This window comes from Micromonospora sp. NPDC047730 (genome assembly GCF_043204765.1).
GTDB lineage: Bacteria > Actinomycetota > Actinomycetes > Mycobacteriales > Micromonosporaceae > Micromonospora.
This window is the reverse complement of the sequence record NZ_JBIDCU010000027.1, coordinates 1-57,671: the sequence shown is the minus strand read 5'-3', so window position 1 is coordinate 57,671 and position 57,671 is coordinate 1. Positions and strand designations below refer to the sequence as shown.

41 protein-coding genes (1 of these 41 running past the window's edge) are annotated in these 57,671 nt (G+C 74.0%); 21 read left to right on the top strand and 20 right to left on the bottom strand.

Going from position 1 to position 57,671, the window contains the following annotated elements; genetic code table 11:
• The 4 genes in view from ACGF5G_RS33255 to ACGF5G_RS33240 are tightly spaced (at most 3 nt apart) and all read right to left on the bottom strand, a layout consistent with a single transcriptional unit that may run on beyond the window.
• Positions 1-4,221: the 5' portion of an SDR family NAD(P)-dependent oxidoreductase gene (locus ACGF5G_RS33255; RefSeq protein ID WP_393270384.1), read on the bottom strand. The gene continues 1,653 nt to the left of window position 1, outside the view; the window shows 4,221 of its 5,874 coding nt (coding positions 1-4,221); it begins with the start codon at positions 4,219-4,221; its stop codon lies off the left edge, out of view.
• Positions 4,104-5,066: an enediyne biosynthesis protein gene (locus tag ACGF5G_RS33250; protein ID WP_393270359.1), complete on the bottom strand. Its 963-nt coding sequence runs from the start codon at positions 5,064-5,066 to the stop codon at positions 4,104-4,106. The genes ACGF5G_RS33255 and ACGF5G_RS33250 overlap by 118 nt, the downstream gene beginning before the upstream one ends.
• Complete coding sequence (locus tag ACGF5G_RS33245; RefSeq protein ID WP_393270356.1) at positions 5,063-7,036, bottom strand: CRTAC1 family protein; 1,974 nt, start codon at positions 7,034-7,036, stop codon at positions 5,063-5,065. Before ACGF5G_RS33245 ends, ACGF5G_RS33250 begins: the two co-directional genes overlap by 4 nt.
• A 3-nt stretch (positions 7,037-7,039) precedes the next feature.
• Positions 7,040-8,008 carry a DUF1702 family protein gene (locus tag ACGF5G_RS33240; RefSeq protein WP_393270353.1) on the bottom strand — a complete coding sequence of 323 codons (969 nt, stop codon included), beginning with the start codon at positions 8,006-8,008 and terminating at the stop codon, positions 7,040-7,042.
• A 301-nt stretch (positions 8,009-8,309) separates the two neighbouring features.
• Here ACGF5G_RS33240 and ACGF5G_RS33235 point away from each other — a divergent pair, with 301 nt between their 5' ends.
• The 3 genes from ACGF5G_RS33235 (at position 8,310) to ACGF5G_RS33225 (ending at position 11,586) form a co-directional block, all read left to right on the top strand.
• On the top strand, positions 8,310-9,152 hold the full coding sequence (locus ACGF5G_RS33235; protein WP_393270351.1) for a helix-turn-helix domain-containing protein: 843 nt from the start codon (positions 8,310-8,312) through the stop codon (positions 9,150-9,152).
• 118 nt (positions 9,153-9,270) lie between these two features.
• Positions 9,271-10,590, top strand: a complete 1,320-nt coding sequence (locus ACGF5G_RS33230; protein WP_393270381.1) for a nucleotide sugar dehydrogenase — start codon at positions 9,271-9,273, stop codon at positions 10,588-10,590.
• A 6-nt stretch (positions 10,591-10,596) separates the two neighbouring features.
• On the top strand, positions 10,597-11,586 hold the full coding sequence (locus ACGF5G_RS33225) for an NAD-dependent epimerase/dehydratase family protein (RefSeq protein ID WP_393270348.1): 990 nt from the start codon (positions 10,597-10,599) through the stop codon (positions 11,584-11,586).
• 250 nt (positions 11,587-11,836) lie between these two features.
• On the opposite strand, the gene ACGF5G_RS33220 is transcribed toward ACGF5G_RS33225, so the two are convergent.
• Complete coding sequence (locus ACGF5G_RS33220; RefSeq protein ID WP_393270345.1) at positions 11,837-12,574, bottom strand: class I SAM-dependent methyltransferase; 738 nt, start codon at positions 12,572-12,574, stop codon at positions 11,837-11,839.
• A 108-nt stretch (positions 12,575-12,682) separates the two neighbouring features.
• Here ACGF5G_RS33220 and ACGF5G_RS33215 point away from each other — a divergent pair, with 108 nt between their 5' ends.
• Positions 12,683-13,069 (top strand): ArsR/SmtB family transcription factor, encoded by a 387-nt coding sequence (locus ACGF5G_RS33215; protein ID WP_393270342.1) that lies wholly within the window; start codon positions 12,683-12,685, stop codon positions 13,067-13,069.
• Positions 13,070-13,281: 212 nt separating this feature from the next.
• On the opposite strand, the gene ACGF5G_RS33210 is transcribed toward ACGF5G_RS33215, so the two are convergent.
• A complete protein-coding gene (locus ACGF5G_RS33210) occupies positions 13,282-14,469 on the bottom strand; it encodes a glycosyltransferase (protein WP_393270339.1) in 1,188 nt (395 codons plus the stop codon).
• A 205-nt stretch (positions 14,470-14,674) separates the two neighbouring features.
• Here ACGF5G_RS33210 and ACGF5G_RS33205 point away from each other — a divergent pair, with 205 nt between their 5' ends.
• The 3 genes from ACGF5G_RS33205 to ACGF5G_RS33195 all read left to right on the top strand — a co-directional run bounded on the left by ACGF5G_RS33205 (position 14,675) and on the right by ACGF5G_RS33195 (position 16,729).
• Positions 14,675-15,448 (top strand): class I SAM-dependent methyltransferase, encoded by a 774-nt coding sequence (locus ACGF5G_RS33205; protein WP_393270336.1) that lies wholly within the window; start codon positions 14,675-14,677, stop codon positions 15,446-15,448.
• 178 nt (positions 15,449-15,626) lie between these two features.
• Entirely contained in the window at positions 15,627-16,172 is a 546-nt protein-coding gene (locus ACGF5G_RS33200; protein WP_357463010.1) for an SRPBCC family protein, read from the top strand.
• 8 nt (positions 16,173-16,180) lie between these two features.
• Complete coding sequence (locus ACGF5G_RS33195; protein WP_393270332.1) at positions 16,181-16,729, top strand: SRPBCC family protein; 549 nt, start codon at positions 16,181-16,183, stop codon at positions 16,727-16,729.
• 325 nt (positions 16,730-17,054) lie between these two features.
• Here the strand turns inward: ACGF5G_RS33195 and ACGF5G_RS33190 are convergent, their stop codons facing one another.
• The 4 genes from ACGF5G_RS33190 to ACGF5G_RS33175 all read right to left on the bottom strand — a co-directional run bounded on the left by ACGF5G_RS33190 (position 17,055) and on the right by ACGF5G_RS33175 (position 21,728).
• Positions 17,055-17,897: an ABC transporter permease gene (locus tag ACGF5G_RS33190; protein ID WP_393270329.1), complete on the bottom strand. Its 843-nt coding sequence runs from the start codon at positions 17,895-17,897 to the stop codon at positions 17,055-17,057.
• The gene (locus tag ACGF5G_RS33185) at positions 17,894-18,880 is read right to left on the bottom strand and encodes an ATP-binding cassette domain-containing protein (protein ID WP_393270326.1); all 987 of its coding nucleotides are present in this window, start codon (positions 18,878-18,880) and stop codon (positions 17,894-17,896) included. Before ACGF5G_RS33185 ends, ACGF5G_RS33190 begins: the two co-directional genes overlap by 4 nt.
• Positions 18,881-18,979: 99 nt before the next feature.
• On the bottom strand, positions 18,980-20,707 hold the full coding sequence (locus ACGF5G_RS33180) for an ABC transporter substrate-binding protein (RefSeq protein WP_393270323.1): 1,728 nt from the start codon (positions 20,705-20,707) through the stop codon (positions 18,980-18,982).
• A 22-nt stretch (positions 20,708-20,729) separates the two neighbouring features.
• A complete protein-coding gene (locus tag ACGF5G_RS33175) occupies positions 20,730-21,728 on the bottom strand; it encodes a methyltransferase (protein WP_393270321.1) in 999 nt (332 codons plus the stop codon).
• A gap of 204 nt (positions 21,729-21,932) precedes the next feature.
• Between ACGF5G_RS33175 and ACGF5G_RS33170 the strand changes: the two genes are divergently transcribed.
• The 3 genes from ACGF5G_RS33170 to ACGF5G_RS33160 are packed head-to-tail and all read left to right on the top strand — an operon-like array spanning position 21,933 to position 26,183.
• Positions 21,933-23,255: an aminotransferase class V-fold PLP-dependent enzyme gene (locus tag ACGF5G_RS33170; protein ID WP_393270319.1), complete on the top strand. Its 1,323-nt coding sequence runs from the start codon at positions 21,933-21,935 to the stop codon at positions 23,253-23,255.
• A gap of 1 nt (position 23,256) precedes the next feature.
• Positions 23,257-24,939 carry an ABC transporter substrate-binding protein gene (locus ACGF5G_RS33165; protein WP_393270318.1) on the top strand — a complete coding sequence of 561 codons (1,683 nt, stop codon included), beginning with the start codon at positions 23,257-23,259 and terminating at the stop codon, positions 24,937-24,939.
• Entirely contained in the window at positions 24,936-26,183 is a 1,248-nt protein-coding gene (locus ACGF5G_RS33160; protein WP_393270315.1) for a DUF885 domain-containing protein, read from the top strand. The genes ACGF5G_RS33165 and ACGF5G_RS33160 overlap by 4 nt, the downstream gene beginning before the upstream one ends.
• A 74-nt stretch (positions 26,184-26,257) precedes the next feature.
• Here the strand turns inward: ACGF5G_RS33160 and ACGF5G_RS33155 are convergent, their stop codons facing one another.
• Together ACGF5G_RS33155 and ACGF5G_RS33150 are read right to left on the bottom strand one after the other, a co-directional pair.
• Positions 26,258-27,451 carry a macrolide family glycosyltransferase gene (locus tag ACGF5G_RS33155; protein WP_393270312.1) on the bottom strand — a complete coding sequence of 398 codons (1,194 nt, stop codon included), beginning with the start codon at positions 27,449-27,451 and terminating at the stop codon, positions 26,258-26,260.
• A 50-nt stretch (positions 27,452-27,501) separates the two neighbouring features.
• Positions 27,502-28,494, bottom strand: coding sequence for an aldo/keto reductase (locus ACGF5G_RS33150; protein ID WP_393270309.1), 993 nt, complete (start codon positions 28,492-28,494; stop codon positions 27,502-27,504).
• A 197-nt stretch (positions 28,495-28,691) separates the two neighbouring features.
• Here ACGF5G_RS33150 and ACGF5G_RS33145 point away from each other — a divergent pair, with 197 nt between their 5' ends.
• From ACGF5G_RS33145 to ACGF5G_RS33095, 11 genes are all read left to right on the top strand, one after another.
• Complete coding sequence (locus ACGF5G_RS33145; RefSeq protein ID WP_393270306.1) at positions 28,692-29,822, top strand: DegT/DnrJ/EryC1/StrS family aminotransferase; 1,131 nt, start codon at positions 28,692-28,694, stop codon at positions 29,820-29,822.
• 35 nt (positions 29,823-29,857) lie between these two features.
• Positions 29,858-30,994 carry a nucleotide disphospho-sugar-binding domain-containing protein gene (locus ACGF5G_RS33140; protein ID WP_393270378.1) on the top strand — a complete coding sequence of 379 codons (1,137 nt, stop codon included), beginning with the start codon at positions 29,858-29,860 and terminating at the stop codon, positions 30,992-30,994.
• A 72-nt stretch (positions 30,995-31,066) separates the two neighbouring features.
• The gene (locus tag ACGF5G_RS33135) at positions 31,067-32,275 is read left to right on the top strand and encodes a cytochrome P450 (protein ID WP_393270304.1); all 1,209 of its coding nucleotides are present in this window, start codon (positions 31,067-31,069) and stop codon (positions 32,273-32,275) included.
• A 41-nt stretch (positions 32,276-32,316) separates the two neighbouring features.
• A complete protein-coding gene (locus ACGF5G_RS33130; RefSeq protein WP_393270301.1) occupies positions 32,317-33,558 on the top strand; it encodes an NAD(P)/FAD-dependent oxidoreductase in 1,242 nt (413 codons plus the stop codon).
• A 72-nt stretch (positions 33,559-33,630) separates the two neighbouring features.
• Positions 33,631-34,665 carry a ketoacyl-ACP synthase III family protein gene (locus tag ACGF5G_RS33125; protein ID WP_393270299.1) on the top strand — a complete coding sequence of 345 codons (1,035 nt, stop codon included), beginning with the start codon at positions 33,631-33,633 and terminating at the stop codon, positions 34,663-34,665.
• A 43-nt stretch (positions 34,666-34,708) separates the two neighbouring features.
• A complete protein-coding gene (locus tag ACGF5G_RS33120) occupies positions 34,709-38,527 on the top strand; it encodes a type I polyketide synthase (protein ID WP_393270296.1) in 3,819 nt (1,272 codons plus the stop codon).
• Between the two features lie 31 nt (positions 38,528-38,558).
• A complete protein-coding gene (locus tag ACGF5G_RS33115; RefSeq protein ID WP_393270293.1) occupies positions 38,559-39,629 on the top strand; it encodes a methyltransferase in 1,071 nt (356 codons plus the stop codon).
• 115 nt (positions 39,630-39,744) lie between these two features.
• A complete protein-coding gene (locus ACGF5G_RS33110; protein ID WP_393270376.1) occupies positions 39,745-40,635 on the top strand; it encodes a formylglycine-generating enzyme family protein in 891 nt (296 codons plus the stop codon).
• A gap of 2 nt (positions 40,636-40,637) precedes the next feature.
• A complete protein-coding gene (locus ACGF5G_RS33105; RefSeq protein ID WP_357458789.1) occupies positions 40,638-40,904 on the top strand; it encodes a MoaD/ThiS family protein in 267 nt (88 codons plus the stop codon).
• A gap of 80 nt (positions 40,905-40,984) precedes the next feature.
• The gene (locus ACGF5G_RS33100; protein WP_393270289.1) at positions 40,985-42,418 is read left to right on the top strand and encodes an NDP-hexose 2,3-dehydratase family protein; all 1,434 of its coding nucleotides are present in this window, start codon (positions 40,985-40,987) and stop codon (positions 42,416-42,418) included.
• Positions 42,415-43,779 (top strand): cytochrome P450, encoded by a 1,365-nt coding sequence (locus tag ACGF5G_RS33095; protein WP_393270287.1) that lies wholly within the window; start codon positions 42,415-42,417, stop codon positions 43,777-43,779. Before ACGF5G_RS33100 ends, ACGF5G_RS33095 begins: the two co-directional genes overlap by 4 nt.
• A 40-nt stretch (positions 43,780-43,819) precedes the next feature.
• On the opposite strand, the gene ACGF5G_RS33090 is transcribed toward ACGF5G_RS33095, so the two are convergent.
• The 8 genes from ACGF5G_RS33090 to ACGF5G_RS33055 all read right to left on the bottom strand — a co-directional run.
• A complete protein-coding gene (locus ACGF5G_RS33090) occupies positions 43,820-44,392 on the bottom strand; it encodes an SRPBCC family protein (RefSeq protein ID WP_393270285.1) in 573 nt (190 codons plus the stop codon).
• A gap of 257 nt (positions 44,393-44,649) precedes the next feature.
• Positions 44,650-45,210, bottom strand: coding sequence for a copper resistance protein CopC (locus ACGF5G_RS33085; RefSeq protein WP_393270283.1), 561 nt, complete (start codon positions 45,208-45,210; stop codon positions 44,650-44,652).
• A gap of 10 nt (positions 45,211-45,220) precedes the next feature.
• Positions 45,221-45,814 (bottom strand): hypothetical protein, encoded by a 594-nt coding sequence (locus tag ACGF5G_RS33080; protein ID WP_393270281.1) that lies wholly within the window; start codon positions 45,812-45,814, stop codon positions 45,221-45,223.
• 143 nt (positions 45,815-45,957) lie between these two features.
• Positions 45,958-46,707 carry a thioesterase II family protein gene (locus ACGF5G_RS33075; RefSeq protein ID WP_393270277.1) on the bottom strand — a complete coding sequence of 250 codons (750 nt, stop codon included), beginning with the start codon at positions 46,705-46,707 and terminating at the stop codon, positions 45,958-45,960.
• A gap of 92 nt (positions 46,708-46,799) precedes the next feature.
• A complete protein-coding gene (locus tag ACGF5G_RS33070; RefSeq protein ID WP_393270274.1) occupies positions 46,800-47,735 on the bottom strand; it encodes a TauD/TfdA family dioxygenase in 936 nt (311 codons plus the stop codon).
• Positions 47,736-47,815: 80 nt separating this feature from the next.
• Positions 47,816-49,222, bottom strand: coding sequence for an MFS transporter (locus ACGF5G_RS33065; RefSeq protein ID WP_393270271.1), 1,407 nt, complete (start codon positions 49,220-49,222; stop codon positions 47,816-47,818).
• Positions 49,189-50,172, bottom strand: a complete 984-nt coding sequence (locus ACGF5G_RS33060; protein WP_393270269.1) for an ornithine carbamoyltransferase — start codon at positions 50,170-50,172, stop codon at positions 49,189-49,191. The genes ACGF5G_RS33065 and ACGF5G_RS33060 overlap by 34 nt, the downstream gene beginning before the upstream one ends.
• A 5-nt stretch (positions 50,173-50,177) precedes the next feature.
• On the bottom strand, positions 50,178-57,671 hold a 7,494-nt coding region (locus ACGF5G_RS33055), incomplete at its 5' end, for an amino acid adenylation domain-containing protein (RefSeq protein WP_393270266.1).

Genomic DNA, 57,671 nt, shown 5'->3' with positions numbered 1-57,671 from the left:
GCGGCACCCCGGCCGCGTCGCGGCCACCTCCCGGGTCAGTTCGGCCAGCGCCTCGTTCGCCGCGGCGTAGTGCGCCTCGCCGTGCAGTCCGGCCCGCCCGATGATGCTGCCGAACGTGACCAGCAGGCGCAGGTGTGCGGGGTCGACCGCGGCGAGGACCGCCCGCAGGCCGTCGACCTTGGCGGCGAACACGCCCCGCAGGGCCGCCTCGTCCAGGTCGACGAGCGCGGCCGGGGTGTTCTGCCCGGCGCCGTGCAGCACGGCGGTCACCGGGCCCCAGTCGCCGGTCACCGCGGCGACCGCGGCGGCCACCGCGTCGGCGTCGGTGACGTCGACGCGCAGGTAGCGCAGGTCGGACGCGGCGTCCGCGAGCCGCATCAGATTGCCGGCCAGGGCCTCGTCGGCGGCGGGGTCGGACCGGCCGAGGACGGCCAACCGGGCGCCGCTCTCCCGGGCCAGCATCAACGCGGACTCGGCGGTGATGCCCTTGCCGCCGCCGGTCACCAGCAGCACGTCCGCCGGACCCAGCGGCAGCGCGTCCGGCTCGGCGCCGGACGCGGGCAGCGGGCGCAGCACGGGCACCCGGCGGCCGCCGCCCGGGTCGTACACCACCTCGGTGAAGTCCTCCGTGGCGGCCACGTCGGCGACCACCCGGTCGACGGCGGCCGGTTCGAGGGGGGTGGTCACGACGGTGGTCCGCAGCCGGTCGCCCTCCAGCCGGGCGGTCTTGGCCACCGCCCCCGCCCGCGCCGCCGGCTGCACCACCACGAGCCGCCCGCCGGGCGGTCGGCGCAGTGCCGCCTGGGCCCCGCGCACCGCGACGGCCAGGTGCTCCTCGTCGGGTTCGTCCGGCAGGCAGACCAGCACGCCGTCGCCGACGCCGCCCGCCTCCAGGGCCCGGCGCAGGGCGTCCGCGAGCGGGTGGTCGGGGTCGGCGAACACCTGCCAGCGACCGCACGGCTCCGTCGGGTCCGTCACCGGCAGCGGCTCGTCGACCAGGTCGACGACGAAGGTACGCACCCACGGCGCGACGCCGGCGACGAGGTCCGCGCGCTCGTGCGGGGCCTCGCGCTCCCGGGCCTCCAGCGCCTCGGCCATCTCCCGGACGGTGGCGGTGGCGAAGTTGGTCGGTATCGCCACCGCGGAGAGCCCCATCGCGCGGGCGGCCTCGTTGACGAGCTGGCCGACGGTGATCGAGCTCATGTGCAGGTCGTCGAGGAATCGGCTGTCGTCCCGGAGCACCTCCACCGGTAGCTCGGCGCGCTGCGCCACGAGGTGCCGCACCAGCTCCAGCGCGCCGGTGGCGGCCGGCAGCGGGGTTTCGTCGGCCCGGGCCGGAGCCGGGACCGGTTCGACCGCGGCCGGCGCCGGCCCGGCCAGCTCGGGTGCCGCCTCGCACGGGCTCGCGAAGAAGGTGCGGGCGCGGTGCGGGTCGAACGGTCGGGTCAGCCGGTCCTCGAACAGGGCCGGGTACGCGGTCGGGCCGCCGAGCACGTACACCGCGCCGACCGCGGCGAGCAGGCCGGACAGCGACTCGGCGTCGGTGTCGACCGCCAGCGCCGGCACGTCCGGCGCCTGCTCGCGGGCCAGCCCGGTGAGCACCTTGCCGGGGCCGACCTCGAGGAACAGGTCGACCTCGGCGGCGGCGCGTGCCAGCGCGGCGGCGAAGCGCACCGGAGCCTCGATCTGCCGGTGCAGGTGCTGCGGCAGGTCGGTGTCCGACGGGAGGACGGCGCCGGTCACCGTCGAGGCCACCCGGCGCAGCAGCGGCCCGAACCGGCGGGACCGCAGGCACTCGGCGAAGGCGGTGGCCGCCGGTGTCATCAGCGGCGAGTGGAAGGCGTGCGGGACGGGCAGCCGGGTGCAGCTCACCCCCGCCGTCGCGGCCCGCCGGGCCACCTCGGCCACGACGGCGTCGCCGCCGGCGACGACCGTCTGCCGGGGCCCGTTGTAGCCCGCGATCACCGCGCTGGTGCCGGCCAGCAGGGCGACGGTCTCCTCCGGCCCGGCGGTGACGCCCAGCATCGCCCCCGGCGCGGCGTGCCTGGCCATGGCCTCGCCCCGGAGCGTGACGAGTTCCCGCAGCTCGTCCTCGTCGAGGCAGCCCGCCCAGTGCAGCGTGGTGAGCTCGCCGAGGCTGTGGCCGACGACGACGGTCGCGTCGATGTCGAGCGCGGCGAGGGCGCGCAGCCCGGCCAGCGAGCCCGTGACGATCCGGGGTTGGGCGAACGCGGTCGACCCGGCCGCCTCGTCCCTGGGCGGTTCCCCGGCCGCGCGGTAGACGTCGTCCACCTCGGTGAACCGCCGGCGCAGCGCCCCGCCGCCCCAGCCCCGGCCGGAGCCCTGGCCGGGGAACAGGAAGCCGACCCGGACCGGCCGGGTGACCCGGCCGGCGAAGACGCCCCGCGCCGGGTCGACCAGTGTCCCGGCGCCCCCGGGCGCCAGGGCCCGGGCCGCCAGTCCGAGGCCGCGGTCGGCCTCCTCCGGCGACCGGGCCACGACCGCCGCCCGGTACGCGCGGCCGCGCTGGCCCCGGTGCAGGGTCGTGGCGAGGTCGCCCAACTCGGCGAAGGCCAGCCCGGCCACGACCGTCCGCAGGTCGTCCAGCCGGTCGTGCAGCTCGTCGCGGGTGTCCGCGTCGACCAGGAGCAGCTCGGCGTCCTGCACGGACCGGGCGAGCTGCTGCGTCCGCCGGTCCAGGGACCGGCGGCGGGGGCGGGTGGGGCCGTCGACGACGAGGTGGGTGTTGATGCCGCCGAAGCCCATCGCGCTGACGCCGGCCCGCTGCGCGGCGCCGGCCGGCCACGGCTCGGCCCGCCGTACGGCGCGCAGCGCGGGCCGGTCCGCGGTGAGTTCCGGGTGCGGCTCGACGCACCCGACGGTCGGCGGGACGACCTGGTGGTGCACGGCCAGCACGGCCTTGATCAGGCCGGCCACCCCGGCCGCGGCCTTGGTGTGACCGATCATCCCCTTGATGGATCCGATCGCGGCGGCGTCGGCGTCCGGATCGGCCGCCCGGCGTTCCTCGCTCAGGGCCCGCAGCTCGGTGCCGTCGCCGACGGCCGTGCCGGTGCCGTGCCCCTCGAACAGCGGCACGGTGTCCACCCCGAAACCGGCCCGCTGGTACGCGCGCCGCAGGGCCAGCCGGTAGCCGGCCGCCTCCGGCCGGGTGATGCCGCCCCGGCCGTCCGAGGAGACGCCCCACCCGGCCACCGAGGCGTAGATGCGCCGGCCCTGCGCGAGCGCGTCCCGCTCCCGCATGAGCACCACCATGCCGCAGCCCTCGCCCGGCCAGAACCCGTTGGACCGGCGGTCGTAGACGCGCATCTCGTCGCCGGCGAGCGCGCCGGTCTTGGCGAAGCCGACCATCTCGAAGGGGTCGATGGACAGGTCCACGCCGCCGGCCACCGCCACGTCGACGTCGAGGTCGGTCAGGCTGCGGCAGGCCGTGACCACCGACAGCAGCGAGGAGGCGCAGGCCCCGTCCACTGTGTACCCGCCGCCGTGCAGGTCGAAGTGGTTGCAGATCCGCCCGGCGATGGTGTTGGACAGGCCACCCGCGAGGCTGTCCTCGGTGATCTCGGCGAACGGCGCCTTGTAGGAGCGCTCCAGGTCGGCGAGGAAGGCCGCCACCCGGTCGTCGTCCCAGCCCTGCTCGCCGAGGGCGGCGCCCACCACGCGCCGGACGTACGGCCAGCGCAGGCGCATCATGCCGGCCCGGGTGAACTCGCCGGTGAGGGTGTTGCCGACGACCACCGCCGTCCGTTCCCGCGGCAGCCCGTCGCCCTCGGGGTACCCGGCGTCGGCGAGTGCCTGCGCGGCCATGTCGAGGGCCAGCCAGTGGGTGAGGTCGGTGGACCGGTACGTGCTCCCGCTGACCTTGAACCCGACCCGGTCGAACTCGTAGCCCTCGATGACGGCCGCGTTGCCGGCGTAGTAGCGGTCGGGGGCGGCCGGGTCCGGGGACCAGTAGTCGGCGGCCCGCATCCGCTCGTCGGGCAGGCGGCGGAACGCGCGCCGCCCGGCGAGGGCGTTCTCCCACAACTGCCCGGGGCCGACGGCGTCCGGGAAGCGGCAGGCCAGGCCGACGACGGCGATCCTGCTCATGCCCGCACCATCTCGCGGGCCACGGGTGGCACTGTGCCGTCGACGGCCCCCGGGGCGGCGGGCGTCGTGCCCCTGCCGTCGCGGGCGGCGACGCGCACCGCGTGCAGCGACCAGAGGAAGCCGCCCCGGATCAGGCAGACGATGGCGGTGGCGAAGAAGAGGCCGTAGACGATGGACGCGCCGGTGAGGACGCCGTACACCAGGGCCACCCCGCCGCCGAAGGCGAACTGGGACAGCGGCCGCGACGGGGTCGTTCCCGGGTCGGTGATCATGTAGTTGGTGAACAGGACGAACGCCACCCCGGTCATGGTGGCCAGCGCCGACGGGATGGAGGTGTCCAGCACGAGCCCCCGCACCACCGACTGGAGCACGAAGACGCCCAGCCAGCCGGCGATCAGCCACATCCGGCCGGTGAGCTTCGCGTTGAGCATGGTGCCGAAGACGACGATGACCGCGGGGACGATCCAGTCCGCGGGGCCCTCCAGGTATTCGGTGAACTGGTACGGCGGGGAGATCGAGATCCACGGGAAGAGCAGCAGCACCACGGCGATGCCGAAGTTGGACGGGTTCATGAAGTGCCGCAGCCGGCCGTTGACCGGCACCCGCAGCAGCCACTTCCCGCTGATCGCCACGGCCACCGCGAAGATCATCACCGGCAGGCGGTCGTTGACGTACAGCAGCATGTTCACCGCGAGGGCGGTGATGTGCGCGGGGTAGAGGAACTCGACCAGGCCGCGCAGGCCGTTGCCGCGGAACCGGGGCGGGCGCTGCTCGGCCCGCGCGCCGATGATCTCCAGCCCGAGCTCGACGGTGTAGCCGGTGGCGAGCGCGATCAGCGGCCACGCCCAGGCCTGCTCGAAGCCGAGGACGGTGTAGCCGGCGATGTTGAGGATGGTGATGGAGATGGCGAACCTGCGCAGCGCGGTGATCCGCGGGTCCTTCGCCGGCTTCTGCGTCATCGCGAGACCTCCCGAGCCTGCGAACCGAGGGTGAGGGTGTGTCGACCGGCGGTGAGCGACAGCTCCTGCTCGTGCGGGACGCCGGACCGGTCCCGCCAGGTGAGGTGGACCGACACCGGGCCGGTCACGTCGCCGAGACCGAGCGACACCTCGTTGCTGCGCCGGCCCGAGTGGCCGCTGCCGCCGTCGACCCGGTCGATGAGCACCCGGCCGTCCGGCGTGGTCACCCGGACCTGCGCGCCGACGACCGGCGACCCCGCCCCGGCGAGGGGGCCGACGGCCGGCGCCTGCTCGTGCAGCAGCCGCAGGGTGAGGAAGGACCCGGTGTCCGGGCTGTCGTTGCGGTAGAAGACCGGCGCGTCCCACTGCCGGGCGACGGCGAAGTCGAGCCGGCCGTCGCCGTCGGCGTCGCCGGTCGCGATGCCCCGGCTGGGCACCCGGTCGGCCAGGCCCAGTTCATGGCTGAGGTCCTCGTAGCGGCCGTCGGCGCCCCGGACGTGGAAGGCCAGGTGCTGGCCCCCGGCGATGTCGTCGCCCTGCTCGACCCTGGGCCACCAGCGGGGGTTGGACAGCAGGTCGTCGTTGGCGGTGGCCGCCTCCTGCAACTGCGCCCAGCGGTTGACCTCGCCCTTGACGAAGCCGGCGGTCTGCACGATGGCCGGTTCGCCGCGGTTGGTGAAGTCGCCGAACTTGACGTCCCAGCTCCACCCGCTCCAGGCCAGGCCCAGCTCGGCGCTCCGGTCGTGCCACGGTGCCTCGCCGGCCCGCAACGCGGCGCGCAGCGCACCGGTGTCGGCGGCGGTGTTGACGAACGCGAAGTTGCTCTCCTGGATGCCGAACGAGGTGGTGATGTTGCCGACGTACAGGTCGAACATGCCGTCGCCGTCGATGTCACCGAAGTCCACGCCCATGCCCTTGAACGAGTCGTGGCCGAGCCGCTTGGACTTGGGGGTCAGGCCGGGCAGCCCGGGGCTCTCGACCAGCGCGAAGTCGATCCGCCCCCGCTCCGACCGGTTGTGCAGCAGCCGGTCCGGCCCGAAGTCGTTGGCCACGTACAGCTCGGGCAGCTGGTCGCCGTCGAGGTCGTTGGCGGCGACGGCCAGGGTCCAGCCCCGGGAGACCTTGGTGTCGAAGACGTCCGGGACCTCGGCGAAGGAGACGCTCGGCGTGGCGCCGGCGGTGGCGCCGGTCCACCGGAACACGTGGTCCTCGCCGCCGTTGAGGCCGTTGGACATGGACCGGTTCATCGCCACCCCGCCGTGCACGGTGTCGTCGAGGACGGCGCTGTCGGGGAAGTAGTTGCCGATGTAGACGTCGAGCTGCCCGTCGCCGTCGAAGTCGGCCAGCGTGGCGGCGTTCGTGTTCCACTTCGGCCCGTCGTACCGGCTCCCGCCGGTCGCCGCGCCCGGCACCAGCTCGACCGGGTGGTAGGCGTCCCGGGACAGCCCGGTCGCGTCGGCCCGGGCGAGGAAGACCACCGGGGTCCGGCCCCACCAGTACACGAGCAGGTCGGTGCGGCCGTCGGCGTTGAGGTCGCCGGGCAGGCAGCCCATCGGGGCGATGTACGGGTTCGTCGGCAGCGGCGCCGGGTCCAGCACGAACGGCTGGTAACGCTCGGCGCCGGCGGTCGGGGCCGGGGTCACCACGACGCGGTCGACGCGCGGGTCGGTGACGCACATGTCGTTGGCCAGCCCGTCGCCGTCCAGGTCGTTCATCGCGACGCCGGCGCCGACGGAGGAGATCCACGCCGCCAGGTGCTGGTACGCGCCGTTGACCCGGCGGATCGACTGCTGCGGCAGCCCGCCCGGCATCGGCAGCGACATCGGCGTGAACCGGTACGGCTGGGCCATGGCACGCCGCTCGTCGGCGTTCGCCTCCGGCTGCCGGACCAGCACGTACATGCCGGTGAGCAGCACCAGCGCGACCAGCCCGGCGATCTGCCGGCGGAACATAGTGATGATTGCCGACAAGGGTCAGCACCTCCCCAGCGTCACGAACTGCTTGGCGATCCGCTGCCGCCACACCAGGTAGGCCGGCTCCGGCCCGTCCCGGTCGAGGTCGGCCAGCGCGGCCTGGGTGACCGCCGCCGCCTCGGCCGGTGGCGCGCCGCAGAAGACGTCGGTGGCGACCGCGGTGTGCGCGGTGGTCAGTCCGGCGCGCTCCCGGGCCTCCGCCGCGAAGGCGCTGCCCTGGGCCATCGCCGGGGCGTACGCGCCGCTGCGCTCGCGCAGCCGCCGCAGGTCCTCGGGCGGTGCCCCGCCGGCGTACGTGGCGGCCAGCGCCACCCCGCTGTACAGGTCCTCGTGCCGGTCCGGCGGGAAACCGTCGACCGTGTCGGCGATCCGGTCGGTGTCGCCGCCCTCGACGAACCACAGCGCGCGGCCGATGCCCTGGTCCACGACGCGCCCGGTCCACCGCCCGATCGGGTCGCCGGGCCAGGGCAGCACCTCGTCGCGCCGGTGCGACCGCACGTACCGCCGGGTGTGGAAGTACGCCTGGTGGAATCCGTAGCCGTCGAGGGCGAGCCAGCCCAGCAACCGGTCGGCGGGTTGGATGGCGTGCCGACGCCAGCGGGGCAGGCGGGCCATCGCCCAGCCCACCCCGACATGGACCATGTAGACGTGCCGGGCGGCCGGCCCGGCCAGGAACCGGGCGACCCGGCGGCCACCGGTCAGCCCGTCCAGGACGGCGAGGCCCATCGCCGCGCCCTCGTACGCGAACCCGCGCAGCTCCGGCTCGACGGTCTCCAGCGCCACGGCCGCCTCGTCCGGGCCGCGGGCGCCGACGGCGTGCCCGTAGCCGGTGAGGAAGTGGGCGCCGACCGACTCCAGCCGCTCACGGGTCGGCTCGTCCCGGGCGCGGAAGCCGCGGGTCGCGAAGGTGGTCTGGGCCATCCCCGGCGTCAGGACGTATTGACGAATGGTTCGCCAATTGGCGGGCATGGCGCACTCCTCCCGCAGGTGGGACGCGGTTGAATCAGACGACGGTTGACGAAATGGTTCGTCGAAATCCAGCTCCGACGGGAGCCGGAGGATCGCCGTACCGCTACGGACCCATGTTTCACGGCGTTCATCGGATCCACTTCTCCCAACTTGCTCGGCTGACCCGCCAAAGGCTCCCCCAGCCGGTTGCCGAGGCGTTCAAGAAATCGTCAAGGAGGACTACGCAGACTCCTCTGCGGTGCCCGATCCACTGCCACAGGGAGCTGATGTGAAATCGACGTCTGGCGTTGCCCGGAGCACGATGGAGCAGTCCCGGGAGGCGGCTGCGGCGCGGGCCATCGACTACATGCGCCGGCATCTGTCGGAGCCGCTGCAGCTGGCCGACCTGGCCCGGGTGGTTCCCTTCAGTCCGTTCCACTTCCACCGGCTGTTCCGTGACGTGACCACGATGACCCCGGCCCGCTTCCTCGCCGCGCTGCGGATGGCGGAGGCACGCCGGATGCTGCTGCACTCCGGCCTGACGGTGACCGCGATCAGCGGCCACGTCGGCTACACGAGCGCGGGGACCTTCACCACCCAGTTCTCCCGGCTGGTCGGCACGTCGCCGGGGCACTTCCGGCAGATGTCCCGGCTGCTGGCCGGCCGGCCCTGCCACGTCCTGGCGGGCTGGCTGCGCAACGCCGTCACGGAGGTCACCCGGCCCCGGATGGTGCTGCACGTGCCCGACAGCGAGCCCGGCGACCTGGTGCTGGTCGGCCTGCGGGCCGACGGGGAGGCCGCGGACTCGTCGACCGCGTGGGCGGTGGCGCCCGACGGCGCGCAGGTCCCGGTGGTGGCGCGCCCGGGCACGTACCAGGCCCGGGTCGTGCTGGTCCGGGGCGACAGCACGCTGACCCGGGCCCTGGTGGACGAGGAGCCCACCAGCCACCTGGTCGGCACCGCCGAGCTGGTGCTGCCCCAGGACGGCTGCGCGGCCACCCCGGTCGCCACCGCGCCGCCGCGGCCGACCGACCCGCCGGCGCTGGCCATCGGCCCGGTGTGCCGGCTCGTCGAGACGTTCACGCGGCTGTCCGGCCCGGTGGGCCGGTCGGGCCCGGCCTGGCCGGCCGGCCGCACCGCGCTGGCCGCGGCGGCCATCGCGTGACCCGGCGGCACGGACACGCGCGCGTGTCGGCGACAGGACCACGAGGTCGTGACCAGGAAGGCGGTGCCGGGCCATCATGCCGTTCCTTCCCGACCCGGGCGGACCGTCCCCGCTGAGGGTGGTCATCGCCGGTGCCGGCTACGTCGGCACCTGTCTCGCTGTCACCCTCGCCGGCCGCGGCGCCGAAGTGGTCGCCGTCGACAGCGACCCGGGCACTGTCGCGGACCTGCGGGCCGGCCGCTGCCGGCTGCCCGAACCCGGCCTGGCCGGCACCGTCCGGGACCTCGCCGCCACCGGGCGACTGACGGCCAGCTCGTCGTACGACCCGGTCGGCGCGGCGGACGTGGTGGTCGTGACGGTCGGCACGCCGACCGACGCCGGCCACGAGATGGTCACCGACCAGCTCGTGGCGGCGTGCGAGCAGATCGCCCCGCGGCTGCGCGCCGGGCAACTGGTGATCCTCAAGTCGACGGTCTCCCCCGGCACCACCCGGACCCTCGTCGCGCCCCTGCTGGAGAGCGGCGGGCTGGTGCACGAGCGCGACTTCGGGCTGGCCTTCTGCCCGGAGCGACTCGCCGAGGGGGTGGCGCTGGCGCAGGTGCGGACGCTGCCGGTGGTGGTGGGCGGGTGCGGCCCGCGCAGCGCCGCCGCGGCCGAACGGTTCTGGCGGTCCGCGCTCGGCGTGGACGTCCGGCAGGTGCCGTCGGCCGAGGCCGCCGAGGTGGTCAAGCTCGCGACCAACTGGTGGATCGACGCGAACGTGGCGATCGCCAACGAGCTCGCCCGGTACTGCGCGGTGCTGGGGGTGGACGTCCTCGACGTCATCGGCGCGGCGAACACCCTGCCCAAGGGCAGCAGCATGGTGAACCTGCTGCTGCCAGGGGTGGGTGTCGGCGGCTCCTGCCTGACGAAGGACCCGTGGATGGCGTGGCGGGACGGGCGGGACCGGGGCGTGCCCCTGCGCACGGTCGAGACCGCGCGCGCGGTCAACGACGACATGCCCCGGCACACCGCCGCCGTCATCGCCGACGAGTTGGTCAAGCTGGGGCGGGACCGGTCCGACACGACGATCGCCGTGCTCGGTGCGGCGTTCAAGAACGACACCGGGGACGTCCGCAACACTCCGGTGCGCGGGGTCGTGGCGGCGCTGCGCGACAGCGGCTTCCGGGTCCGGATCTTCGACCCGCTGGCCGACCCCGCCGAGATCGTCGCCCGGTTCGGCACCGCACCGGCGGCGAGCCTGGACGAGGCGGTGAGCGGGGCGGGCTGCCTGGCCTTCCTCGCCGGGCACCGCCAGTTCCACGAGCTCGACTTCGGCGCCCTGGCCGAGCGGGTGGACGAGCCCTGCCTGGTCTTCGACGGCCGCATGCACCTCTCGCCGGCGCGCATCCGCGAGCTGCACCGGTTCGGCTTCGCCTACCGCGGCATTGGAAGGTGAGGAACAGTGCCCAGATCCCTGGTCACCGGCGGCTTCGGCTTCGTCGGCAGTCACGTCGTCGAACGGCTGGTCCGCCGGGGCGACGAGGTCGTCGTCTTCGACCTCGCCGACCCGCCGCCCGACCTGGAGCACCCGCCGGGCGCGATCCGGCACGTTCGCGGCGACGTCCGGGACGCCGACGGGCTGGCGGCTGCCGCCACCGGGGCGGAGGAGGTCTACCACCTCGCGGCGGTCGTCGGCGTCGACCGGTACCTGAGCCGCCCGCTGGACGTGGTCGAGATCAACGTGGACGGCACCCGCAACGCGCTGCGCGCCGCGCTGCGCGCCGGCGCCCGGGTCGTGGTGTCCAGCACGAGCGAGGTGTACGGGCGCAATCCGCGGGTGCCGTGGCGGGAGGACGACGACCGGGTGCTCGGCAGCACGGCGACGGACCGGTGGTCGTACTCGACGAGCAAGGCGGCGGCCGAGCACCTGGCGTTCGCGTTCCACCGGCAGGAGGGCCTGCCGGTGACGGTCCTGCGGTACTTCAACGTCTACGGCCCGCGCCAGCGCCCGGCCTACGTCCTGAGCCGCACCGTCGCCCGCCTGCTGCGGGGCGTTCCGCCCGTGGTGTACGACGACGGCCGCCAGACGCGGTGCTTCACCTGGATCGACGAGGCGGCCGAGGCGACCCTGCTGGCCGCCGCCCACCCGCGCGCCGTCGGCGAGTGTTTCAACATCGGCAGCAGCGTGGAGACCACCGTCGCCGAGGCGATCCGGCTGGCCGGCACGGTGGCCGGGGTGCCGGTGGCGGCCCAGACCGCGGACACCGGAGCCGGGCTCGGCTCCCGCTACCAGGACATCCCCCGCCGCGTGCCGGACTGCGGCAAGGCCGCCGCGCTGCTGGACTGGCGGGCCCGCGTACCGCTGGTGACCGGCCTGCGCCGGACCGTCGAGTGGGCCCGCCGCAACCCGTGGTGGACCGCCCAGGCCGACGACGGACTGGTCGTCAGGTAGGTCGGGCCGGTGCGTCGACCCGCGCCGATCCGGCCAGGCACGAAAAGGGAACCGGGACACATTCCGACGAATCCGTGAACGGTTCACGAGATCGCCGACGACCGTTCGGTTCCAGCATTTTCCGACAAACTGACAAATAGATCATTGTGAACGGCAGACTGCCCCGGCCGCGATGCCGCAGCTAGCGTCCTGCCGGCTATATGGAGAGCCCGGAAAGATCGACTGTCGTCGAGCCGCTCGACCCGGGTGGTCAGCCGTTTGACGGGGTGCCGGATCCGCCGGTGCGCGTCGCCACGAATAGGCCCCGGCCGGTCAACCAGCCCTCGACGTACGTGGACTCGCAGCCGGCCGCCGCGAACGCCGAGTCGTACTCCTCGCGGGTGAACATGGTGAGCAGGCCGACCTGGCTGAACTCCCGGATCCCGGCGGCGTCGCCGACGAGCCAGCGCTCCTCCATCCGCGTCACCCGCCCCTGCCGGGTGGACCGCGACACCCGCGCCACCGTGCGGCCCTCCTCGCGCACCAGGTCGCCGCCGACGTACCCGTCGATGAACCGCTCCGGGAACCACCACGGCTCGAGCACCAGCACGCCGCCCGGCGCCAGGTGGGCCGACATCGCCGCCACGGCGGCCCGCATCTCGGCCACCGTGCCGAGAAAGTTGACCGCGGTGAACAGGCAGGTCACCGCGTCGAACGTGACGCCGAGGTCGAACGCCCGCATGTCCCCGGCGTGCAGGCGCACCCCGGGCAGCCGGTGTCGGGCCAGCGCCAGCATCGCCGGGGCCAGTTCGAGCCCCTCCACGTGGGGAAAGCGGGCGGCGAGGGTCTCGAGGTGCGCACCCGTGCCGCAGCCGACGTCGAGCAGCCGGACGGCGTCGGGGCGGGCGGCCAGGATCCGGTCGGCCACGTCCGTCGCCTCGTCGTGCCAGCTCTTGCCGCGGCCGCGGTAGGCGGCCTCGTACACCTCGGCGTGCTCCGGTCCGAACATCTCTCCCCCTCGCGGCATGGCCGCCCGTCCGTCGGCGCCCCGGCGGTACCGGGGCCCGACCGGCCGAACCTGCGGCTTCTATAACCCCGGTCTGATATTGTCGTACCCGTGCACGCGTTCGACATCCTGGGCGATCCCGTCCGCCGGCGCATCATCGAGCTGCTGGCGGACGGTGAGCTGTCGGCCGGCGAGGTCGGTGCGGTCGTGCAGCGCGAGTTCGGCATCTCCCAGCCCGGCGTCTCCCAGCACCTGCGCGTGCTGCGGGAGAACGGCTTCGCCACCGTCCGCCCACAGGGCACCCGACGGCTCTACGCGGTCGACCCCGCCCCCCTGCAGGAGCTCGATCGGTGGCTGGAGCGCTACCGGCGCTTCTGGAACCAGCGCCTCGACGCCCTGGGCACCGAGATCGCGCGCGGTCGCGCGCGGTCGCCCGAGGACCGCACCGGCCGGTCCGCCGGGCGCCGGCCGCGCCCCCGGGCCGCCGACGAGGAGTGAGCGGTACGGGTGGCCGCGCGCGGCACGGCCGGGGCACGGGCCAATGGCCGCGAGGGGACACACCCGTCGGCGTGCCGCCGGCGCGCCGGCCATCCGCCCAGCGGGCGCGATGAGCCGAGGCGAGCGCCCCGGGGTCGCCCCCGCCGCCGTCACCGCCCCCGGCGGGCGCCGACCGGGGCCGACGGGCGTCGGCCCCGGCGGCGGGCCAGCGGTCAGCCGGCGCTCCGGGCGGCGAAGTCCGGCAGCAGGCGGACGACCTCGTCGGGGCCCGGCATGGCGGCGATCTCGGCCGCCACGGCCCGAGCCCCCTTCCGGTAGCTCTCGTCGGTCAGCAGGCGCTTCGCGACGCTCGCCACCGTGTCGGGGCTGATGTCGTCGGTCACCAGGTGGTCGCCGGCGCCGGCCTGCGCCACCGCCTGGGCGTTGGCGAACGAGTCCCCCGCCCACGGGAAGGACAGCTGCGGCACGCCGACCCCGAAGGCGCCGAGAGTGGTGCCGCTGCCTCCGTGGTGCACCACCAGGTCGACGTGGGGCAGCAGGGCCGCCTGCGGCACCCACGACTCCAGCCGCACGTTGGCCGGCACGTCGCCCAGGCCGCTGACGTCGAGGGACGGGCCGCTGGCGACCAGGACGTCGGCGTCGAGGCCGGCGAGCCCGTCAATCGCCGCCCGCAGCACCTCGACGGTGCCGCCGCTGGCCGTGCCGAGCGTCAGGTAGACCAGCGGGCGGGCGGTGTCGCGCGAGGACACCCAGGCCGGGAGGTCGCCCTGCTCGGTGAACGGCACCGGGCGCAGCTCGTGGCGGCGCGGACGGGCCCGGAAGTCCGGCTCCTGCAGGGACGGCGGGAAGATGTCGATGAAGGGGTTGCCGAAGCCGTCGATGCGCCCTGCGGGCAGGTCGACGCCGAGCCGCTGGGCCAGCCCGTGCACCTCCTGCTCGATGGAGCGGGTCAGCTCGTCCGGCGTGTCGCGGCCGACGCCGTGGCAGACGGCCGGGGTGCCCGCCTTGAGGGCGGCCAGACCAGCGGCGTAGTTGCTGATCCCCTGCACCACGAGGTCGGGACGCACCCGGTCGATCACCGGCTGGAGTTCGTCGAAGATGCGCTGCGGGATGACGCGCCCGAAGACGATCTGCGGCAGCTCGCTGAGCTGCTCGGGGGTCAGCCCTTCGGGGCTGTCCGTGTCGAAGCGGATCCGCAGCGCCGCCAGGAAGCCGTCGAAGACAGGCATCCCCGTGGCGACCGGGTCGAAGCCCAGCTTCCGTAGGGTGCCCGCGAAGGCCTCGCCGGTGGCGAAGGTGACTTCGTGGCCCGCCGCGCGGGCCGCCGTGGCCAGTGGCAGCAGGGGGTAGGTGTGGCCATGGGTTCCGAGACTGGAGAACAACACGTGCACCGCGATCACTCGCCTTTCCGGAGCTGAGAGGAGGCGACCTTGCACTTCAGTCATATGTAGCACGCGGTATGTCGCCCCCAGGATGGTCCACCTTGCTGAACTGGCGACCGAGCGTCCTGACAGGAGGAGGCGCATGGACTGACCTTGTTGTGTCGACAACACCCCCTCTACTACGCTTGAAACTATAAAGTGATCTAGGTAGTGGAGGCTGCGGATGGACAGCGGCGACAGCCAGGACCTGCGTGCGTTTGTGCACGACTCACCGGAGGAGACGGAGACCACCCAGCGCCTGACGAAGCTCTTGACCAACTCCCCCATCCCGACGGAGGAACTGGTCAACAACCTCCCCCTGTTCCTGCGCCGCCACCAGATGACCGACCTGCTCTCCATGGACGCGCTCTACCGTGAGGTCCTCGACGTCCCGGGCGTGATCATGGAATTCGGCGTCCGGTTCGGCCGTCACCTCGCCACCTTCGCCGCCCTGCGCGGTGTCTACGAGCCCTACAACCCGCTGCGGCGCATCGTCGGCTTCGACACCTTCACCGGCTTCCCCGACGTCAACGACGTCGACCGCGTCGGCCCGACGGCGTACGAGGGCCGTTTCGCCGTGCCAGGGGGCTATCCGGCGTACCTGAAGGAGGTGCTGGACGCCCACGAGTGCAGCGACTTCTTCGGCCACGTGACGCGGCGCAGCGTGCTCGTCGAGGGGGACGTCCGGGAGACGGTGCCGCGCTACCTCGCGGAGAACCCGCAGACCATCATCGCGATGGCGTACTTCGACCTCGACCTCTACGAGCCGACGAAGGCCGTCCTGGAGGCGATCCGGCCCTACCTCACCAAGGGCAGCATCGTCGCCTTCGACGAGCTCGACAATCCGAAGTGGCCCGGTGAGAACATCGCGATGCGGGAGGTGCTCGGGCTGGACCACGCCCCGCTGCGACTGCTGCCGGGCCGCCCGGCGCCGGCGTACCTGCGGTGGGGCGACTGACCGGCGACACCTGCCGCGGGCCCGGGACGGCGACACCCGGCGGGAACCGTGGCGCTCGCCGCGCGATTGACCGGACTACGTATAAACTATAACTTACGTTCGTGCCGACTTATGGAGGCGGATGGGCGGACCCCGTCTGACCCGCCCATCCGCCGCGCAGCGACAGTGAGGACGAGACATGACTCAGGAGAAGACCGCACCGGCCGCGAAGAGCACGACCACCAAGAGCACCGCCGCGAAGAAGCCCAAGCCCCCGAACTACGACCCGTTCGTCCGGCACAGCGTCACTGTCAAGGCCGACCGCAAGACCGCCTTCACGACGTTCCTCGAGGGTTTCCCCGAGTGGTGGCCGAACAACTTCCGCACCACCAAGGTCGGGGCCCCGCTGGGCGTCGACAAGAAGGGCGGTCGCTGGTACGAGATCGACGAGCAGGGCGAGGAGCACACCTTCGGCCTGATCCGGAAGGTTGACTCGCCGGACACGCTGGTCATCGGCTGGCGGCTCAACGGCTTCGGCCGGATCGACCCGGACAACGCGAGCGAGTTCACCGTGACCTTCGTGGCCGACGGCCAGAAGAAGACCCGGGTGGACGTCGAGCACACCCACTTCGACCGGATGGGCACCAAGCACGCCAAGCGGGTCCGCAACGGCATGGACAAGGGCTGGCCGACGATCCTCCAGTCGTTCCAGAACAAGATCGACGAAGAAGGGGCGAAGAAGTGAACGGCCCGGTGGCATCAGGTCAGGCGACGGAGCGGGCCCTCGGCCGGCGCACCATCCCGGCCGGCGAGGCCCGCAGCATCATCATCCGGCAGCGGTACGACGCGCCCGTCGACGAGGTCTGGAGCGCCTGCACCGACCCGAACCGCATCAACCGCTGGTTCATCGAGCCCAAGGGCGACCTCCGCGAGGGCGGCAACTTCGCACTGCAGGGCAACGCCAGCGGCGACATCCTGCGCTGCGAGCCGCCGCGGCGGCTCACCATCAGCTGGGTGTACGAGGGCAAGCCGGACAGCGAGGTGGAGCTGCGACTCAGCGAGGAGGGCGACGGCACCCTGCTGGAGCTCGAGCACGCGACGACCTCGGAGCAGATGCTCGTGGAGGTCGGCATCGGCTGGGAGATGGCCCTCGACTTCCTCGGCATGTTCCTCCGGGGCGACCTGCCGGGCGGCCCGGTCCCGGAGGACGCGGCCAAGGAGTTCGAGCCGAGCCCCGAGATGATGCGCATCTCGCAGGAGCGCGGCGAGGCCTGGGCCGCGCTGGTCCACTCCGGTTCGTAGCCGGGGCGGGGAGCTGCTCGACCGACCACGACGCGGCCCCGGACGGACGTGAGTCCGCCCGGGGCCGTCGTCTGTCCGCCGGCCGGTAACGGCTCCCCGGACGGCGCAAAGGCCAGGGAACGGGCCACCCGGCGCCCGGGGCACCGACCGCCCGGATGGACCCGTCGGGGTCGCCGGCCGGTAACGGCTTCCCGGGCGGCACCGATGCCTGGGGAAGGGGCCGCCTCCGCCCGGCCGGTAGCGCACGGCGGGGCCCAACGGGACGCCGCGACGGCCCCGGGCCCTGCGAGGGGAGCAGGGGCACCGGGGCCGCCGAGGAGGGGCGTCAGCGCTGCTTGCGGTTGTAGAGCCAGATGGTGGGCGGGGCGAGCACCGCGACGAGGATGACGCAGGCCAGCAGGCCGGCGCCCATCTCGCCCGAGGTCACCGTGCCGTGCATCAGCCCGCGGGTGGCGGTCGCGGCGTGGGTGACCGGGTTCAGCTTCACCACCGCCTCCAGCCAACCCGGCATCGTCTGCGACGGGGCCAGGATGTTGCTGCCGAAGAGCAGCACGAACTGCAGGAGGTTGACCACACCGGCGGCGGCGGCCGGCTGCGGGATCAGCACCGCGAACAGCATCCACAGCCAGTTGACGCTGAAGGTGAACAGTTGCAGGTAGAGCAGGGCGAGCACCACGCCGGACAGGCCACCCTCCGCCCGGAAGCCCAGCAGCAGGCCCACCGACAGCGGCACGACCGACGTCAGGGCGTACCGCACGGCGTCGCCGGCCATCGCCCCGACCAGCACGGCGGGCTGCCAGATGGGCGTGCTACGGACCCGGTCGAACATGCCGGTCGCGATGTCCCGGTTGAGCGTCAACGCGCTCATCATGCTCGACGACACCAGCGACAGGACGATCACGCCGGGGAGGAAGAACTGGAGGTATTCCCGGGGCGACCCGGCGATCGCGCCACCGAGCAGGTAGGTGAAGACCAGCGTCAGGACGATCGGGAAGACCACCGCGGTGCCCAGGTGGTCGTGCACGTAGCGGAGTTTGATCAGATTCCGCCAGGCGAACGTGCGGACGGCGAACAGCGCGCCGGGACGTGGTGGCCGTTCCGCGCCGGCCACCGACCGGCTGAAGATCTCGGCCGGCAGCGGCCGCACCTCCGTGCTGGGTGTCGTCATGCCCGTACCTCTGCTTCCTCTTCTTCGCTGGCGTCGAGCGTCGAGTGACCGGTGAGGGCGAGGAACACCGTGTCCAGCGAGGGCTGGCCGAGCGTGAAGTCGTCGACGTGGATGCCGGCCCGCGCCAGCTCACCCAGGGCCAGGGCCGCCCGGTCGGGATCGGCCACCCGCACCGACAGCCGCGCCGGATCGGCGTCGAGGTCGACGGAGGCGCCGACGGCCCCGGCGAGCAGGGTGCCCGCGTCGGCCCGGCGCTCGGGGTCACGCAGCCGGACGTCGAGCACGCCGGCGGCGCGGCTCGCCTTCAGCTCCGGCGGCGTGCCCTGGGCCACGATGCGGCCGTGGTCGATTAGCGTCAGCTCGTCGGCGAGGTGGTCCGCCTCGTCGAGGTACTGCGTGGTCAGCAGGACGGTGCCACCCTCCCGGACCAGCCCCCGGATCATCTCCCAGACCTCGTTGCGGCTGCGCGGGTCGAGGCCGGTGGTCGGCTCGTCGAGGAACAGCAGCTCGGGGGCGACCACCATGCTCGCGGCCACGTCGATGCGCCGGCGCTGACCGCCGGAGAAGGTGCTCACCAGCCGGTTGCCGACCGCGCTGAGGTCGAACGCCTCCATCAGCTGCTCCGCCCGCGCGGCCGCGGACGCGTGTCTGAGGCCCTGCAGGCGGCCGGCGAGGATCAGGTTTTGCATGCCGGTCAGGTCCTCGTCGAGGGACATGGTCTGGCCGGTGAGGCCGATGCGGCGCCGGACCTCGGCGGCCTCGCGGACCACGTCGTGCCCGAGCACGGACGCGGTGCCGGAGGTCGGTCGCAGCAGCGTGGCGAGCACCTTGATGGCCGTCGTCTTACCGGCCCCGTTCGGGCCCAGCACCCCGTGGATCGTCCCGGCCCGCACCACCAGGTCCAGTCCGTCGACCGCGCGCGTCTGCCCGAAGACCTTTACCAGCTCGCGGGTCTCGATGGCCAAGGCCGGATTGGTTGTCATGCTCACTCCTGTCGCGTCACAGGCGAACTCGGGCAGCTGGATCACGAAGTCCCGTCGAGGCAAAACTACAAGAGCCGCTTATATCAGTCAAGGCTGCTATTAGTCGCGGGCCGAATTCGGTCCGGCCGGGTCCAGCCACAGGTTCGCCGCGTCGTACCAGCGGTCCACGTGCGGCAGCGGGATCGCGTTCCGCACCCGGGAACTGGTCAGGTGCGCGATGGTCGGCTCGCAGGCCAGGATCGGCACGATCGCCACGTCCTGGAGCACCTGCCGGTCGACCCGGTGCCACAGCTCCTCCGCCTCGGCCTCCGTCCGGGCGGACAGCGCGCGGCCGATCAGGTCGTCGACAACCGGGTTGTGGTAGCCGCCGTAGTTGGCCGTGCCGGCGGCGGTGTTGGACTGGAACATGGGCTGGACGTACGACCGCCCGTTGTTGCCGAACCAGTCCGGCATCCAGGCGGCCGGGGTGATGTCCCACTCCCCCGCCGCCGCGCGGGCCGGGTCCTGGAGGATGCGGTAGTACTCGTCGGTCTGGTCGATCTCCACCAGCCGGACGTCGACGCCGCCCGCGCCCAGGTCCTCGGCGATCGCCTTGGCCACCTGGCCGTGCACCGCGTCGATCCGGTAGATCATGGTGAGCCGCAGCCCGTCGGGGTACCCGGCCTCGGCGAGCAGCTCCCGGCAGCGGGCCCGGTCGCCCCGGTCCCCCGGCGTCGGGTACGGGTCGTACTCGCGGTGGCCGAAGTTGCCCGGCGGGATGGCCGTGTGCGCGGGCCGGGTCACCGTGCCGATGTCCATGTCGTCGAAGAACCGGACCAGCCGCGCCTTGTCCACGGCGTACGCGATCGCCAGCCGGACGCCCCGCTTGCGCAGCGCCCCCCGCTCGTGGGGGCTGTGCAGGTTGAACGCCAGGTAGGGGTTCAGCGCCCAGCCGAGGTTCCGGTCGGCGTCGGTGGCGCGCCGGCGGGGGCTGCCCACGGCGGCGCCCCACGACAGGTCGGCCGCCCCGCTCTCGATCTCGGCGCGGACCCGCTCGTCGCTCACCCTCGCCATCCGGACCTCGATGCGGTCCACGTAGCGGCGGCGGATCGGGTCGGCCTCGGCCCGCCAGGCGGGGTTGTGGTCCATGGTCAGGTGGCTGCCCCGGGCATAGCTGGTGATGCGGTACGGCCCGTTGGAGCGGACCAGCCGCGCGAAGTCCGGACCGTCCGGGACGAGGTCGTCGAACTCCCGCGGGGCGGCGGAGGCGAACGGCATCGCCAGCAGGTTGAGCATGTCGTTGGCGGGGCGCAGCAGCTCGATCACCAGGGTCCGCTCGTCCTTGGCCCACAGGCCGCGGATCTCGTGGCTGTTCTGGTAGTCGGCCAGCTCGGCGGCGGTGGGCGTACGACCGGCGAAGCGGGCGCGGTAGCCCTCGGCGAACTCCGCCATGCCGGCGATGGTGCTCGTGTAGTAGGCGATGGCGCCGGCCCCGGCGACCGGGTTGGCCATCCGCTTGAAGCCGCGCACGAAGTCCCCGGCGGTCACCGGGCGCGGCGGCGTGGTGTCCCACCGGACCCCGTCGCGCAGGCGGATCGTGTACGTGCGGCCGTCCTCGCTGAGCCCGCCGTTGTCCACCGTGGGCAGTTCGGCGGCCACGTCGGGCACGGGCTCGAGCGCGGCGGCGTCCTCGGTGGTCGGGTAGCTGAACAGCTGCCGGGCGAAGAGCCGGATGACCTGGTGGGAGAAGGCGTAGTAGGCGGCGGCGGGGTCCAGGTGGTCGAGGCCACCGGGCCCGTAGTAGCGCAGCGTGCCGCCGTGGCGAGGCTGCTGGTCGTGGTCCGGCACGGGTCTGCTGCCCCTTCCCGGGTCAGGCCGGCACGCCGACCGCGACGGACATCACCGACGAGGTGCCGACGACCCGGTCCAGGCGCAGCCCGGCCGCGGTGAACAGCGGCTCCATCTCGGCGGCGGTGCGTTCCTGGCCGGTGCGCGCGGCGAGCATCATGAAGTCCATCTCCTTGCTCTGGTGCGCGTCGTTGCCCTCGGGGACGACCGCGTCGATCACGAGCACCCGGCCGTGCGCGGGCATGACCCGCCGGCAGTTCGTCAGGATCCGGATGCTGTCCTCGTCGCCCCAGTTGTGCAGGATGCGCTTGAGCACGTGCACGTCGGCGTGGGGCACCTCGCTGAGGAAGTCGCCCTCGACCACCTTCCAGCGCCCCGCCACGTCCGGGGCGTCCAGCCGGTGCCGGGCGACCACCTCCGCGCGGTCCAGCAGCACGCCCTGCAGGCCGGGGTGCTCGCGCAGGACGGTGAGCAGGAAGCCGCCCCGGCCGCCGCCGACGTCCGCCACGGTGCCGGTGGCGGGGAAGTCGCCGGCGCGGGCGAGGATGAGGTGCTCCGCCGCGCTGACCGTCTCCATGCCCTCGTAGTAGAGCGCCTCGACCTCGGCGTCGCCGTCGAAGTAGGCGTCCAGCGAGCTGCCGAAGATGTCGGCGAAGGCGGGGCCTTCCGGCCCCAGCGCGCTCGCCACCCGGTGGCTCATCGTCCAGAACATCGTGTCGGTGAACATGAGGATGCCGGCCCGCGCGGGCACCGGCGAGTCCGATCGCAGCGCCGCGCCCTTGTCGGTGAGCGCGAACCGGCCGTCGGATTCGCGGACCACGTCGCGGACCGCCAGCAGACGCAGCACCCGCCGGAGCGCGTCGGCGTCGGTGCCCGTCGCGGCGGCCAGCTCGGCGGGCGTACGGGGGCCGTCGACCAGGTGGTCGGCGACGCCGATGGTGGCGGCGGCCCGCAGGGCTGCCGCGTAGGTGTAGCCCATCGCCTCCTCGTAGAGGGCCAGCGCCGACTGCAACCTGTCCATGTCCCCTCCGGCCCGTGATGGCGGACTCTGCCGCTGCACTGTGTCGAATGCTATACCTGAGTCAAGTGCCTGTCAGGTGCAGTGGAGGCCAGGAGCGCAACTTGCGCGATAGTCCTGACCATGTCCGCTTGAGAAAGTGATTGCAGTTCCCGGCCCGGGACGCCGCCGAGCTCCGGGCCCGCCGTCGGCTACGAAGGGATCACCGTGAGCCGTACCGTGGAGTCCCCTGGCCCGGCCACCGTGTCGGCGTCACCGGCGCAGAGTCCGCTGCGCACCGCGTCCTGGGCCCGCATCCGCGAGCTGTTCGCCCTGGACCCGACGACCGTGCACCTCAACACGGGGACGGTCGGCGCGATGCCGTACGAGGTGCTGGACACCGTGGACCGGGTGACCCGGCAGTGGACCGGCGGCCTGCTCGACGTCTACCGCCCGGCGATGTTCACCGAGTACCGGGACGCCATCGCCAGGACGTTCGGCGTGGACGGGGACGAGATCGTGATCTGCCACAACGCCACCGAGGGGGTCGCCCGGGTCATCCACGGCCTCGACCTGCGCGAGGGCGACGAGGTGGTGACGACAACGCACGAGTGCTACTCCGTGCTGTCCAACTTCAACCTGCTGCGCAACCGGTTCGGGGTGGTGCTCAGGACCGTCACCCCGCCGTCCGGCCACGAGGTGCGCGCGGAAGAGATCGTCGAGCTGGTCGAGGCCGCGATCACGCCCCGGACGAAGGTGCTCTCGTTCGCCGCGATCACCCTGTTCACCGGGACGATGTTCCCGATCCGGCAGCTGTGCGAGCTGGCCCACCGGCACGGGCTGACCACCGTCATCGACGGCGCGCTGATCCCCGGCATGCTCGACATCGACCTGCGCGCGACCGGGGCGGACTTCATCACCTGCTCCGGGTCGAAGTTCCAGTGCGGCCCGCTGGGCACCGGCCTGATCTACGTCCGCAACAAGGTCGTCCCCGAGCACAACCCGCTGCCGCTGCCCACGTTCTGGCCGCTCATCTCGACCTGGTACCCGATGATGGGCAGCCCGCCGCCGCGGACCAGCACCGCCGTGGAGAGCTACAACATGGGCGACTTCCTGCAGAGCGCCGGCAGCGCCAACCTGGCGCGGGGCGCCGCCCTGGCCCGGGCCTTCGAGCTGTGGGACGACATCGGCCGCGACCGCATCGAGGCGTACATCATGGACCTCGCCGAGTACGCCCGCGGCCGGCTCATCGACGCCTTCGGCGCCGAGGCGATGTACTCCCCCGGCGCCGACCCGCGGCTGCGCTCGCCGCTGCTCGCGTTCAACCCGTTCCGGCGGCCCGAGGACGCCTGGAACATCAAGAAGTTCATCGGCTTCGTCAAGCGCCTGGAGACCGAGCACCGGATCTGGACCCGCTGGACGGAGTTCGACGTGCCCGGCTCACCGCACCAGCACTACGCGGCGCGCATCACCACCCACCTGTTCAACAACCGGGAAGAGATCGACCACACCGTACGGACGATGGTCCGCCTCGCCGAGGAGATGTCCTGAAGTGACGCAGGCGCGCAGTGCACCGACGACGAACGACACCCGGCGGTGGGGCACCCTGCGGCTGCTCGGGCCGGCCGCCGTCCACCAGGCGGACCCGGCGGCCGCATGGTCGCCGGCCGAGCGCCAGTTGCTGCGGCTGTGCACCCGGCAGCTGATCAGCTACCGCCCGGAGCCCGACCCGGGCGACTGGCGTGCCCTCGCGCCGGTCGCCGACCTGGCCGCCGACGTCCCGTCGACCTACAACGCCGGCCTGGGCGCCAGCCACCGCAGCTACGTGGTGCACCTACGCCCCGGCGTGCTCTGGGACACGCCGACCCCCCGCCCGGTGACCGCGCACGACGTCGTACGCGGCTTCAAGCGGCTGGCCAACCCGCTCACCCGGCACCCCGCGCTGGCGTACTTCCGGGGCACCCTGCGGGGCATGGACCGGTACTGCGACGAGTACGCCGTGGCGGTCGCCGGCCGTCCGCTCACCGCCGCGCTGCTCGCCGGCTTCCAGGACGCCCACGACATCCCCGGGGTCTTCGCCGTCGACGACGAGACGGTGGTCTTCGAGCTGGACCGCCCGGCGCTGGACTTCGTCGACATGCTGGCGCTGAGCGGCGCCTCCCCGGCGCCGGCGGAGTACGACGCCCACCTGCCGGGCAGCGCCGACCTGCACGAACACCTGGTCGCCAACGGCCCGTACCGCGTCGCGTCGTGGCGCCCGGGGGGCACGATCCGGCTGGAGCCGAACCCGGCGTGGCGCGCGGAGACCGACCCGATCCGCCAGCAGCGGTTCGACGCCGTCGAGTTCCGCGTCGCCACGGGCGGGCCACGCGAACTGACCGACCGGCTCGCCGCCGACGACGCCGACCTGCCGTGGGGCGTGCCGAGCGGCCCGGTGCCCGGTCACCGGCTCGACCCCTGCCTGGTGTTCAACCTGCGCGACCCCGCCAACCCGGCCGTCGCCGACGCCGCGGTGCGCCGGATCGTCGCCGGGGCGGTCGACCGGGCGGCGCTGGTGCGCATCGCCCGGGCCGCCGACCCGTGGTCCGAGGTCCGCGCCGCGCACACCGTCGTGCCCCCCGGCAACGACGGACACCGGCAGCCCGACCCGCTCGCCGACCCGACCCCCGACGCCGACGCGGACCCGCGCGAGCGGCTCGCCGACGCAGGGCACCCGGACGGGCTCACCCTGACCGCGGTGCATCCCGACACGGCCGAGGACCTGGCGCTGGCCCGCTCGTGGGCGGCCGACCTCGGCGCCGCCGGCATCGACGTACGCCTGGTCGCGCTCGACGACGCCAACCACCGGGCCCTGCTCGCCGGCACGGGCGACGCGCCCGCCCTCCGGTGGGACCTGGCGGTGGCCGTGTTCACCGCGCCCTGGGCCTACGGCAACGCCCGGGTGTTCCTGCAACCGTTGGTCGGCGAGGGGCCCGGCAATCCCGGCGGCTACCGCGACGCCCGGGTCGACGGGCTGGTCGAGCGCGCGCTGGACGCCGCCGACCCGCGCGAGGCCGTCGCGCGGTGGCAGGAGGTGGAACGGCTGCTGCTCGCCGACGCCGCGGTCGTACCCCTGCTGTTCCGGCGGGCCACGGACGCCGCGCCGCGTGGGCCCCGGGTGCGGCGCGCGACCGCCCTGCCGGCGCTCGCCGGCCTGCCCGACCTCGCCGACGTGCGGCTCGGGGTGGACCGATGACCGGTGCCGCCGCCGACGCGGTGGTCGCCGACTACCTCGCGCTCGGGCTGCGGATGGGCCGGCTCGTCGAGGGCTACGTCGACTGCTGGTTCGGTGACCCGGCTCTCGCCGAGCGGGTCGCCGCGGAGCCGGCGCCGGACCCGGCGGAGCTGGCCGGGCAGGCCCGCGACCTGCTGCGCCGCCTGGGCGACGCGGACCTCGACGCGGAGCGGCGGCGGTTCCTCGCCGCGCAACTGACCGCGGTGGAGTGCGCGGCCCGGCGGGCGGCGGGCGAGCAGATCGGCTTCCTGGCCGAGGTGGAGACCTACTTCGACGTCGAGGTGGGGCTGGGCGACCCGGACCGGTACGCCGCCGCCCACGACGCCATCGACGCGCTGCTGCCGGGCACCGGCCCGCTGATGGACAAGGTGGAGGCGTTCTACGCCCGCAACGTGGTGCCGCCGGAGCGGCTGGGCCACGCCGTGCGGGCCGTCGCCGACGCGCTGCGCGCCCGCGCCCGGCCGCTGCTCGACCTGCCCGACGCCGAGCGGGTCGACATCGAGGTGGTACGCGACCGGCCGTGGAACGCGTTCAACCGGTACCACGGCGGCTTCCGCTCCACGGTGACACTGAACGAGACGGCGGGACGGACCATCGCCGTGCTGCCGCTGATGGCCACCCACGAGGCGTACCCGGGCCACCACACCGAGCACTGCCTCAAGGAGGCCGGCCTGGTGCTCGCCCGCGGCTGGGACGAGCACCGGATCGCCCTGGTCAACACCCCGCAGTGCCTGGTGGCGGAGGGCACGGCCGAACACGCGGCGGCGGCGCTGCTCGGGCCCGGCTGGGGACGGTGGACCACCGAGGTGCTGGCCGACGAGGGGGTGCCCGTCGAGGGCGAACTCGTCGAGCGGATGGTGGGGCTCGTCAACGAGCTGATGCCGGCCCGGCAGGACGCGGCGATCCTGCTGCACGACCGGGGGGCGTCGATCGACGACGCGGTGGAGCACCTGCACCGGTGGCTGCTGCTGCCGCGCGACCGGGCCGAGCAGATCGCCACCTTCCTGACCGACCCGCTGTGGCGGGCCTACTCGGTGACGTACATCGAGGGGGCCCGGCTGGTCGGCGGATGGCTCGCGGCCCGGCCGGCCGGCGAGCCGCTCGTCGCGCGGTACCGCACCCTGCTGACCGAGCAGCTACGTCCCGCGCAGCTCCGCGACGGCACCGTCCCCGCGGGCCCGCGTCCGGTGCCCGCCGCCGGCTGAGCGCCCGCGCCACCGACCGCCGCCCCACCCACCGGGCGGTGCCGTGCGCGGCCGGTCGATGCGCGGGCGGGGTTTCAGCGGGCGCGGGCCAGGTGCGCCTCCACCGCGTCGGCGGCCCGGGCCGCGCCGCCGGCCCGGCGGACGTGGCCCCGCATGGCCTCGACCCGGGCGATCAGCGCGGGGTCGGCCGCGACGGCCCCGACGGCGGCGAGCAGCGTGTCGCCGTCGGCCTTCTCCCCGGGCAGCACCGCGCCGAGGCCGAGCTGGTCGACGCGCCGGGCCATCGGCCGCACGTCGAAGGACTGCGGCACGACCACCAGCGGGCGCCCCCAGTACAGCGCCTCCATGAGGGTGCCCATGCCGCCGTGCGTCACGCAGACCGTCGCCTGTTCGAGCACCTTGACGTGCGGAACCCAGCGGTGCGCCTCGACGTTGGGCGGCAGGTCGCCGAGAGCCGCGGGGTCGACCTGGCCGCCCAGCGTCATCACCACGTGCCACGGCTGGCCGTCGAACGCCCGCGCGCAGTCGCGGAAGAAGCCGGGCCGGTCGTTGAAGGTGGTGCCGAGCGACACCAGCACCACCGGCAGGTCGTCGGCCGGGCGGCTCCACTCGCCGAGGAATCGCCGGTCGTCGAAGCACGGCCCGACGAAGACGAAGCGGTCGTCGAAGGTGTCGCCGGCGATCTGGAACGCCTTCGGGACGAAGACCAGGTTGAGCTCCTCCACGTGGTTCCAGCACTCCACGACCGACCGGGAAAGGCCGTGCTCGGCCAGCAGGTCCCGCAGGGTGTCGCGGAACACCGGCAGGTCGAGCGGGTCGATCGTGCCGGCCAGGGTGACCATGTCCTGGGAGAACGAGTAGTGCTCGTTCGACGCGAACGCCGCGCTGAGCCGGACGGCCGGCCGTCGCCAGCGGGCGGCCAGCAACTGCCCGGCGATGAACGGGAAGTCGTCGTAGAGGACCAGGTCCGGCACGTCGCCGTCGAGCGCCGCGGCGGTGGCCCGGAGCACCGAGACGTTCTCGCGCAGGTACATCAGGTGGGGACGGACGCCGAGGTCGTCCGAACCGAACACCTCGGCGGCGTCCGCGTCGATGATCTCCGACTGGTAGGGGACGACCGTCGCGCCGGCGGCGCGGACCGGCTCGGCGAACCCGCCGGCGGTGACGTAGCTGACCCGGTGCCCGCGCCGGACCAGCTCGGTGACCACGGTGAGGGTGGGCAGGATCAGGCCGTGGCTGGCGACGTTGACGATCAGGAGGTGGGCCATCGTCGACTCCGTCCGTGGTCGGGGTCCCGGGCGCGCCGGCGCGGGTCGGGTCAGGACATCCAGGCGTCCGGGGCGGCGCCGCCCCGGCCGAGCGGCGGGAACAGCTCGTCGAGCCGGGCGAGCTCGGCCGCGGACAGCGGCCGGTGCAGGGCCCGCAGGGCGCCGTCCAGGTGTTCGGGGGTACGCGGCCCGACGACCGCGGCGGTCACCGCCGGCCGGTGCAGCACCCAGGCCATGCCGACCTCCGCCGGGTCCCGGCCGGCCTCGGCGCAGAACGTCTCGTACGCGGCGAGGGTCGCGCGGTGGTGCTCGACCGCCTCGGCGGCCCGTCCCTGCGCGGACTTGACCGCGGTGCCGTCGGCCAGCTTCCGCAGCACGCCGCCGAGCAGCCCGCCGTGCAGCGGTGACCAGACGAGCACCCCGATGCCCTCGGCGGCGGCGGCCGGGAGCACCTCCAGCTCGACGTACCGGCTGACCAGGTTGTAGACGCACTGCTCGCTGGCCAGGCCGAGCAGCCGGTGCCGGCGCGCGGCCTCCTGGGCACTCACCAGGTCCCAGCCGGCGAAGTTCGAGGAGCCGACGTAGCGGACCTTGCCCTGCCGGACGAGCTGCTCCATGGCCTGCCAGATCTCGTCCCAGCCGACCTCCCGGTCGACGTGGTGCATCTGGTAGAGGTCGATGGTCTCGGTCTGGAGCCGGCGCAGCGACGCCTCGCAGGCCGCGACGACGTGTCGGGCCGACAGGCCCCGGGCGTTGGGGCCGTCCCCCATCGGGTTGCCGACCTTGGTCGCGAGGACCACCTCGTCCCGGCGGGCCGGGTCCTTGGCGAGCCAGCGCCCGATCATCTCCTCGGTCCAGCCCCGGTGCACCCGCCAGCCGTAGATGTCGGCGGTGTCGACCAGGTTGATCCCCTGCGCGACGGCGTGGTCGAGCAGCCGGTGGGCGTCGGCCTCGTCGACCCGGCCGCCGAAGTTGACGGTCCCGATCGCGACCCGGCTCACCCGCAGGCCGGTCCGCCCGAGCCGGACATGCAGCGACGACACCCCGGACCTCCCGTGCACCCGGTGCCGGACGCGGCGTCCGGCGACCCGTTGAAGATATACATTTCTCAACCTCTTCACCTCGCCGGTTGCAAGTTCCGCAATCAGGAAGAACGCCTGTCGGGCGATATCGACAGGGCTCCCTTGACGGCCCTCCGGGGGGACTTGAGAATCATGTGGCAACTAGCGAGAGGGGCGTCATGATCCCGCTGTCCAAGGTCGCCATGTCTCCGGACGTCGGCACCCGCGTCTCCGCCGTCCTGAGCAGTGGTCGGCTGGAGCACGGGCCGACCGTCGCCGAGTACGAGGCGGCCGTGGGCAGCCGCATCGGCAACCCCCGGGTGGTCTCGGTCAACTGCGGGACGGCCGGGCTCCACCTGGCCCTGAGCCTCGCCGCGCGGCCGGGGGCCGGCGAGCCGGAGCACGACGGCCCGGGCGAGGTGCTCACCACGCCGCTGACCTTCGAGGGCACGAACTGGCCCATTCTCGCCAACGGGCTGCGCATCCGGTGGGTGGACGTCGACCCGGCCACCCTCAACATGGACCTCGACGACCTGGCCGCGAAGATCTCGCCCGCCACCCGGGCCATCGTGGTGGTCCACTGGGTCGGCTACCCGGTGGATCTCAACCGGCTGCGCGCCGTCGTGGACCGGGCCACCGCGGGGTACGACCGCCGCCCGCTGGTCGTCGAGGACTGCGCGCAGGCGTGGGGCGCCACCTACCGGGGCGCGCCACTGGGCACGCACGGCAACGTCTGCGTGTACAGCACCGGCGCGATCAAGATCCTGACGACCGGCAGTGGCGGCTTCGTCGTGCTGCCCGACGACGACCTGTACGACCGGCTCCGGCTGCGCCGCTGGCTCGGCATCGAGCGGGCGTCGGACCGGATCACCGGCGACTACGACGTCGCCGAGTGGGGCTACCGGTTCATCCTCAACGAGATCGGCGGGGCGATCGGCCTGTCCAACCTGGAACGGGTCGACGAGCTGCTGCGCCGGCACCGGGAGAACGCCGCGTACTACGACAAGGAACTGGCCGGCATCGACGGCGTCGAGCAGACCGAGCGCGCCGACGACCGGGAGCCCGCCTTCTGGATGTACCCGCTGAAGGTCCGCGACCGTCCCGCCTTCATGCGCCGGCTGCGCGACGCCGGCATCGCCACCAGCGTCGTGTCGCGCCGCAACGACGCCCACAGCTGCGTCGCGTCGGCCCGTACCACCCTGCCCGGGCTGGACCGGGTGGCGGACCGCGTGGTCCACATCCCGGTGGGCTGGTGGCTCACCGAGGACGACCGGTCCCACGTCGTCGAAACGATCAAGTCCGGCTGGTGACTCCCCGCCGCAACCCCGAACAGAAGGGCTTCGACATGCGCGTGCTGTTCGTCTCCTCCCCCGGTATCGGCCACCTCTTCCCGCTGATCCAGCTCGCCTGGGGCTTCCGCACGGCCGGCCACGACGTGCTGATCGCGGTCGCCGAGCACGCCGACCGGGCCGCCGCCGCCGGCCTGGAGGTGATCGACGTGGCGCCCGACTTCAGCGCGGTCAAGGTCTTCGAGCAGGTGGCGAAGGACAACCCGCGCTTCGCCGAGACCGTCGCCACGCGTCCCGCGGTCGACCTGGAGGAGTGGGGGGTGCAGATCGCGGCGGTGAACCGCCCGCTGGTCGACGGGACCATAGCCCTGACCGACGACTTCCGGCCCGACCTGGTGGTCTACGAGCAGGGCGCCACCGTCGGGCTGCTGGCCGCCGACCGCGCCGGGGTGCCGGCCGTGCAGCGCAACCAGAGCGCCTGGCGGACCCGGGGCATGCACCGCTCGATCGCCTCCTTCCTGACCGACCTCATGGACAAGCACCAGGTCAGCCTGCCGGAGCCGGTGGCGACGATCGAGTCGTTCCCGCCGAGCCTGCTGCTGGAGGCGGAGCCCGAGGGCTGGTTCATGCGCTGGGTGCCGTACGGCGGTGGCGCCGTCCTCGGCGACCGGCTGCCGCCGGTGCCCGCCCGACCCGAGGTGGCGATCACCATGGGCACCATCGAGCTCCAGGCGTTCGGCATCGGCGCCGTGGAGCCCATCATCGCCGCCGCCGGCGAGGTGGACGCCGACTTCGTGCTCGCCCTCGGCGACCTCGACATCAGCCCGCTGGGCACGCTGCCGCGCAACGTCCGGTCGGTCGGCTGGACGCCGCTGCACACCCTGCTGCGTACGTGCACCGCGGTGGTGCACCACGGCGGCGGCGGCACGGTGATGACCGCCATCGACGCCGGCATCCCGCAGTTGCTCGCCCCGGACCCGCGCGACCAGTTCCAGCACACCGCCCGGGAGGCCGTCAGCCGGCGCGGCATCGGCCTGGTCAGCACGTCGGACAAGGTCGACGCGGACCTGCTGCGCCGGCTGATCGGGGACGAGTCGCTGCGCACCGCGGCCCGGGAGGTACGCGAGGAGATGGTCGCGCTGCCCACGCCCGCGGAGACGGTGCGGCGCATCGTCGAGCGCATCTCGGGTTGAGCCGGTCGCGCCGCCCGCCGCCGCCACCGTCGGCGGCGGGCGGCGCGAGGGAGCCACTGGAAGGGGCACCTCGTGCTGGTCGATGCCGTGACCGCGTTCGATCCCACCGACGCCGACGTCCGGCGTGACCCGTATCCGTCCTACCACTGGCTGCTGCGGCACGACCCGGTGCACCTCGGCGCCCACCGGGTCTGGTACGTCTCCCGCTTCGCCGACGTGCGCGACGTGCTCGGCGACGAACGCTTCGCCCGGACCGGCATCCGCCGGTTCTGGACCGACCTCGTCGGGCCCGGGCTGCTCGCCGAGATCGTCGGCGACATCATCCTGTTCCAGGACGAGCCCGACCACGGCCGGCTGCGCGGGGTGGTCGGCCCGGCCTTCTCGCCGTCCGCGCTGCGCCGGCTGGAACCGGTCATCGCCGACACCGTCGACGAGCTGCTGCTGCCCGCCCTGGCCCGGGGCGCGATGGACGCGGTCGACGAGTTGGCGTACCCGCTGGCGCTGCGCGCGGTCCTCGGCCTGCTCGGCCTGCCCGCCGCCGACTGGGAGCCGGTCGGGCGGTGGTCGCGCGACGTGGGGCGGACCCTGGACCGGGGCGCCAGCGCCGAGGACATGCATCGCGGCCACGCGGCGATCGCCGAGTTCGCCGACTACGTGGAGCGGGCCCTCGCGAGGCGGCGGCGCGAGGGCGGCGAGGACCTGCTGGCGCTGATGCTCGACGCCCACGACCGCGGCCTGATGAGCCGCAACGAGATCGTCAGCACGGTGGTCACGTTCATCTTCACCGGCCACGAGACGGTGGCCAGCCAGGTGGGCAACGCCGTGCTGAGCCTGCTGGCGCACCCCGACCAGCTCGACCTGCTCCGGCGTCGGCCGGACCTGCAGGCCCAGGCCGTCGAGGAGTGCCTGCGGTACGACCCGTCGGTGCAGTCCAACACCCGGCAGCTCGACGTCGACGTGGAGCTGCACGGCCGGCGGTTGCGCCGCGACGACGTGGTGGTCGTCCTGGCCGGCGCGGCGAACCGGGACCCGCGGCGGTACGACCGGCCCGACGAGTTCGACATCCGGCGGTACCCGGTCCCGTCGCTGTCCTTCGGCGCGGGGATGCGCTACTGCCTCGGGTCCTACCTCGCCCGTACGCAGCTGCGCGCCACGGTGGCGGCGCTGGCCCGCCTGCCGGGCCTGCGGCTGGGCTGCGCCGCGGACGGGCTGACCTATCAGCCGCGCACCATGTTCCGGGGTTTGGCCAGCCTGCCGATCGCGTTCACGCCAGGCGGTTGAGCGCCGCGTCGTCCCTGTCCGAGCAGGAGGAATCGTCGACCATGAGCCATCCCCAACCCGAGTACGACGTGATCGTCGTGGGCGGCGGCCCGGCCGGATCGAGCACGGCCGGTCTGCTCGCCCAGGAGGGCCACCGGGTCCTGCTGCTGGAGCGCGAGAAGTTCCCCCGCTACCACATCGGCGAGTCCCTGATCAGCGGCATCATCCCCACCCTGGACGCGCTCGGCGTGCGCGAGCGGATGGCGGAGATGCGCTTCCAGCGCAAGTACGGCGGCAGTCTGCTGTGGGGTGCCGACCAGACCAGCCCCTGGTCGTTCCGGTTCCGGGAGACCCGCGACGCCCAGTTCGAGTACTCGTGGCAGGTCCGGCGCGCCGAGTTCGACGCGATGCTGCTGGACCGGGCGCGGGAGCTGGGCGTGGTGGTGGTCGAGGGAGCCACCGTCCGGGGGCCGCTGACCGACGGCGACCGGATCGCGGGGGTCAGCTACCAGTTCCGGGGGGAAGCCGACGCCATCGACGCCCGGGCCGCGATCGTGGTCGACGCGTCGGGGCAGCAACGTTGGCTCGGCCGGCACTTCGGGCTGGTCTCCTGGCACGAGGACCTGCGCAACGTGGCGGCGTGGAGCTACTACGTCGGGGCGCTGCGCTACCCCGGTGACCACGAGGGCGACCTGCTCGCCGAGAGCCGTGCCACGGGCTGGCTCTGGTACGCGCCGCTGACCCCCACCCTGACCGGAATCGGGTACGTGACCCCGACGGCCCGGTTGGTCGAGTCCGGCCTACCCCCCGAGCAGTTGCTGGAAAAACAGATTGCCGAGTCCGTCGAGGTCTCCTGGCTCACCGCCGGCGCGCGGCGGGTCGACATCTACCGCACCGCGCGGGACTGGTCGTACGAGTGCAGCCAGTTCTCCGGGCCGGGCTGGGTGCTGGTCGGTGACGCGGCGGCCTTCATCGACCCCCTGATGTCCTCCGGGGTGACCCTCGCGATGCGCGGCGCGCTCAGCGCGGCCCGGGCGGTGCACGAGGCGTTGGCCGCGCCGGAGAAGGAGCGCCACCTCATGCAGGTGTACGAGGACCGCTACCGGGACTTCCTCGCCGCCCTGCTGGAGTTGGTCCGGTTCTTCTACGACGGCGCGCACGGACGCGACGAGCTGCACCTGCGCGCGCAGGCCATCGTGGACCCGGACCGGCTGATGCCGCCGAAGGTCTCCTTCGTCGACCTGATGTCGGGGCTGGCGCGAGGCGACGAGACGTTCGGCATCAGGACCGCGAACAGCCATTGACCCACCGTCTAGCGCTATATAATCTTAAAGCAAGTTGCCTCGATCACATTCAATCGCCGAGGAGACAAGCCGATGCGCACCACCGGGACGTACATCCGTGGGATCGGGGCCTACCTTCCTGAGACCGTCACCGTCGAGGAGGCCGTCGCCCAGGGCTGGTACCCGCAGGAGGACATCGAGACGCACGGGCTGGGCGGAGCGGCAATCGCCGGCGAGATGCCCGCCCCGGACATGGCGCTGCGCGCCGCCCAGGACGCCCTGAAGGAGAGCGAGCTGGGCCGCGGCGACATCGACCTGCTGCTCTACGCGGCCACCTGGCACCAGGGCCCGGAGGGCTGGCTGCCGCACGCCTACATCCAGCACTACCTGCTCGGCGGAGTGCCCCGGGCGAGCGAGATCCGGCAGGGCTGCAACGGCATGTTCACCATGCTGGAGCTAGCGGCCAGCTACCTGAAGGCCGCTCCGGAACGCAAGGCGGCGATGCTTGTCACCGCCGACAACTACGGCACGCCGCTGATGGACCGCTGGCGCACCAACCTCGGCTTCATCCTCGGTGACGCCGCCTCGGCCGTGGTGCTGAGCACCGAGAGCGGCTTCGTCGAGCTGCTGTCGGTCTGCTCCATCACCGTGCCCGAGGCCGAGGAGGTGCACCGCGGCGGCGAGCCGATGTTCCCGCCCGGCATGACCGTCGGCCGGGAACTCGACTTCGGCGCCCGGCTCTTCTACCACATCACCGAGCAGACCCCTGTGCTCGCCGTGCTCGGCGAGGCGCAGGAGACGATGACCACCGTCGCCGAGCAGGCGCTCGCCGAGGCCGGCATCGGCACGGCGGACCTGGCCAAGGTCTCCTTCATGAACTACTCCCGAGAGGTGGTCGAGCACCGCTGCATGGCGCCCCTGGGGCTGACGATGGAGAAGTCCACCTGGGACTTCGGGCGCATGATCGGGCACTGCGGGGCCAACGACCACCTGCTCGCCCTGCACCACTCGCTGCGGGCCGGCGAGGTCACCGCCGGAGACCACGTGCTCTGGCTCGCGATGGGCCCCGGCGTCGAGTTCACCGCCGCCGTCCTGCGCGTGCTGGACAACCCCTACGTCGACCGCTGACCGCCCCCGCCCGCGCCGCGACCCGACCAACGGAGGTACGACGATGACCCGGGACGATCCCGCCGACAACCCGTACCAGGTGGCCGTCATCGGCCTCGGTTGCCGGCTGCCCGGCGACGTCGACACCCCGGACGCCCTCTGGGAGCTGCTGCTCAAGGGCGGCCAGACCGCCGGGGAGATCCCGGCGCAGCGCTGGCGCGCCTACCGGGAGCGCGGCCCCGAGTACGAGGCGGTGCTGCGCGACACGGTCACCGCCGGCAGCTACCTGCGCGACGTCGCGGGCTTCGACCCGGAGTTCTTCGGTCTCTCGCCCCGGGAGGCGGCCGAGATGGACCCGCAGCAGCGGATCCTGCTCGAGGTCGGCTGGGAGGCCCTGGAGCACGCCGGCCTGCCGCCCACCCGGCTGGCCGGCACCGACACGGGCGTCTTCGTCGGGGTCAGCACCACCGACTACGGCGACCGGCTGCTGGAGGACCTGCCGACCGTCGAGGCGTACACCGGGATCGGCGCGGCCACCTGCGCCCTGGCCAACCGCATCTCCTACGCGCTGGACCTGCGCGGGCCGAGCGTCGCCGTCGACACGGCCTGCTCGGCGTCGCTGGTCGCGGTGCACCTGGCCTGCCAGAGCCTGCTGCTGCGGGAGAGCACCGTGGCCCTGGCCGGCGGGGTGAACCTGGTGCTCGCCCCCGGGCAGAACGCCTCCCTCCAGGCCGCCGGCACCCTCGCCCCCGACGGCGTGAGCAAGTCGTTCGACCGCGACGCCGACGGGTACGGCCGCGGCGAGGGGTGCGGCGTGCTGGTGCTCAAGCGGCTCGACGACGCCGAACGAGACGGCGACCGGATCCTCGCGGTGATCCGCGGCAGCGCCGTTAACCAGGACGGTCACACCGACGGCATCATGGCCCCGTCCGGCCCCGCGCAGCAGCACGTCGTCCGCCGCGCCTGCGACCGGGCGGGCGTCGCCCCGGCGAGCGTGGACTACGTGGAGGCGCACGGCACCGGCACCCAGCTCGGCGACCCCGTCGAGGCGACCGCGCTGGCCGCCGTCTACGGCACCGGCCGCCCCGGCGACCGGCCCTGCCTCATCGGCTCGATCAAGTCCAACGTCGGGCACCTGGAGGGCGCCGCCGGCGTCGCGGGGCTGATGAAGGCCATCCTCGCGCTGCACCACGGCCAGCTCCCCGGCACCCCGCTGCGCGGCGAGCCGATCGACGCCGTCGCCGACGGCACCGGGCTGCGCCTGGCGACCGGCACGCTGCCCTGGCCCGAGCGGGACGGTCCACGCCGCGCCGCCGTCTCCGGGTTCGGCTACGGCGGCACCATCGCCCACGTCGTCCTGGAGGAGGCGCCGCCCGTGCCCGCCGGGGCCGACGCGCCGGCCACCGACGACGCGGCCCGGCCACTGTTCCCGCTGTCGGCCCGGTCGGACGCCGCACTGCGTCAGCAGGCCGCCCGGCTCGCCGACCGGCTCCACGGCGACGACCGTCCGGACCTGGCCGACGTCGGCCACACGCTGGCGCGCCGCCGGGCCCACCTGACCCACCGGGCGGTGGTCACCGGGCAGGACCGCGACGAGGTGGTCGCCGCCCTGCGCCGGCTCGCCGCCGGGCAGCCGGACCCCGACACGGTGTCGGGGGTGGCGCCGGCCGGGCGGCCCGCCCACCCCGTCTGGGTCTTCTCGGGGCACGGTTCGCACTGGGCCGGCATGGGCCGTGACCTGCTCGTCCACGAGCCGGCGTTCGCTGCGGCCATCGACGAGATCGAACCCGTCGTCGCCGAGGAGGCCGGCTTCTCGCTGCGGCAGGCGCTCGCCGCTCCCGAACTGGCCGGGGTGGACCGGATCCAGACGCTGACCTTCGCCATGCACCTCGGCCTGGCGGCGGTCTGGCGGGCGTACGGGGTCCGCCCGGCGGCCGTCATCGGGCACTCCGTCGGCGAGGTCGCCGCCGCCGTGACCGCGGGCATCCTGACCCCGACCGACGGGGCCCGGCTGATCTGCCGCCGGTCGGCCCTGCTGCGGCGGGCCGCCGGCCGGGGCGCGATGGCCATGGTCACCCTGCCGTTCGCCGACGTCGCCGAGCGGCTCGCCGGCCGCGCCGACCTGGTCGCGGCGATCGCCTCCGCCCCCGCGTCCACCGTGGTCTCCGGCGACATCGCCGCCGTGGACGCCGTGATCGAGCAGTGGCCGGCGGAGCGGATCGCCGTCCGCCGCGTCCAGTCCGACGTGGCCTTCCACAGCCCGCACATGGACGACCTCGCCGACGAGCTGCGGGCCGCGGCGGCCGACCTGCGCACCGCGGCGGGCACCGTGCCGATGTACTCGACGGTGCTCGACGACCCGCGCGCCGCGGCCGCCTGCGACGGGGCGTACTGGGCGGCGAACCTGCGCCGGCCGGTCCGCCTGGTGGACGCGGTCGACGCGGCCCTGGCCGACGGGCACCGCACCTTCGTCGAGATCTCCGCCCACCCGGTGGTCGCCCACTCGCTGCGGGAGACGCTGGACCACGCCGGCATCGAGGACGGGTACGTCGGCACGACGCTGCGCCGCCACGTCCCCGGGCACCGCACCGCCCTCGCCGCCGTCGCCGAGGCGCACTGCCACGGCGTCGAGGTCGACTGGGCGCGGCTGCGGCCCGACGGCGGGCTCACCGACCTGCCCCGGTACGCCTGGCGGCACCAGGAGCTGTGGCGCGAGCCCACTCCCCCGGTGGCCGCCGGCGGGCACGACATCGGCTCGCACACCCTGCTCGGCACGGCGACCACCGTCGCCGGCACCGAGCTGCGGCTGTGGCACACGGTGCTCAGCGACGCGAGCCGTCCGTACCCGGGCAGCCACACCGTGCAGGGCGCGGAACTCGTGCCGGCCGCGGTGCTCGCCGCCACCTTCCTCGCCGCCGGCGCCCGCGACGGCGCGGCGGTGACCCTGCACGACCTGTCGATGCGGGTGCCGCTGGCCACGGCCGGACGCCAGGAGGTCCAGGTGGTGGACGACGGCGGAACGCTGCTGCTCGCCTCCCGCCCGGCCGGCGCGGACGCCGCGCCGTGGCTGACCCACGCCACCGCGCGCGTCACGCCGGACGACACCGCGGCGCCGCCGGCGCCGGCCGCCGGCACCCGGGGCCCCGGCGGCGTGGTCGCCGACCCGGGGCTCGTGCGGGACCGGCTGGCCCGGGTCGGCGTGCCCGAGACGGCATTCCCCTGGACGGTCGACCGCCTCACCACCGGCAACGGCGGGCTGCGGGCCCGGGTCCGCTTCCCCGAGCCGGCCGAGGACTGGGCGGCCGTCATCGACGCGGCGGTGTCCATCGCGCCGGCCGCGTTCCCCGGCGAGCCCCGGCTGCGCCTGGTCGACGCGATCGAGCGGATCTGGACGAACGGCACGGCGCCGGCAGTCGCCATCGTCGACGTCGTCCCGGACGACGCGCGGGAGGACACCGTCGACGTCACGGTCTCCGGGTCGGACGGCACGGTGGCCGCCCGGCTCAGCGGCCTGCACTACCCGGTGGTCCCCGACGCCCCGGCCGCCGACACCGACGGAACCGGACCGGACCGGCAGTCCCTGGCCGACCTCGACCCGGACGAGCTGCGCGAGCGCCTGATCGAGGAGGTGCGCGCGGCGGTCGCCGCCGAGATGAAGCTGGCCGTCGAGGCGCTCGACCCGCGCCTGCCACTGGTGCAGCAGGGCATGGACTCGGTCATGACGGTCATCGTGCGCCGGCGGCTGGAGAAGACCTACCGCCACGTGCTGCCGGCCTCGCTGTTCTGGCAGCAGCCCACCGTCACGGCGATCGCGGTGCACCTGGCCGAGCTGATCGCCGCGCCGTCGCCGGACGGGGCCGTCGCCGACGCCGTGGCCCGCTGACCCACCCGGCCGCGCCGAACCGGAGGAGCCCATGGAACTCACCACGACCGACGCCCGGCCCGGGCTGCGGCACCGGATGCAACAGCTGGTCTACGGGTTCTTCACGGCGCAGACGCTGCACGTGGCGGTCCGGCTGCGGATACCGGACCTGCTCGCCGACGGCGCGCGGGACGTCGTCGACCTCGCGACGGCCACCGGCGCGGACGCCCCATCGCTGCGCCGGCTGCTGCGGGCGCTGGTCTTCCTGGAGGTGCTCGACGAGCCCGCACCGGGCACCTTCGCCCTGACCGAGCAGGGCGAGGTGCTGCGGGCGGACGTGACCGGGTCGATGCGGGAGCTGGTGCTGCTGCTGTCCGGGCCGGAGAGCTGGGCCGCGTGGGGGCACCTCGAGCACAGCGTACGCACCGGTGAGGTGGCGTGGGACCACGTGCACGGCCAGAGCTGCTTCGACCACCTGATGGCGGACCCGCAGCGGCAGGCGGCGTTCAACGCGGCCATGGCCGAGGGCTCACGGGCCTTCGTACCCACGCTGCTGTCGGCGTACGACTTCGGCGACCTGCGCACGGTGGTGGACGTGGGCGGCGGCAGCGGCGCCCTGCTCGCCGGGGTGCTCGCGGCGCACCCGCACCTGCGCGGCACGGTCTTCGACACCCCCGACGGCGTGGCCGACGCGGCGCGCACCATCGCCGAGCAGGGCGTGGCCGACCGGTGCCGGGTGGAGGCCGGTGACTTCTTCGTCTCGGTGCCGCCGGGCGCGGACGCCTACGTGCTCAAGAGCGTGCTGCACGACTGGGACGACGGGCAGTGCGTCGAGGTGCTGCGGACCGTCCGCCGGGCGGTACGGCCCGACAGCCGGGTGGTGCTCATCGAGTCGCTGATGCCGACGACCGTCACGACGGCGCCGAGCGTCGCGCAGGTGGTCATGAACGACCTGAACATGATGGTCTGTCACGGCGGCCGCGAGCGCACCATCGCGGAGTTCCGCGAGCTGCTGCGGGCGGCCGGCTTCCGGCTGGAGTCCGTCACGCCCTGCCCGGCGCCGAGCGTCATCGGCATCCTGGAGGCGGCGCCGACCCCCGCCGGCGGGCCGGGCGGGAGCTGAGGCGATGGCGCGCATCGGCGACGGCCTGGCCGACCTGGACGGCGTCCGGCGGCCGACCGACCCCCGCCTCGGCCCCGACGCCGCCCGGCCCGCGCCGGAGGCGACCCCCGAGGACATGGTCCGGATCCCCGGCGGGACCTTCCTCCAGGGCTCGCCCGAGCGGACGCTGGACTGGCTGGAGAGCGAGGGCCAGGCGTTCCCCCGGGACTGGTTCACCGACGAGACACCGCAGGTGCCGGTCACCCTGCCCGACTACCTCATCGACCGGCACCAGGTGACCGTCGCCCAGTTCGCCGCCTTCGTCTCCCGCACCGGCTACGTCACGTCCGCCGAACGGGCCGGCGGCAGCATGGTCTACGGCGATCAGTACTGGGAGATCCGCGAGGGCGCCTGCTGGCACCGCCCGGCCGGGTACGGCAGCGGCGTCCGCAACCGCGACGACCACCCCGTGGTGCACATCTCCTTCGCCGACGCCGAGGCGTACGCGCGCTGGGTGGGCCGGCGGTTGCCCACCGAGCCGGAGTGGGAGCGGGCCGCCACCGGCCCGTCGTACCGGCTCTGGCCCTGGGGCGACACCTGGGACAGCCGGAACGCCAACACCGCCGAGCACACGGCCGGGGCGCTCGGCGACCTGGACGCCTGGCGGACCTGGTGGGGGGCCATCCACGCCGCGCAGGGGCCGATGCCGCAGACCACGCCGGTCGGCGCGTTCTCCCCGCGCGGCGACAGTGTCGACGGGTGCGCCGACATGACCGGCAACGTCTACGAGTGGACGTCCACGGTGGCGCACCTCTACTCGCCCACCACCCGGTGCGACCCGACGATCCACCTGGTGATGGGGCGTTTCCGGGTGGTCCGGGGCGGCTCCTGGATGAACTTCCGCTACCAGGTGCGGTGCGCGGAACGGTTGTACGGGGACCCGACCGGATGGTCCAACTTCGCTCTCGGCTTCCGTTGTGCGCGTGACGTCACGGCGGTCCCCGACGTCGACGACAACGGGAGGTAGCGATGGTCACGGTGTTGCTGTCGGCCGGCTGGGCCCACCGGGGGCAGAAGAGTTTCGAGTGCCGCGAGGGCACCGTGCGGGACGTCATCAGGGAGTTCGTCGAGACGTACCCCGTCTACCGCCGCCGGCTGCTCGACGACACGGGCGAGCCGCTGACCTACTACAACGTCTACCTCGACGGGGACCTCGTCGAGAAGGCGGACCGGTCCCGGGTGACCGCCCGGTCCGACAGCACGGTCGCCATCGTCCCGCCGCTGGCCGGGGGCTGACCCACCGGTCGGACGCCCGGTCCCGACCCGGCGTCCGGCCACCGGCGTCCCGCCGAGCGCGTCCCCGTCAGGGAGGAAGCATGCTCCTGCCGCACACCGACGCCCGACCCGGCCCCGGGCGGGCCGACCGTGACGACCTCGCTCGCCGGCTGGCCCGGTCGGCCCGGCACCGCCCCCGCCCGGCCGGCCGGCTGGCGGCCTGGCTCGCGCAGCGACAGCGGGCGAACCCGTTCGAGGTCACCGAGGTGCCGTTCGCCGACCTGACCGGCTGGCACTTCGCGCCCGACTCCGGCGACCTGGTGCACGAGAGCGGCCGGTTCTTCAGCGTCGAGGGCCTGCACGTGCGGACCGACCGCGGGCCGGTCGGCGAGTGGTGGCAGCCGATCATCCACCAGCCCGACCGGGCAATTCTCGGCATCCTGGCCCGGGAGATCGACGGGGTGCTGCACTTCCTCATGCAGGCCAAGATGGAGCCGGGCAACGTCAACGGCGTCCAGTTCTCCCCCACCGTGCAGTCCACCCCGAGCAACTACCAGCGCACGCACCGCGGCGCCCGGTCCCGCTACGTGGAGTACTTCCTGGAACCGGGGCGCGGCCGGGTCCTCGTGGACGTGCTCCAGTCGGAGCAGGGCTCCTGGTTCCGGGGCAAGCGCAACCGGAACATCATCGTCGAGGTCGCCGACGAGGTGGCACCGCACGAGGACTTCGTGTGGCTGACCCTCGGCCAGATCCACGACCTGCTGCACCGGCCGCACCTGATCAACATGGACGCCCGTACCGTGCTGTCCTGCCTGCCGGGACACGCCGTCGCCCGCGACGACGCCGCCGACGCCGGGACGATCGGCGCCGCGGTGGCGGAGTCCTCGCTGACCGACGGCGCGTGGCAGCCGCTGCTCGAGGTCCGCAACTGGCTGACCGCCAACAAGGCCGGTCCCACCCTGACGACCCGGCAGGTCCCGCTGCGCGAGGTGCGGGACTGGTACCGCACCGACGACGAGATCCGCCACCGCTCCGGCCGGTTCTTCCGCATCGTCGGCCGGCGGGTGCGGGCCAGCAACCGGGAGGTGGCGCAGTGGTGCCAGCCGTTGCTGGCGCCGTGCGGGACGGGTCTGGTGGCGTTCGTCGTCCGACGCATCGACGGCGTGCTGCACGCGCTCACCCACGCCGATCTGCGGCCCGGCTACCGGGACACCGTCGAGCTGGGGCCGACCGTGCAGTGCACCCCGGACAACTTCACCGGCCCGGCCTGGGACGGCCGCCCGGAGTACCTCGACCTGGTCCTCTCCGACGAGGTACGCGTGCACTACGACGTGCTGCAGTCGGAGGAGGGCGGGCGGTTCCACCACGCGGTGACCCGGCACATGGTGGTGGAGGTCGGCCCGGACTTCCCCACCGCGACGCCGCCGGACTACACCTGGCTGACCCTGGGCCAGCTGACCGCCGTGGCGGCCTTCAGCTACCAGGTCAACATCGAGGCGCGCAGCCTCCTGCTCTGCCTGCGGGCGCTGCGATGACCGGGCGCGACGACCGGCCCGACGGCGGCCGGCCGGTCCCACCCGGGCCGGCGGTCACGCCCGGACCGCCGGTCACGCCCGAGCAGGCGGTCACGCCCGAGCAGGCGGCGGCCGGGCCGGCTGTGGCGGCCGGGCCGGCCGGAGCCGGGAGCGCGGCCGGGATCGATGCGTTTCCGCTGCCTCGCCGGTGCCCGTTCGGCCCGCCGGCCGAGTACGCCCGGCTGCGGGCCGAACAGCCGGTCGCCCGGCTGCCCATGCTCGGCGGCAACACGGCCTGGGTGGTGTCCCGGTACGCCGACGTCAAGCAGGTGCTCGGCGACCCGCGGATGAGCGCGGACCGGCGCCGGGCCGGTTTCCCGCGGTTCGCGCCGACCACGGAGAGCCAGCGGCAGGCCTCGTTCGAGAACTTCCGCCCCCCGCTGAACTGGATGGACCCGCCGGAGCACACCGCGGCCCGCCGCCAGATCGTCGACGAGTTCGCCGCGCGGCGGGTGCGCCAGCTGCGGCCGCTGGTCGAGCGGGTGGTGGACGAGCACCTCGACGCCATGACGGCCGGGCGGTCGAGCGCCGACCTGGTGCCGTCGTTCAGCTATCCGGTGCCGTCGCGGGTGATCTGCGAGATGCTCGGCGTGCCGTACGGTGAACACGCGTTCTTCGAACGCCGGTCCACCCGGATGCTGAGTCGCGGCGCGCCCGCGGACGAGCGGGCCCGGTGCGCCCGCGAGATCCGCGACCTCCTCGACGGCGTGGTGACCGACAAGGAGCGGCACCCCGGTGACGACGTGCTCAGCCGGCTGCTCGCCGCGCAGCGCGCGGCCGGCGAGCCGGACCACGAGGCCGTGGTGAGCATGGCCTTCGTGCTGCTCGTCGCCGGGCACGTCACGACGTCGAACATGATCTCACTGAGCGTGCTGGCCCTGTTGACCCATCCGGAGCGGCTCGCCCGCCTGCGCGCCGAGCCGGGCCGGTTCCCCGCCGCCGTCGAGGAGTTGCTGCGGTACTTCACCGTCGTCGAGGCGGCGACCGCGCGCACCGCCACCGCCGACGTGACGATCGGTGGGGTGACCATCCGGGCCGGGGACGGGGTCGTGGCGCTGGGCCAGGCCGCGAACCGGGACCCGGCGGCGTTCGACCGCCCGGACGAGTTCGACCCGGACCGCGACGCCCGCCACCACCTTGCCTTCGGCTACGGACGCCACATCTGCCCCGGCCAGCACCTGGCCCGGCTGGAACTGGACGTCGCGCTGCGCCGGCTGGTCCGGCGGCTGCCCGGGCTGCGGCTGACCGTGGACGTGGACGACCTGCCGCTCAAGGAGGACGGCAACATCTTCGGCCTGTACGCGCTGCCGGTCGCCTGGTGAGTCGACGCACCCACGGCCCGGGGTGGGACCGCGCCCGGGGTCAGCGTCGCTGGGCGATCACCGTCGTCCACGCCTGGCTGATCCGCTCGGCCGACTCGGACGCGGCCGCCATGTCCTCGGGACCCGCCGTGGCGATCCAGTCGACCGCGCGGCCCTCGGGCAGCGTGCCGGCGAGGTAGTCGTCCAGCGCGACCAGGCTCATCTCCCAGCCGGCGCCGATGCCCCACGCCCCCGGCGCCGCGTTGGGGATGATCTCGGCCGGCACCGGCGCGTGCTCCAGCTCCAGGACGGTGGCGTCCCCCGCCGGCGTGAGCCGCAGCTCGACCTCGCTGCTGCCGTCACTCGACTCCCAGGTCAGGCCGATCGTGTTCGGCCGCTCGCACCGCAGGATCTCGCCGCTGGCGTTGCCCTCCAGTTGGAAGCGCCCGCCGACCCGCAGGTCACCGGAGATCGGCAGGAACCAGCGCACCAGGCGCTCGGGATCGGTGATGGCGTCCCACAGCTCCTCCGGTGAGGCGTCGTAGCTGCGCCGGACCACCAGGGCGTTCATGCCGCTGGGGTGATCGCGCAGCTCGCGCTCGGTGTCCCTGACGACGTCGGACGTCTTGTTCATGCCACATGGCCTTCCTGCTGGTGCGTGGTGCCAACGGAGCCGGTCGGGCCCGCACGCCGAGGACTTTAGCAGCCATGACTTACCTAACGTCCGATTTGTGCCCCCACAGGGGGGCGCGTCGTGCGCACACCACCCGATCGGGGCACGCGGAGGCGGCACGACCGCATGGTGGTCGACGAGGCGCTACCCCGCACGACAAGCACCCGCCCGGCCCGAGCGGGTGCGCCGGGCGGGCGGGTTGGAACGGGGTCGCGGGATCAGGCGACGTCGCGGTCGACGCGGGAGCGGCGCCGCGCCAGCAGCACGAGCACGGCGAGGAGCGCGAGGCCGTCGACGGCGAGCAGGGCGGCGCCGACCGGGTCGACCCCGTGGGCATGGGCCGGCGCCGGGGGCTCCGGCTGCGGGGCCGCCGCCCCGCCCGCCGCGCCCACCGTGAACCGGGCGATGCCGGAGGCGTCCCGGCCGTCGTCGGTGACCACGTGGTACGCGACGGCGACCTCACCGGACCCGGTGACCCGCACCGCCTGGGCCAGGCCGTCGCGACCGGCGGCCGTCAGCACCCCCTGGTTGAGCAGGGACCGGTCCGCGTCGTAGACGGAGATGTGGGATCCGGCGAGGACCGGCCGGCCGTCGACCCGGATCCGCACCGCGGCCGGCGCGCCCGACAGGACGGCGCCGTCGGCCGGCTCGAGCGAGACCACCTCGACCCTCGACGCGGCGGTGGACGGCGAGTCGATCCGGCCGGCGAGGGCGAGGACGGCCACCAGCGCCGCCACGGTGAGGGCGGCGCCGGCGTAGATCCGTCTCGTGCTCGACATGACGGCCGGGTCAGTCGGTGGCGGCCACGGGCTGGCGCCACGTCGGCGCACCGGCCCGGTGCACGCAGGAGCACGTCGCGGCGGCCCGCTCCGCGGCGTTCGGGCGCAGGTGCAGGTACATGGCGATCAGCATCGGGAGGAAGACCACCGAGTTGTAGAACAGGTGCAGCTCCACCCGGGGCACGATCAACTGGAGCAGGCTGGTCGGCTCGGCCGCGCCCGGCAGCCGGAAGGCGCTCTGGGCCTGCACGAGCAGCAGCGCGTGCTCGACGTGGTGCCAGAACTGCAGGGCCAGGGCCACCATCCACCAGGCCCGGGAGCGGCCGGTGAACCCGGACCGCAACAGGAACAGGCCGATCAGCATCACGATGGCGTAGCCGTAGTGCATCCACTCGGAACTGACCAGCCAGGGGAACGGCATCCCCAGCACGCCGCGCGCCTCCGGCCGCGGCCAGCCGAGCACCCAGATCTGGTACGCCTGCACCAGGTGCTCCGCCCAGTGCGCGACGACCACCGCCATGTACAGGGTGAGCGCCGTGCGGTGGAACCTGCCGTTGAGTGACGCCACCAGGCCGGGCGACGCGTTGCTCGCAGCGGTTGCCATGGATCCTCCAGACTCCACACCGGAAGGTGTCCCCCCCAACGCTAGAGGCGTGACGACCGCAGCGTGACTCTGAGCTTGCGCTGAGTACGCCGGCAGAGGCGGGGGCGTCGTGGATCGGGCCGGGATCCGGCGGGGGCGGACCGTCAGCGCAGCCGCGCGGTCACCGCGGCGAGCAGGCGTTCCTGCTCCGGCACCAGGTAGAAGTGGTCGCCGGGGAAGGTCTCCAGCGCGAAGCCGCCGGTGGTCAGCTCGGCCCAGGCGTTCACCGTCGCGGTGGTGCAGGTCGGGTCGTCGGTGCCCAGGTAGGCGGTGATCGGGGTGCGCACCTTCTCCGGATCCCGGGGCAGGTACCGGTAGAGCATCCGCAGGTCCGCCCGGAGCGCGGGCATGATCAGCTCGCGCAGCTTCGGTGACCGCAGCAGCACCGGGTCGACCTCGCCGAGTGCGCCGATCCGGCCCAGCAGGTACTCGTCGTCGGCCAGGTCCGGATCCAGCTCGACCCGGCTGACGTGCGGCGCGCCGTGGCCCGAGACGAACAGCATGCTCGGGGCGAAGCCGTGGCGGGACTCCAGCCGCCAGGCGACCTCGTACGCCACCGACGCGCCCATGCTGTGACCGAAGAACGCCAGCGGCCGGTCCAGGTACGGCAGGAGCACCTCGATGATCCGGTCGGCGAGCACGTCCATGTCGTCGACGCACGGCTCCAGCAGCCGGTCCTGCCGGCCCGGGTAGCAGACCGCCAGCAGGTCGGTGGCGCCGTCCAGCAGCCGCGCCCAGGGCTGGAACACGTTCGCGTTCCCCCCGGCGTGCGGGAAGCAGACCAGCCGCAGGTCGGACTGCTCGACCCGGCGGAAGACCCGCAGCCACCGGCCGCGCGCACCGGCCGCGCCCATGCGTACCCCCTCTCCCCCGGCCGAAGGCCGGCTCGACCCGCGCCGGCCTGTCCGGCGGTGACCACGCCGCGCGGACAGGCCGTGCCGGCCGGTCAGTCCGACATCGCCACCAGGATGCGGCGGTCCCCGGTGTAGGGCCGCCGGCCGTGCGCCACCAGCACGTTGTCGATCAGCAGCAGGTCGCCGACCCGCCAGTCGACGTCGATCGCGGCGTCCAGCCCGCGGTCGCGGATCTGGAACACGTATTCCTCGGGGATCGGGCTGCCGTCGGCGAAGGTGACCGACTGGGGCAGCTCGTCCTGCGTCATCACCTGGGTCATCACCCGGGCCACCTCGTCGTCCAGGCCCGCCGGGTGCCACTGGTCGGTCTGGTTGAACCAGACCTCCACCCCGGTCACCGGGTGCCGCGTGGTCGCCGGGCGCACCTGGCTGACCCGCAGGCCGTCGGCGGTCCACTTCCAGGTCGCCCCGGTCCCGGCGAGGAACTCCTCGACCACCGCGCGGTCCTCGGTCTCGAAGGTCTGCTGCCAGCTCTTGCCCAGCCCCAGGCCGTCGTGCAGGTTCTGCCGGTAGCACACCCCACCGGCGAAGGCGGCGCGGACCTCCGGGTCGAGGGATTCCAGCCAGAGCCGGGCGTCGACCACCGGGGTGGCGCCGCCGGTGCGGGCGGCGATCTCACAGTAGAAGAGCAGCCGGGCCGGCCAGTGCGCGGCGTACGACAGCTCGTTGTGCATGGAGATGGTGTACTGCGCCGGGTACTCCGTCGAGGTGTAGACGTTGCGGCCGACCTTGGTCCGGGGTGAGTTGCCGTGCACGTAGGCCAGCCGGTTCGGCAGTAGCAGGTCCATCACCTGGTCCAGGGTGCCCGGCTCGACGCCGAAGCCCCGGAACACCAGCGCCTTCTCGGCGGTGAGCAGCGCCGCCAGGTCCAGCTCGCGCAGCTGGCCGACCAGCCCGTCGACGGTGGGTGCGCAGCCGGCGCTGGTGGGCGTGATCTCGTACGGCTGCCAGGTGCCGTGCTCGGTCATCGGAAGGTCTCCTCCACGCGAAGGTCGGTCCACTGCCGCGAGCTTGGCGGCAGCAGCCATATTTCCTCGATATCGCGGGGTCAGCCGGCCGCGCGCGGGCCGGTCCCGGCCGGCCCGGCCGCCGCCCGCTCCGGCTCGGCCCCCCGGGCCGCCGCGCGGTCCGCCTCGGCCCGTTCCGCTTCCGCCCGCTCGGCCGCTGCCTCGGCCCGTTCCGCCTCGGCGGCGGCCCGGGTGCCGAAGGCGAGCACCGCGAACACCGCGATCACCACCATCGACGCGCCGACGACCGCCAGCGCCACCTCGATGCGTACGGCGTCCAACAGGAAGCCCGCGAGCAGCGCGCCGGCGGAGTTGGCGCCCGAGGCGAGCAGCGTGAAGATCGAGCCGGCGCGGCCGCGCAGCTCGTCGGGGGCCGTCTTGACCAGGTAGAGCATCCCGGCCACGTTGCCGATCCCGGCCCCGTAGTTGACCAGGGCGAGGATCGCGCTGACCGCGACCAGTCCGGGCGCCACCACCAGCAGCGGCATCAGCACCGCCCAGGCCACGTTGATGCCGATCATCATCCGCCGGATGCCCCAGCGGCGCAGATACGCGTTGCTGGTCATCGCGCCCACCATGCCGAAGACGCTGTTGACCACCAGCAGCAGGCCGACCGTGGACGGCGCGCCGCCGCGCTCCTTGACCAGCACCACCAGGCCGAGGCCGAGGATCTGGAACAGGATGTTGCTGGCCGCGAAGAGGCACAGCGCCCGGCGCAGGTAGACCATGCCCCAGACGAAGTCGAAGCCCTCCCTGATCTGCGCCAGCAGCCCGCCCGCCCGGTCCGCCGCCGACCGGGGCGCCCGCAGGTCCCGCCGGACGAACAGCAGGGTGACCAGCGATACCAGGTGCGCCACGGTGGCGAAGAGGAACGGCGCGAACCGGGCCGCGGAGTAGAGCAGGGTGCCCGTCGGTTGACCGAGGATGCTGGCCGCGTTGGCCCGCGACTCGTTGGCCGCCATCGCCGCGCCGAGCCGGTCGGCCCCCACCACGCTGCACACCGCCGCCCGTTCCGCCAGCGTGTAGCAGATGCCGAGGGTGGCCTCGACGAACGCGACCACCATCAGGTGCGGCAGCCACACCGCGTCGAGCAGCACCGCCGCCGCCACGCTGCCGACCCCGACGACCCGGCCGGTGGTGCAGACCAGCATCGTCGTACGCCGGTTCCACCGGTCGACCAGCGCGCCGGCCGGCAGTTGGGCGACCAGGTTCGGCAGCAGCGCGGCGAAGGTGACCAGGCTGGCCGCGGTGGCCGACCCGGTCGACCAGAAGACCAGCAGGGTGTAGCCGATCGAGGTGGCCCGGGAGCCGAGCGCGGAGACCCCCGAGCCGACCCAGAGCAGCAGGAAGTCCCGGTTGCCGGTCAGCGACGCGCGCTGCCGGCCGGCGGCGGCGCCCGGCTTCTCGGGCGCCGTCACCGTGCCGGCCCGCCCGCCGGGGCCTGGCACCAGTCGAGCACCGCCATCGCGCTGTAGAGCTTGTTCTCCGCCTGCTGGAAGGCGATGCTGGCGGGCCCGTCGAGCACCTCGGCGGTCACCTCCTCGCCGCGGTGCGCCGGCAGGTCGTGCAGGAACACCGCGTTCGGGCTGCGCCGCCAGAGGTCCTGCTCCACGCGGAACGGGGCGAAGACCCGGCGCCAGTGCGGGTCCGGCTTGCTGGTGCCGGTGGTCTGCCAGCGGGTGGTGTAGATGGCGTCGAGGTCACCGGGCAGGTCGGACATGTGGTGCCGCTCGACGATGCTCGCCCCGCAGGCCCGAGCCTGCCGGGTCGCGGTGTCCAGGACCTGCGCCGGCAGGGCGTACCCGGGCGGGGTGCGCAGTTCCAGCTCCACCCCCGGGAACCGGGTGATCGCCAGGGCGAGCGCGGTGGCCGTGTTGTTGGCCTCCCCCACGTAGAGCAGGCGCAGCCGCTCGATCCGGCCGAACTGCCGCAGCAGCGTGGTCAGGTCCGTCAGCGCCTGGGTGGGATGCTCCTCGGCGCTCATCGCGTTGACCACCGACATCCGGTCCTGGGCTGCCCAGGCGCGCAGCTCGGCCGGGTCGCCGGCGGTACGCGCCACCAGCACGTCGAGCATGCCCGACAGCACCCGGCCGGTGTCCGCGCTGGTCTCCCCGGTGTTCGTCTGCAGGTCCTGGGGCCCGTACTGGATCACGCCCGCGCCGAGCCGCAGGGCCGCCGCGGTGAAGGCGGTCCGGGTCCGGGTCGAGGTCTTGAGGAAGTACGCCCCGACCACCCGCCCGGCGAGCGGGGCGTCGCACTCCCCGACGGCGAACCTCGCTCCCCGGGCGACGACCGAGTACAGGTCCTCGTCGGACAGGTCGCTGATCGACACCAGGTGTCGGCTGCGTCGTCCGACCGGCGGCTCCGCGCCACGGCCGGCGCCGGTCGGTGCGGTCATCGTGCTCACTGGGTCTCCGATCCCTCGGTGGTGTCGGCGAGCCGGGCGATGACCTCGTCGCCCGCGTCACCGTTGGTCAACAGCACGACTCCACTGCCGGCGTGCATCCGGCCGACGGTGATCGCCCGGTACCCGGTCGACGTGCCGCGGTGGGTGACCTCCACCTCGGCGGCGTCGAGGTGGTCGACCGCGCAGCCGAGCCCCCACACCCCGCCCACGCCGGGGGCGACCATCTCGCGGGTCAGTCCGGGATCCAGCAGGACGGCTCGGCCGCCGCGGTGGGCGAGGTGCAGCTCCCGCTGGAGCCGGGCGAGGTCCGTCGCGGTGGTCCAGAGCCCGGCCGCGGCCGGGTCGGCCCGCACCTGCCAGCCGCCGTCGACCGGTTGGCCCGACCGGTCGTGGCCGAGCGCCACGGGCCGCCCGCAGCGCAGCGGGAAGTCCTGGTCGAACCCGCTGCCGGTCATGCCCAGCGGGTCGAGGACCAGTTCCGCCAGGAGCGCGGCGAACGGGGTGCCGGTCACGTCCTCGAGGAGCTGCTGGACGACCACGTAGTGGCTGTTGCGTTCCTCGGTGGCCGTGCCCGGCTCCCGGGTCACCCGCACCGGCGGGTGGGTGGCGCCGGCCTCGCCCCGCAGCAGGTCCAGCGGGGTGGGCACCGGGCCGCCGCGCGGATGGCCGGTGCTGCCGGTCGGGCTCAGCCCGGCGCTGTGCCCGAGCAGGTGCCGCAGGGTCACCGGCCGGTCGCCGGGCACCTGCCAGGACTTCAGGTAGCCGTTCACGTCGGTGTCGAGGTCGAGGTGCCCCTGGCGCACCAGCGCCAGGACGCCCACCGCCGTGACGTGCTTGCTGACCGAGCCGACCTGGAACACCGTCTCCGGCGTCACCGCCTCGCCGCCGTCGGCCCGGAGCCCGTACGCCCGCGCCTCGACCAGCTCGCCGTCGGCGAGCAGGGCCAGCGACGCGCCGGGCACCCGGTGCCGGGCGAGCGCCGGCGCCAGCGGCGGCGCCACCGCGCGGGCACGGACCGACGGCCGGTCCACCGGCAGGGCGGCGGCCAGGTCGGCCAACGGCCGGTCCAGCATGGCCTGTTGCAGGGTCAGCGGGATGCCGGCCTGCCGGGCGGCGGTGACCACGGGCACCACCAGCAGGGAGTGCCCGCCGAGGGCGAAGAACCGGTCGTGCCGGCCGATCCCCTCGACGCCGAGCACGTCGGCCCAGATCCCGGCGAGGGCCTGCTCGGTCGGGCCCTGCGGCGGGACGTGGTCCACCGAGGCGCGCAGCGGCACGGCCGGCAGCGCCCGCAGGTCCACCTTGCCGTTGGGGTTCAGCGGGATGGCGTCGACCGGGACGAAGGCCGCCGGGACCAGCGCGGCGGGCAGCCGCCGGGCACAGTGCCCGGCCAGGTCGTCCGCCTCGCCCACGTGGTACGCGACCAGTTGGTTCCCGCCGCCGGGGGCCGGTCGGGCGGTCACCACCGCGTCGCGGACGGCGGGGTGCGCGACGAGCACCGCGCGGATCTCGCCCGGCTCCACCCGGTGCCCACGGATCTTCACCTGGTCGTCGACCCGGCCGAGCAGGTCGAGCTGCCCGTCCGGCAGCCAGCGACCACGGTCGCCGGTGCGGTACAGCCGAGAACCCGCCGGCCCGTACGGGTCGGGCACGAACCGGTCGGCGGTCAGGTCGGGCCGGCCGGCGTACCCCCGGGCCAGGCCCGGCCCGCCGAGGTAGACCTCGCCGACCGCGCCGACCGGCACGGGGTGCAGCCGCGCGTCCAGCACGTAGGTGCGCATCCCGCCGAGCGGCCGGCCGACCGGCGCCACGTCCCCGGGCAGCGCCCCGGTGACCGGGTGCCGGCTGACCGCCACGGTCGCCTCGGTCGGCCCGTACTCGTTGAGCAGCACGGTCCGCGGCGCCAGCGCCTGCCAGCGTGCGCAGGTGCGCCGGGTGAGCGTCTCGCCGCCGAGCACCAGCACCGGGGTCAGCGCCGCCGCCTGCTCGGGCGTCAGTTGTCCGGCGAGCAGGTCCAGGTGGCTCGGGGTGAGCTTGACGAAACTGAACGGCCCGGCCTCGGCCAGCCGCGGGCCGAGTTCGTCCAGCCCGGCGTCGGCCGGCAGCAGCCACAGCCGCTCCCCGGCGACCAGCGGCGCCCAGATGGTGGTCACCACCATGTCGAAGGCGACCGAGGAGAACAGCGGCGCGCCGCCCGGCCGGTCGGCGACGAGTTCGCGGACCGCCCAGTCGAGGTAGCCGGCCAGGCTGCGGTGGCTGACCTGCACGCCGTTGGGCCGTCCGGTCGATCCGGACGTGAAGATCACGTACGCGAGCTGGTCCGGGTCGGTCCGGCCGGGGGGCCGCTCGTCGGGGTGGGCGGCGATCCGCTCCGCGTCGGCGTCGACCAGCACCCGCTCCACGTCGGGGAACCGGTCGGCGTAGCCGGTGCTGGTGACCACCACGGTGACGCCGGCGTCGGCCAGCATGGACGCGATCCGGGCGGCCGGGTAGGACGGGTCGAGCGGCAGGTACGCCCCGCCCGCCTTCCAGATGCCGAGCAGCGTGGTGACGAGGTCGACGCCCCGGTCGAGCAGCACCCCGACCACCCGCTCCGGCCCGACGCCCCGCTCCCGCAGGTGCCGGCCGAGCCGGTTCGCCGCCGCGTCGAGCCCGGCGTGGCTCAGCCCACCGACCGCCTCCGTGTCGCCCGCGGCGGCGGCCCGCGCCTGGATCAGGTCGGGCACCAGCCCCGGCCGCTCCGCCGCGCCCTCGTCGGCCGCCTCGGCCCAGCCCACCAGCACGTCGTGCCGTTCCCGCTCGGGCAGCCGGACCGCGCGGGGGTCGCCGTCCGGGTCGGCCACCATGGCCGCCAGGACGAGCCGGTACATCGCGGCCATCCGTTCGACCTCGGCCCGGTCCAGGTGGTCGCTGTCGCTGCTGAGGGCCAGGTGCCCGGCGACCGCGGAGACGGCCAGGGCGAACTCCGAGCTGGCGGCGGCGTACCGGGGGCCGGCCTCGACGCGTTCGCCGACCACCTCCTCGAAGTCGAGGTAGCTGAAGTAGACATCGACCAGGCGGGTGCCGGCGACTGTCGGCCGGATCGCCGGCGCCGGGTACCGCCGGTGCGGCCACATCTCCACCTCCCGGGCGTGCGTGCGGCGTACCAGCTCGATCCAGCTGGTGGCGTCGCGGTCGTGCGGGAACGGCAGCGTGTTCAGCGACATGGCGTAGACCCGCTCGCTGCCCGCCATGTCCGGCCTGGTGTGGCAGACCAGACCGCTGTAGAACCGCGGCTCGTCGGTGAGCTGGCCGAGCACCGTCAGGTGCGCCGCGTGCAGCACCGCCTTGAGCGAGACCCGCGCGGCGGAGGCCAGCGCGCGCAGGCCCGGCTCCAGGTCGTGGAACGGCACCCGCACGGTGTGGGCGGTACGCGCCTGCGGCGGCGACACGGGCCGCCACGCGGCGGGGAAGGTGAACTTGGCATACCGGTCCACCAGGTCCTGCCAGTGCTGCCGGTCCGCCGGGGACTCCAGGGCGCGGCGTTCCGCGGCGACGAAGTCGGCGAACCGCACCTCCGGCAGCGGCTCCGGCTCCGGCCGGCCGCCGGCGCGCAGCGTCCGGTAGCGGTCCAGGATCTCCACGACCAGCGCGTGCAGGCTCCAGCCCTCGACGATCACGTGGCAGATCGTGAGCATCAGCCGCCAGCTCCGGTCGGTCTCCTGGCACGCGAGGAACCGCAACATCGGCGCCTGCCCGACGTCGAACGGCGACTCGTACTCCACCGCGACCAGCCGGCGCAGCTCGGCCTGCCGGTCGTCCTCGCCGAGCCCGCGCAGGTCGCGCAGTGCCACCGGCACCCGCACGGCGGGGTGCACCAGCTGCATCGGCACCGAGTATCCGGTCGGCTCCACCGAGGAGCGCAGCACCTCGTGCCGGTTCACCACCTGCTCCACCGCGTCGCGCAGCGTCGGCAGGTCCACCGGGTCGTCCTCGCCGACGAGGAAGGAGGCCACGTTGTGGTAGTGGTTCCAGCCGTTGTCCGCCAGCATCTCGAGCAGCATGCCGAGCTGCACCTGGGACAGCGGGTACGCGTCGGCGAGGCCGGCCGGCAGCAGGGCGCGGTCCGGCGGGGAGACCAGCTCGAAGGGCCGGACGGGGCGCTCGACGTGCACCGGCCCGGTGCGCTGGGCCAGCGCGGCGCAGAGCCGGGCGACGGTCTGCAGGTCGATGACATCCGCGACCGACACGTCCAAGCCGGCCGCCCGCAGCGTGCTGGCCAGCACCAGCGCCTTGATCGAGTGCCCGCCCAGCTCGTAGAAGCCGTCCTCGACGCCCACCGCCGGCAGGCCCAGCACCTGCGCCCAGATCCCGGCGACCCGTGCCTCCAGCTCGGTACGCGGACCGACCGCGTCCCGCCCACCGCCGGGACCGCCGGCCTCCGGCGCGGGCAGCGCCCGCCGGTCCAGCTTGCCGCTGTTGTTGTGGGGCAGCCGGTCCAGCGTCACGAAGGCCGACGGAATCATGTACTCCGGCAGCGTCCGGGCCAGCGCGGGACGCAGCTCACCGGCCGTCGGCCGCTGCCCGGGCGCGCCGACCAGGTAGCCGACCAGTCGTGGGTCGCCCGGGGTGTCCTCGCGCAACACGACCACCGCCTCGGCGACCTGCGGCAGCGCGACCAGCGCCGACTCCACCTCGCCCAGCTCGATCCGGTAGCCGCGCAGCTTCACCTGGTCGTCGAGCCGGCCGAGGAACTCCACGCTGCCGTCGGGCAGCCGCGTCCCCAGGTCGCCCGTGCGGTACATCCGGGTGCCCGCGGGGCCGTACGGGTCGGGCAGGAACCGCTGGGCGGTCAGCGCCGGCTGGTTCAGGTAGCCCCGGGCGACGCCGTGACCGGCCAGGTGGATCTCGCCGGGCACGCCGAGCGGCGTCGGGTGCCCGTGCTGGTCGAGCACGTACATCCGCAGGCCGGGCAGCGGGCGGCCGATCCGGCTGCCCACGCCCGGGGCCAGGTCGGCCCGGGTGATGCGGTGGTAGGTGGAGTAGACCGTGGTCTCGGTGATCCCGTACATGTTGACCAGGGCGATCCGGGCCAGCCCCAGCCGGTCGACCCACGGGGTGAGCTCGGCGAAGTCGAGCCGTTCGCCGGCCAGGACCACCGCGCGCAGCGCCAGCCGCCGCAGCCGCGGGTCGCCGTCGGCGGCGAGTCGGACCAGGCCGCGGAACGCCGTCGGGGTCTGGGCCAGCAGGGTCACTTCCTGCTCGACCAGCAGGTCGAGCAGGTCTTCCGGCACCCGGGCCACCTCGCGGGGCACCACCACCAGCCGGCTGCCGTGCAGCAGCGCGCCCCACAGCTCCCAGACCGAGACGTCGAAGGCGTACGAGTGGAACAGCGCGACGGCGTCGGTCTCGTCGGTGGCGTAGTGCTCCTGGGCGCTGTCGAGCAGCCGCAGCACGTTGGCGTGGCTGACACTGACACCCTTCGGGCGGCCGGTCGAGCCGGAGGTGTAGATGACGTAGACCGGGTCGTCGGCGTCGTTCACCGGGACCGGGTCGGTCTCCGGGTAGCCGCCGAGGTCGGTGCGGTCGAGCAGCACCAGGTCCCCGTCGAAGCCGGCCAGCGCGCCGGCGTGGTCGCTGGTGGCGACCACCACCCGGGCTCCCGAGTCGGCGAGCAGGTACGCGATCCGCTCGGCCGGCTGCGCCGGGTCCAGCGGCAGGTACGCCGCGCCGGCCTTGAGGACGCCGAGCAGGGTGGGAACCAGGTCCGGTCCCCGGTCCAGGCAGACACCGACCACCGTGCCCCGGCCGCCACCGGCCGCCCGCAGGTGCCCGGCGAGCCGGTTGGCCCGCGCGTTGACCTGCGCGTACGTCGACCTGGTGGAGCCGGCGACCACCGCCACCGCGTCGGGCGCCGCGGCCACCCGGGCCTGGAACCGCTCGGCCACGGTGCCGGTCACCGGTTCCTCGACGCCGGTGTCGACCACGCCGAGCAACCGTTCCCGCTCGCCGCCGGGCAGGCAGACCGCCTGCGCGTCGCCGGCGGGGTCGCCGACCATCGCCGTCAGCACCGCCCGGTACATGCCGGCCAGCCGGTCCAGGTTGGCCTGGGAGAGCACGGTGCTGCGGCTGGAGAGCTCGTAGCTGCCCCGGTGCGCGAAGACCGACAGCTCGAACTCGGTCGCGCCGTCGCCGGCGCTGCCGACGACGACCGGCTCGCTGCCCGTCGCGGTCACGCCCTCCGCGGCCCGGGTGAAGTCCTGGTAGTTGAAGAGCACCCGCAGCAGCCGCTGCCCGCTGCCACGCTGGATCTCCGCCAGCGGGAACCGCCGGTGCGGCCAGAGCTCGACCTCCCGGTCGAAGACCGCGGTCACCAGGTCGCGCCAGGTGCGGGCGGTGCGCTGGTAGCCGAACGGGAGGGTGTTGAGGTACATGCCCTGCACCCGCTCGGCGCCGAGCAGCTCGGGCCGGGCGTCGCAGACCAGGCCGGTGTAGAAGCTCTCCTCGGTGGTGAGCTGGCTGAGCACCTTCAGGTGCACGGCGTGCAGCACCGCCTTGACCGACACGCCGGTGTCGGAGGCGAACCGCGCCACGGCCTCGTCCAGGTCGGCGAACTCGACGGTGGTCGAGGTCGCCTTCGGGTCGCCGGGCTCACCCCAGCCGGCCGGCAGGGCGAACGGACTGCTCCCGTCCACCGTCGACCGCCAGTAGTCCCGGTCCTCGGCGGAGGCGAGCGAGGCCAGCTCGGCGGCGATGAAGTCGGCGTACCGCACCGGCGGACGCTCGACCTCGGCCGGGGTCCGCCCGTCGGCCAGCTCGGCGTAGACGGCGAGCAGTTCGGCGCGCAGCTGCGCGGTGCTCCAGCCCTCGGTGACCGCGTGGCAGATGGTGAAGCTCAGCCACCAACTCTCGTCGGTGTCCCGGTGCGCGGCGATCCGCAGCAGCGGCGCGGCGGCCAGGTCGAAGCGGTTGGCCCGCTCGGCCGCGACGAACTCCTCGAAGAGCCGCACCTGCTGTTCCGCCGGCACGTCCCGGCCGTCCACCACGGTCACCTGCGGGGTCACCTCGACGTGCACGAGCTGCATCGGCACCGAGTAGCCGGTGAGGTCGAACGAGGTACGCAGGATCTCGTGCCGGGCGACGACCGTGGCGACGGCGGCCCGCAGCGCCTCGGCCGAGAACGGCCGTCCGTCGCTGACCCGGTGGGCGATGACGCTGTGGTAGGCCGCCCGGTCCCCGCTGGTGGCCAGTTCGACCAGCATGCCGAGCTGGGTCTGCGACGCGGGGTAGGCGTCGGTGAGGCCTGCCGGCAGGGCGGCCCGGTCGGCCTCGCTGACCAGGGCGAACGGGGCCACCGGAGTGAACGCCTCGACCGCGTCGGCACCGCCGAGAGCCGCGGCCAGACCGCGCACCGTACGGTGCGCGAACACGTCCCGCACGCTCGTGGGATAGCCGGCCGCGCGCAACGTCCCGACCAGCGTCACCGCCAACATCGAGTCACCACCGAGGTC

Bases quoted from the DNA above. Each gene is read 5' to 3' on its own strand.
- ACGF5G_RS33100 (WP_393270289.1), top strand. From the start codon at position 40,985: ATGCTCCTGCCGCACACCGACGCCCGACCCGGCCCCGGGCGGGCCGAC.
- ACGF5G_RS33160 (WP_393270315.1), top strand. From the start codon at position 24,936: ATGACCGGTGCCGCCGCCGACGCGGTGGTCGCCGACTACCTCGCGCTC.
- ACGF5G_RS33095 (WP_393270287.1), top strand. From the start codon at position 42,415: ATGACCGGGCGCGACGACCGGCCCGACGGCGGCCGGCCGGTCCCACCC.
- ACGF5G_RS33240 (WP_393270353.1), bottom strand. From the start codon at position 8,008: ATGCCCGCCAATTGGCGAACCATTCGTCAATACGTCCTGACGCCGGGG.
- ACGF5G_RS33145 (WP_393270306.1), top strand. From the start codon at position 28,692: ATGATCCCGCTGTCCAAGGTCGCCATGTCTCCGGACGTCGGCACCCGC.
- ACGF5G_RS33190 (WP_393270329.1), bottom strand. From the start codon at position 17,897: ATGACGACACCCAGCACGGAGGTGCGGCCGCTGCCGGCCGAGATCTTC.
- ACGF5G_RS33080 (WP_393270281.1), bottom strand. From the start codon at position 45,814: ATGGCAACCGCTGCGAGCAACGCGTCGCCCGGCCTGGTGGCGTCACTC.
- ACGF5G_RS33235 (WP_393270351.1), top strand. From the start codon at position 8,310: ATGGAGCAGTCCCGGGAGGCGGCTGCGGCGCGGGCCATCGACTACATG.
- ACGF5G_RS33090 (WP_393270285.1), bottom strand. From the start codon at position 44,392: ATGAACAAGACGTCCGACGTCGTCAGGGACACCGAGCGCGAGCTGCGC.
- ACGF5G_RS33175 (WP_393270321.1), bottom strand. From the start codon at position 21,728: ATGGACAGGTTGCAGTCGGCGCTGGCCCTCTACGAGGAGGCGATGGGC.
- ACGF5G_RS33205 (WP_393270336.1), top strand. From the start codon at position 14,675: ATGGACAGCGGCGACAGCCAGGACCTGCGTGCGTTTGTGCACGACTCA.
- ACGF5G_RS33130 (WP_393270301.1), top strand. From the start codon at position 32,317: ATGAGCCATCCCCAACCCGAGTACGACGTGATCGTCGTGGGCGGCGGC.
- ACGF5G_RS33105 (WP_357458789.1), top strand. From the start codon at position 40,638: ATGGTCACGGTGTTGCTGTCGGCCGGCTGGGCCCACCGGGGGCAGAAG.
- ACGF5G_RS33250 (WP_393270359.1), bottom strand. From the start codon at position 5,066: ATGACGCAGAAGCCGGCGAAGGACCCGCGGATCACCGCGCTGCGCAGG.
- ACGF5G_RS33220 (WP_393270345.1), bottom strand. From the start codon at position 12,574: ATGTTCGGACCGGAGCACGCCGAGGTGTACGAGGCCGCCTACCGCGGC.
- ACGF5G_RS33185 (WP_393270326.1), bottom strand. From the start codon at position 18,880: ATGACAACCAATCCGGCCTTGGCCATCGAGACCCGCGAGCTGGTAAAG.
- ACGF5G_RS33115 (WP_393270293.1), top strand. From the start codon at position 38,559: ATGGAACTCACCACGACCGACGCCCGGCCCGGGCTGCGGCACCGGATG.
- ACGF5G_RS33140 (WP_393270378.1), top strand. From the start codon at position 29,858: ATGCGCGTGCTGTTCGTCTCCTCCCCCGGTATCGGCCACCTCTTCCCG.
- ACGF5G_RS33075 (WP_393270277.1), bottom strand. From the start codon at position 46,707: ATGGGCGCGGCCGGTGCGCGCGGCCGGTGGCTGCGGGTCTTCCGCCGG.
- ACGF5G_RS33155 (WP_393270312.1), bottom strand. From the start codon at position 27,451: ATGGCCCACCTCCTGATCGTCAACGTCGCCAGCCACGGCCTGATCCTG.
- ACGF5G_RS33070 (WP_393270274.1), bottom strand. From the start codon at position 47,735: ATGACCGAGCACGGCACCTGGCAGCCGTACGAGATCACGCCCACCAGC.
- ACGF5G_RS33120 (WP_393270296.1), top strand. From the start codon at position 34,709: ATGACCCGGGACGATCCCGCCGACAACCCGTACCAGGTGGCCGTCATC.
- ACGF5G_RS33110 (WP_393270376.1), top strand. From the start codon at position 39,745: ATGGTCCGGATCCCCGGCGGGACCTTCCTCCAGGGCTCGCCCGAGCGG.
- ACGF5G_RS33125 (WP_393270299.1), top strand. From the start codon at position 33,631: ATGCGCACCACCGGGACGTACATCCGTGGGATCGGGGCCTACCTTCCT.
- ACGF5G_RS33200 (WP_357463010.1), top strand. From the start codon at position 15,627: ATGACTCAGGAGAAGACCGCACCGGCCGCGAAGAGCACGACCACCAAG.
- ACGF5G_RS33060 (WP_393270269.1), bottom strand. From the start codon at position 50,172: ATGACCGCACCGACCGGCGCCGGCCGTGGCGCGGAGCCGCCGGTCGGA.
- ACGF5G_RS33085 (WP_393270283.1), bottom strand. From the start codon at position 45,210: ATGTCGAGCACGAGACGGATCTACGCCGGCGCCGCCCTCACCGTGGCG.